Origin of the sequence: uncultured Sphingomonas sp. (genome assembly GCF_964237155.1) — a bacterium.
Lineage (GTDB): Bacteria > Pseudomonadota > Alphaproteobacteria > Sphingomonadales > Sphingomonadaceae > Sphingomonas.
This window is the reverse complement of the sequence record NZ_CAXSHH010000021.1, coordinates 1-42,514: the sequence shown is the minus strand read 5'-3', so window position 1 is coordinate 42,514 and position 42,514 is coordinate 1. Positions and strand designations below refer to the sequence as shown.

The following is a 42,514-nucleotide window of genomic DNA, read 5'->3' as shown; positions in this document are numbered from 1 at the left end:
ACAACGCGGCGGCGATGTCGGTCGGCGAGCTGGCGGGCAAGCTGAAGCGCGTGGTCGAGGGCGAGTTCGGCCATGTGCGGGTGCGCGGCGAGATCTCCGGCTATAAGCGCGTCGCGTCGGGCCATGCGTATCTGGCGCTCAAGGACGAGAGCGCGGTTATCGACGGGGTGATCTGGAAGGGGCAGGCGTCGGGCCTGGCCTTCCAGCCGCAGGACGGCGTCGAGGTGATCGCGACCGGCAAGCTCACCACCTATCCGGGGCGGTCCAAGTACCAGATCGTCATCGAGCGGATGGAACTGGCGGGGGCGGGCGCGCTGATGGCGCTGCTCGACAAGTTGCGCCTGAAGCTGGCGGGCGAGGGGTTGTTCGACCGCGCGGCGAAGAAGCCTCTACCCTATCTTCCGCGCGTGATCGGGGTGGTGACGTCGCCGACGGGGGCGGTGATCCGCGACATCCTTCATCGGCTGGAGGATCGTTGCCCGACCCACGTGGTCGTCTGGCCGGTCAAGGTGCAAGGCGAGGGCTCGGCGGCCGAGATCGCGGCGGCGGTGCGCGGGTTCGATGCGTTGCCTGGGACGTCGAACCCGCTTGGCGGGCCGGCCGGGCCGGGGCACGGAGCGGGCTCCGTGCCCCGGCCCGACCTCCTGATCGTCGCGCGCGGCGGCGGGTCGGTTGAGGACCTATGGTCGTTCAACGAGGAGGTGGTCGTGCGCGCGGTGGCGGAATGCCGCATCCCCGTCATCTCCGCGGTCGGGCACGAGACCGACACGACCTTGTGCGACCACGCCGCCGACTTGCGCGCGCCGACCCCGACCGCCGCGGCCGAGATCGCGGTTCCGGTGCTCGCCGACCTCAGGCTGACGATCGCCGCCCATGGGGGGCGGACCGAGCGGTGCGCCCGGCGATATGTCGATCGCGGTCGCGAGCGGCTGGAGGCGCTGGTGCGCGTCGTGCCCCGGCGCGACGCGCTGCTCGGGCCGCAGCGGCAGCGCGCGGACGATCTGGGTCTTCGGCTCGACCGGGGGCTGGAGCGTCGTGTGGCGTTGGCGCGCGGCGTGCTCGACAAGGCGGGTGGGGCGCTGCGGCCGGCGGCGTTGCGACGCCAGCTCGACGGGGCGCGGTCGCGGCTGGACGCGACGTGGCGGCTGGTCGGGTCGCTGAACCCGCACCGGGTGCTGGAGCGCGGCTATGCCCGCGTCACCGGGCGGGGCGGCGAGACGCTGTCGAACGTCGCCGCGGCGCGCGCGGCGGGGGCGGTGACGCTCCATTTCCAGGACGGCGACCTGGAGGCGCAGGTCGGCGGGCGGCTTGAGCGGGGAAGCGGGCGACCCTATCCTACGGTCAAGCCCGAACAGCCGACGCTGTTCTGACCCGGTGGAACGCTTCCCATGCTGATGTCCAATACCGACCGACCCGCCCGGCTCCATTACATGGCCAACGGCTTTCGCGTGCTGGCGCCCGGCGACCACGTGCTGTGCGCGGCGTCGGGCGCGCGAATCGGGTTGAACGACCTGCGGTATTGGAGCGTGGCGGGGCAGCGCGCGTTCGCCACCGCCGCGCTCGCCAGCGAGGCGCTCCGTCCACGATGAGGATGGCGCTGGCGGTAGTGCTTGCCGCGTCCACCCCGCCGGTGGTCGCGCAAGCGCCGGGCGAAGGGTTTCGGTTCACGGGCGTGCCGACGCAGGGCGGGCTGTTGGCGGCCGAAGCGCCACCGGGATCGGTGTCCGTCGAACTGCGCGTGCCCGGTGCGGCAGCCGCGCCGGTGATGCTCGCCAACGGGCGGTTCGTGGTCGGGTTCGACCGCGACGCGGGTCCCGTCGCCGAGCTGGTCGCGACCATGTCCGACGGCCGGGAGGTTCGCCGGGTCCTGAGCGTCGCGCCGCGCGCCTGGCCGACCCAGCGGGTCGACGCGCCGCTCCGCGCGGGCCGCACCACCGCCGAGTTCGACGCGCTGCGTCCGGGCGAACTCGCGCGCATCGCCGCTGCCCGCGCCGTCGAGACGGGCGCGTCCGGCTGGCGCGAGCGGATGCGCTGGCCCGCGACCGGACGGCTGTCGGGCGCGTTCGGGGCGCAGCGCATCTATCGGGGCGTCCCCGGATCGTTCCATTCGGGCGCCGACGTGGCGTTGCCGACCGGAGCGCCCGTGGTCGCGCCCGCAGGCGGCGTGGTGGTGCTCGCCGCCGATCCGGCGCGGCCGTTCACCCTGGAGGGCGTCCTCCTGATCGTCGATCACGGCGGCGGCCTGTCGAGCGCGTTCCTGCACCTGTCGCGGATCGACGTGGCGCTCGGCGAGCGGGTGACGGCGGGCCAGCGCATCGGCGCGGTCGGCGCGACGGGGCGGGCGACCGGACCGCACCTCCATTGGGGCCTGCGCTGGCGTAACGCGCGGCTCGACCCGCTGCTGGTCGCGGGGGCGATGGTGCCGCAGAACTAAGGCCGGGCGTTTAGCGCAACCCGAACTTAACCGATGCGGCGGCCCTTCACGCCTCGCCGTCCGTTGACGTTAATGAAATAAGAACCGAGCGTAGCCTTGCGGATGCGAACTGCCGATCCCGATCGGGGAGGCGAGGCGAGCGCGTCCGTAGTCTGCCAACGGGCGCCATCCTTCAGCATCAACTCGTACTTGCCGAAGCCGAGCGGGAGAACGCGGGCAATCGTAGTGTCGATTTCTGTAAATTCCGGCTCACCATCACTACGGCCGAATAAGCCGACGCGGGGCAGGGTGAACCCGAACAGCGAGCGTTTGGTCTGCCGCACCCCCTCGCGGTCGAGCATGGTCACCTGCCCGGTCGAGACCGCATCCTGCAGCTGTGCGGCCGCTGCGTCGAAGCAGGCCAGGCGGGCGGTCGGTTCGGTGATCAACCGGCACCGGGCGAGTGTGCGCATGGGGCCGGTCGCGGCGTCCTGCGCCGAAAGCGGAGCGGTGGGAACGAGTAATGCCGCGAGAAGGAGCGGACGGATAATGAGCGACAAGCTGGGTCTCCGATTGACCGTCGTCGAGCTTAGTCTCTCCAGCCAACACCGCAAACCCTGCGGGTGTGACCCAAAGACTACAGTTCCATGAAATCGCGCTTGTTTTGCCTCGTTGTGATTGTGCCGCGGCCGATCGGCTGCTTAATCCTCAATCCAAGCGCGGTAAATTTGCCACGTATTTGACGAGTAGGCCGGGTCCCTGAACCAGGGACGGTCGCGAAAAGGGATGTTAACATGAACCAGGTGCTTCGTGGGCGCAGGCTTGCCTCCGGTCTCCTTGCCGGGATTTCGATTTTCGCGGCGGTGCCCGCGATTGCGCAGGTCAGCGCTTCCTCCGGCGGCGAGGCCCAAGCGGGTCAGCAACCGGGCGAGACCGGCGCGACGGAGACGCAGGCTCCCGGCGCCGAGCAGGCACCGGGTGAGGAAATCGTCGTCACTGGGTCTTTGATCACCAACCCAAACCTTCGCACCTCCAGCCCGGTCAACGTCACCACCGCCGACGAGATCGCGCTACGTCAAACGAATCGAGCCGACGAGATCTTGCGTCAGTTGCCGGGTGTCGCTGCCAGCATCGGCGCGTCGACCAATAACGGCAACGAAGGCGCATCGTTCGTCGACCTTCGCGGCCTTGGTCAGAACCGTAACATAGTGCTGATTGACGGGGCGCGGATTGCGCCCGCTAATTTAGATGGCAGTGTCGATCTGAACAACATCCCGCTCGCCGTGCTCGATCGTATCGACGTACTGACCGGCGGTGCCAGCACTACCTACGGCGCGGATGCGGTATCGGGCGTGGTGAATTTCATCACCAAGCGCGATTTCGCCGGCGTGGACCTGTCGGTGAGCGAGCAGATCACCGAGCGCGGCGACGGCAACATCTTCCGCACGGACCTCACGATCGGCGCGAACTTCGACGATGGTCGCGGCAACGCGGTGCTCAGTCTCGGTTACCAGGAGGCCGATCCGGTCTTCTTCGCGGGTGAGCGTCCGGGCTCCGCCCTGACGATCGACTCGTTCGACGGCAGCGGCAGCGGCGCGTCGGGCACCGCCGTTCCGTCGCGCTTCTCGGTCGCCGGTGTCGGCAATCGCAACATCAATCCGGCGACTGGTCAGCTCGTGCCCGTATTCGCAAGCTTCAACTTCAATCCGTTCAACATCTTTCAGACGCCGTTCGAGCGGTTCAACATGTTCAGCTCGGCGCATTACGAAGTGTCGGACAGCGTCGAGGTCTACAGCCGCGGGCTGTTCTCTCAGAACACGGTTCAGACTATCATCGCGCCGTCGGGCGCATTCGCCAGCCCGCTGTTCATTCCGGTCAGCAATCCCTTCCTGCCGGCCGGCGCGCGCGCGACCTTCTGCACCAACAACGACTCCAACCCTAATGTCGCCGGTATCCAGACGTTGACCGGGGCGCAGTGCGACGCGGCCGCCGCCACGACGAACCCGAACGACCCGAACTATCGAGAGTTCTCGACGAACGTCGCGCGTCGGCTGGTTGAAGCCGGTGGCCGGGTCAGCAACTACGAAACGCAGGTGTTCGACTTCCGGGTAGGCGCGCGCGGCGCCCTGACCGAGAGTCTCCGCTACGATGTTTATGGCGCATATGGCCGCAGCACCAACACGCAGACGATCCTGAACTATGCTTCGATCCCCAAGCTGCAGCAGGCGCTCCGCGCGACCAACGCGACCACCTGTCAGGATCCGTCGGGTTCCTGCGTTCCCGTGAACCTGTTCGGCGAAGCGGGATCGATCACGTCGGACGCCGTCAACTTCCTTCTCACGCCGGCAACGTCTGGTAATCGTACGACGCTGGCGCAGGTCCGCGGCGTGCTGAACGCCGATCTCATGACCATCGGCTCGGCCAACGCTCCGGTAGCCATCGCGGCCGGCTCCGAGTATCGGAAATACACCGCCGAGGTCTTCGCCGACCAGCTTGCGCAGGATCCCGGCGCGCTCGGCGGCGCGGGCGGCGCGACCGTTCCCGTCCGGGGTGGCTATGACGTGTACGAGGGTTTCGCCGAGGTTATCGCGCCATTGGTGGCCGACCTTCCGTTCCTGCAGAGCCTGACGCTGGAAGCGGGTGTGCGCTACTCCAGCTACAGCGTCGATGCGCCGGGCAACCCGACATTCGACGCCTGGACGTACAAGGGCGGGGCCACCTGGGAGGTGACCAACGGCCTGCGTTTCCGCGGTAACTATCAGCGCGCGGTCCGTGCGCCGAATGTCGGCGAGCTGTTCACGCCTGATGCGGTCGGCTTGACCAATCTGCGCAACGACCCTTGCCAGGGTCAAGCGCCGGTCAACAACGCCAACCTGCGCGCCGTCTGCATCGCGCAGGGCGCGCCCGCTACCCAGATCGGCGCAATCGATCCGCCATCGGCCGGCCAGATCAACGGCACATTCACCTACGACTCCAACAATCGGCCCGAGAAGGCGGATACCTACACGCTGGGTGTGGTATTCCAGCCCGACTTCATCCGGAACTTCTCGGTGTCGTTGGACTATTACAACATCAAAATCCGTGACGCTTTGTCGACCCCGGCGCCCGGCGATATCCTCGGTGCGTGCTTCAACAATCTGACTGCGGCCAGCGCGGCGAGCGTAGCGTGCACGCAGATTCGTCGGGACCCCGCGACCGGCGGTCTCGATGGCGACGCGAGCACGACCCCGGGCATTCCGCAGCCGCTGACCAACAGCGGACGTATCGCGACGGACGGTTTCGACCTGATCGCAAACTTCAGCACGGACGTGACCGAGAATGTGCGATTGGCGCTCGCCTTCAACGGCAATTACACGCTCAACAACAAGTTCCGGGCGACACCGGGCGGGTTGAACCGCGAGTGCGTGGGCTTCTACAGCGTCAATTGCTCGTTGACGGGTTCGATCCTGCCGGAATTCACATTTAACCAGCGCACGACGGTATCGTTCGACGATGTCGACGTGTCGCTTCTCTGGCGCCATCTCTCCAGCGTCGAGCAGGAGCCTGCCGACGTCAATTCCAGCTTCGGTGGCCCTGCCTTCGCCGACTTCCGCAAGATCGACGCGTTTAACTATTTCGACCTGACGGTTCGATACGGCGTGAACGACAATTTCGACCTGACTCTGAGCGCGATCAACTTGACCGACAAGGACCCGCCGACCGTTGGCAGCAACATCGGCGTAACCTCGTTCAATAGCGGCAATACCTTCCCGTCAACCTACGACGCGATCGGTCGTCGTTTCGCGGTGGGAGCCCGCGTCCGGTTCTGACCGGATTACCGCCTTAATGGAGAAAGGGGCGGTGGCTTTGGCCAACGCCCCTTTTCTTTTGCGCATAGTGCTGCAGCTCCGGTACGCGATCAAGAATATGGATAAGCAGGAAATCGCAGCGCTGCTCGGGCAAGCCGAGCAAGAGCGGGCGCAAGGCCGGCCTGACGCGGCAGCGCGTTTGTGGAAGGAGCTGCTGGCGATCGATCCGACCAGCGCGCCTGCGCTGAACGGGCTGGGGATGCAGGCGCTTTCCAGGACCGCGCCCGAGGCGGAGCAGCTGTTCGCGCGCGCGGTGGCCGCCGATCCGCAAGCTACGCCGCTGTGGATGAACCTCGCCACGGTGCGACGCCAGCGCGGCGATGCCGAAGGGGAACGGGCTGCGTTGGAGGGCGTCCTCGCGCTTGATCAACGGCACTTGATGGCCAACGTCCGGATGGCGGAGCTGCACGAGCGGACAGGCGAGCTCAACCAGGCCGCGTTCCGCTGGGGCGGGGTGGTGAGCGTCGTCGAGGCGACGACGCCGCATCCCGCAGCCCTCGACAACCTGCTCGCCCATGCCAAGGCGCGGGTCGCCGACCGGGGCATGCGGTTCGGTGGCGAGGTCGATGCTCTGCTCGAGATAGCGCGGGACGGGGTCGACCCGGTCACGCGGCGGCGGTTCGACGCTTGCGTCGATGCGATGCTCGGGCGGCGGCGAGTGTTCCATAATGAGCCTCACGGGCTGCATTTCCCGTTCCTGCCCGCTGACGAGTTCTTCGACCGAGCGCTATTCCCTTGGATGGCCAGGCTGGAGGCGGCGGTCCCGGCGATCCGGCGCGAGCTCGAGACGCTACTCGCCGCGCCCGACAGCGGTTTCGCGCCGTATGTCGAGATGACGCCTGGCGCGCCGATCAACAAATGGACACCGCTCGACCGGTCGGATGCGTGGGGTGCGCGGTATCTTTGGAAGTACGGCGAACGACAGGCAGAGGTGTGCGGGCGGTGTCCGGCGACGGCGGCTGCGCTGACTCAAGTCCCGCTCGCCGACATGCCGGGCAAGGGGCCGACCGCGTTCTTCTCCGTGCTGAAACCCGGCGCGCGGTTGCCTGCGCATACGGGCGTGAGCAACGTCCGCGCAATCGTCCACCTGCCGCTGATCGTGCCGCCAGGGTGCGGCTTTCGGGTCGGGGGCGAAACGCGGGCGTGGGTCGAGGGCCAGGCGTTCGCGTTCGACGACACGATTGAGCATGAAGCATGGAACGGCTCGGACACGGTCCGCGCCGTATTGATCCTCGATGTGTGGAACCCGCACCTTTCCGCTGCCGAGCGCGACATGCTGCGCGAGCTGTTCCGTATGCTCGGCGAGCTGGAGGATGCGCCTGCGGGGATGGGCGCGGTTGCCAACTAGCTCACCTCACCACCAGTGCTAGCTTCCCCTCGCCCTCGTCGACGCGGATCGTCTGGCCGTCTTTCACGCCGCCCCGCAGGATCAGGTCGGCGAGGGGGTCCTGGAGGTGGCGCTGGACGGCGCGCTTGAGGGGCCTCGCGCCGTACACGGGGTCGTAGCCGACGCGGCCTAGCCACGCCCGCGCGGCGTCGGTGAGGTCCAGCGTCACCTTGCGGTCGGCGAGGAGCTTGCCGACGCGCGCGACCTGGATGTCGACGATCGGAGCCATGTGCGCTTGGCCGAGCCGGTGGAACAGGATCACCTCGTCGAGGCGGTTGAGGAACTCCGGGCGGAAATGCGCGCGGACGATTTCCATCACCTGCGGCTCGACGGTGTCGACGTCCTGGTCGTCGGTGAGCGTCGTCAGATATTGCGAGCCGAGATTGCTCGTCAGGATGATGAGCGTGTTGGTGAAGTCGACCGTGCGGCCCTGGCCGTCAGTGAGGCGGCCGTCATCGAGCACCTGAAGGAGGATGTTGAACACGTCGCCGTGCGCTTTCTCCACCTCGTCGAACAGGATCACCTGATACGGGCGGCGGCGGACGGCCTCGGTCAGAACGCCGCCCTCCTCGTAGCCGACATAGCCCGGGGGCGCGCCGATCAGGCGGGAGACGGCGTGCTTCTCCATGAATTCGGACATGTCGATGCGGACCATCGCGGCGGGGTCGTCGAACAGGAATTCGGCCAGCGCCTTGGTCAGCTCGGTCTTGCCGACGCCCGTGGGGCCCAAGAACAGGAACGAGCCGAGCGGGCGGTTGGGGTCCTGCAATCCCGCGCGCGCCCTGCGGACGGCGGTGGAGACGGCGTGGACGGCGTGCGCCTGGCCGATGACGCGACGACCGATCGCCTCCTCCATCGCCAGCAGCTTGTCGCGCTCGCCCGCCAGCATCCGTTCGACGGGGACGCCCGTCCAGCGGCTGACGACGCCCGCTATGTCGTCGGCGGTCACCTCCTCGCGCAGCATCGCGCCCTCGGTCGCGACGCTCGCCTCGGCGAGCTGGCGTTCGAGCCCGGGGATGGTGCCATAGGAGAGCTCCCCGGCCCGCGCGAGGTCGCCGGTGCGCTGCGCCTGGTCGAGCGCGATGCGCGCGGCGTCGAGCTGTTCCTTCAACTTGGCCTCCGCGCCGATCTTGTCCTTTTCGCCCTGCCAGCGGGTGGTGAGCGCGGCCGACTGCTCCTCCAGGCCGCCCAAATCGCGCTCCAGCGCGCCGAGCCGGTCGCGCGAGGCGTCGTCCTGCTCGCGGCGGAGCGCCTCGCGTTCGATCTTGAGGCGCAGGATGCGGCGGTCGAGCGTCTCGATCTCCTCGGGCTTGCTCTCCACCTCCATGCGGATGCGGCTCGCGGCCTCGTCCATCAGGTCAATCGCCTTGTCGGGGAGGAAGCGGTCGGTGATGTAGCGGTTCGACAGCGTCGAGGCGGCGACGATCGCGGCGTCGGTGATGCGGACGCCGTGATGGAGCTCGTATTTCTCCTTCAGCCCGCGCAGGATCGACACGGTGTCCTCGACGGTCGGCTCGCCGACGAAGACGGGCTGGAAGCGCCGCTGGAGCGCGGGGTCCTTCTCGACATGCTTGCGATACTCGTCGAGCGTGGTCGCGCCGACGCAGTGGAGCTCGCCCCGGGCAAGCGCGGGTTTCAGCAGGTTGCCCGCATCCATCGCGCCCTCTGATTTCCCCGCGCCGATCAGCTGGTGCATCTCGTCGATGAACAGGACGACGTCGCCCTCGGCCGCCTTGACCTCGTCGAGCACGCCTTTCAGCCGTTCCTCGAACTCGCCGCGGTACTTGGCCCCGGCGATCAGCGCGCCCAGGTCGAGCGACATCAGCCGGCGGCCCTTGAGCGTGTCGGGCACGTCGCCGTTGGCGATGCGGAGCGCGAGGCCCTCGGCGATCGCGGTCTTGCCGACGCCGGGCTCGCCGATCAGCGCGGGATTGTTCTTGGTCCGGCGCGCCAGGATCTGGATCGTCCGCCTGATCTCCTCGTCGCGGCCGATGACGGGGTCGAGCTTGCCGTCGCGCGCCGCCTGAGTGAGGTCGCGCGCGAACTTCTTGAGCGCGTCGTAACGGTCCTCGGCACCCGCCGTGTCGGCGGTGCGGCCCTGGCGAAGCTGGTTGATCGCGGCGTTCAGCGCGTCGGGCTTGACTCCCGCCGCAGCGAGCGCGCGGCCCGCCGGGTTCGACGACATCGACGCGGACAGCAGCATGCGCTCGACCGTCACGAAGCCGTCGCCCGCCTTGGCCGCTACCTGCTCGGCCTGGTCGAGGAGGCGTACCGCGTCGTTGTCGAGGCCGGGCGTCTGCTGCGCGCCGCCGCCGCTGACCGCGGGCACCTTGGCCAAGAGCGCGTCGGTTTCGGCGACCGCGCGCTTGGCGTCGCCGCCCGCCGCGCCGATCAGCCCGGCGGCCATGCCCTGCTCGTCCTCCAACAGCGCTTTCAGGATGTGCTCCGGCGAGATCCGTTGATGGTTCATGCGGATCGCGACGGTCTGCGCCGACTGGAGGAAACCCTTGGCGCGGTCGGTGAATTTTTCAAGGTTCATGGATGGTCCTGGCATCGAAGCGGCATCGGATGAGTGTTGTATTAGGGCAACATAGGAGCCTTGCGAACCTGAACAAGTTTAGGGAAGTATAGGCGTGGACGCGTACTCGACTTAGCCGTGAGAAGCTCCAATCCGGCGTCGACCCTGCCACGGCGGTGAGCGCGCAGGTGAGTAAGGTGCCTGCTCACGACGGTTATCGCATCCAGGCACCGGCCTACGTTGGGGAGGCGCGTTAGGATTGACCTGCTCCCCGTTTTCAGGCCGCTGATAACTTAGCTTCGGTGTCCATATGCCCCTGGCGGGGGCGGTTCGTAAACTCGGCGGGTGCCATCCCGCCAAGACTGCTGTGCGGACGCACGGTGTTGTAGTCCGTCCGCCATGCCTCGATGATCCGTCTCGCCGCAGCCAGCGATGGGAACAGGTGCTCGTTCAGGCACTCGTCGCGCAAGCGACCATTAAAGCTCTCGACGAAGCCGTTCTGCTGCGGCTTGCCCGGCGCGATGTAATGCCACTCGACCCCGGTGTCCTGGCACCACGCGAGCACGGCGTGACTGGTCAGCTCGGTGCCATTGTCGCTGACCACCATGCACGGGAGCCCGCGACGGTCGGCGATGGCGCTCAGCTCACGAACGACCCGCCGACCGGACAGCGAGGTATCGACGATGCAGGCCAGGCATTCCCGGCTGTAATCGTCGATGACGTTGAGCAAGCGGAACCGCCGGCCGCAGGCCAATGCATCCGATACGAAGTCGAGCGACCAGCGCTGGTTGGGTTCCTGCGGGATCGCCATCGGCGCTCTCGTGCCCAGCGCGCGCTTGCGCCCGCCACGCTTGCGCACCGTCAGCCGCTCCTCGCGGTACAGCCGGTACACCTTCTTCAGGTTCATGCCCTTGCCCTCACGCTTGAGCAGGATCGCCAGCCGTCGGTAGCCGAACCGGCGACGCTCGTTGGCGATCTCACGCATCCACATGCGGACAACATCGTCCTGCCCGCGAAGCGGCTCATATTGCCATGCCGACCGGTTGACCCCGATCAGCCTGCAGGCGCGACGCTCGGAGAAGCCGTGATCGGCCATCAGCTTCTCCACCGCAGCGTAGCGCTCCACAGACCGGGTCAGTTTTTTTCCAGCAGATCCTTCAACGCCGACACGTCGAGCATCGACTCCGCCAGCAGCTTCTTCAGCCGTCGGTTCTCGTCCTCCAGCGTCCGCAACCGCGCCGCCTCCGACACGGTCATGCCGCCATACTTCGCCTTCCAGTTGTAGAACGTCGCGTCGCTGATCCCGTGCTTTCGGCACAGCTCGGCGGTCTTCACGCCAGCCTCATGCTCGCGCAGCACGCCAATGATCTGATCCTCGGTAAATCGGCCTCGCCGCATCACTCGTCTCCATCTGACGAGCTAACTTACCAATGGCATGAATTCTGGGGAGCAGGTCAGGATGAGCAAAGCGAGCCATCCGTTCGCGGTACGCCGATCCCGAGCTTGTAGGACAGCATGAAACCGCGGCGGTCGTTTCACCCGCCGCGTTACGCTGCTAAGGACTGCCAATGGCGAGCATCTCTTCCGTCAGACCGCACAGGCCCATGCTGGAGCGTGTGCGTGGCCATGCCCCCGCGATACGCGAGATCGTGGCACGCCATGGCGCGAGCGATCCCCGCTTGTTCGGCTCCGTAGCGCGCGGCGAGGAGCATGGGGCCAGCGACGTGGACTTCCTGGTCGACCACCGACCCACGCTGTCGCTGTTGGGCCTGGTCCGCATGGAACGCGAGCTCGCCGCGTTGCTGGATAGGGATGTCGATGTGGTCGTCGATGACGAGGTGCCGGAGAAGAGCATGGCCCGCATCCTTCATGACGCGATTCCCCTGTGAAGGCATCGCATCGTTCGCTGGGCGACTGGTTGTCCGACATCGAGGAGATGGCATCCAAGGTGGTCGCCTACACCGCCGAGACCGACTTCGAGCAATTCATGGCGAACGAGCCCGTCCGCGATCTCGTCATCAAGAAGCTCGAGAATATGGGGGAGGCGAGTCGTTATATTCGTAAGTTACACCCCGGCTTTCAGGAGTCGGTTCCCGAGATGCCATGGCGCGACCTGACGGAGATGCGGAACCGGCTCACGCATGGCTATTTCGATTATTCGCCGGCGGTGGTGTGGCGCATCGCGTTGGACGAAGCGCCAGCGATCCTCGCCCAAATTCGACGCGTCATCGCGGAACACGCCGGGCCAATAAGCGGGTAAAGGTCGGCCTGCACGGGAACCTGCGCCGCGGCGACCTCAGGCTCTTGGTCCCTTCCGGCCTGATCGCCGTTGGCCCCGCCGTAAGGGAGCCGCTCCTCGCCGAACGCGCCGCTCCGCCGCCCGCCCGCGCAGCTATAATACCGTGATCGCGCGCGATCGGTTCGGGGTGCCGCGTGTGTTCGGGCGGGCGGACGCCGATGTCGCGCACGGGATCGGCTATGCTTATGCCGAGGACGATTTATCATGCTCCGGGAGGTGCTCGCGATGACGCGCGGGCGGTCGGGGCGATTACCGGCCCCGAGGGCGCGAAGACAAATTACGTCATCCATCCGCTCGGCGCGCGCGAGAAGGTGGGGCGCAATTACGGCCGGCGACCCGCCGACGCGCGCATGCTGCTCGATGGCTATGCGGCGGGGCTGAACCAGCACACCGCGCGGCATCCGGGGGAGGTGCGGCTAGCGGGGCTATTCCCGCTTCCCCGGCGCGCCGTACATGCCGCTGGGGCATAACGAGTCGCTTCGCCCTATCTGGCGGCGACCACGCGGCCGGGATCTCCGCATCATGCCGACCAGGCGGCGCGGTTCGAGGCGCACCGGACCAAGCCGGTGTTGTTCGACGCGCGCCTGCTCCGGGGCAACGTCGAGCGGATGTACCGGCCTCAGCCCCTTTCCTGGAAAGGAAGGGGAGTTGCGTCGGATCGAACGGCGTGCGTACATTTATGACGAATTGAAACAAGGCCGCATCCCTATGAACACCAAGATCCTGGCGTCGACCGGCGTCGCGCTCGTCCTGCTCGCCGCGCCGACGGCCGCGCGGACGGCGCCCGCCGCCGCCGCTGCCGCGCCGGTGTCGCGGCTCGTGCGTTCGGTCGATATTCCTTATCAGCAGTTCACGCTCGCCAACGGGTTGAGGGTGGTCGTGCATACCGACCGCAAGGCCCCGGTCGTCGCCGTGTCGGTGTGGTACGATGTCGGCTCCAAGCACGAGCCGCAGGGCAAGACGGGGTTCGCGCACCTGTTCGAGCATCTGATGTTCAACGGGTCGGAGAACGCGCCGGGCGAGTTCTTCGAGCCGCTGAAAACCGTCGGCGCGACCGATTACAACGGCACCACCAGTTACGACCGGACCAATTACTTCGAGACGGTGCCGACCGCGGCGCTCGATCGGGCGCTGTTCCTCGAATCCGATCGGATGGGGTACCTGCTCGGCGCGATCACGCAGGCGAAACTCGACGAGCAGCGCGGGGTCGTCCAGAACGAGAAGCGGCAGGGGGACAACCAGCCCTACGGCCTGCTGCGATACAAGCTGCCGGGCGGGCTGTTCCCGGTCGGGCATCCGTACAACCACACCACGATCGGCTCGATGGCCGATCTCGACGCGGCGTCGCTCGACGACGTGAAGAACTGGTTCCGCGACAATTACGCGCCCAACAATGCGGTGCTGGTGCTGGCGGGCGATGTCGATGTCGCGACCGCGCGGGCCAAGGTGGAGAAGTATTTCGGCGCGATCCCGCGCGGGCGCGCCAGCGTCCGGCGACCCGCGCCGCTCGCCGCGCTGCCGGCGGCGGTCAGCGAGACGCAGCGCGACCGGGTGGCCGCGCCACTCGTCACGCGAAGCTGGTCGGTGCCCGGGCTGAACGAGGCGGACGCCGCCGCGCTGGAGGTCGCGGGCGGGGTGCTGGGCGGGCTGAGCTCGTCCCGGCTCGAGAACGCGCTCGTCCGGCAGGAGAAGCTGGCGGTGCAGGTGGGCGCGTCCAACCGCGCCTTCGCCGAGGTGGGGTCGTTCTCGGTCAACGCGGTCGCGCGGCCGGGGGTGGACCAGGCGCTGCTGGAGCGGCGGCTGGACGCGGTGGTCGCCGATTTCATCCGGACGGGGCCGACCGCCGACGAGGTGAACCGATACGTGACGGGCGTGGTCGCGAACCGCGTCGCGGGGCTGGAGTCGGTCGGCGGGTTCGGCGGCAAGGCGGTGGCGCTGGCCGAGGGCGCGCTTTATTCCAACGATCCGGGCTTCTACAAGAAGCGGCTCCAGGCGCTCGCCGCGCAGACGCCGGCGACGGTCCGGGCGGCGATGAACCGCTGGCTGACGCGGCCCGTCTATGCGTTCGCGATCGTGCCGGGCGCGCGCGACGCGTACCGGAACGCCGCCGCGCCCGCCGCCGCCGTGGTGAAGGCGCCCGATACGCCGTTCAAGGGCACGCGCGGCGCGTTGCCGGCGGTAGGCGACGTCGCCTCGCTGAGTTTCCCGGCCGTGCGGCGCGCGAAGCTGCGGAACGGGATCGAGGTCGTGTACGCGCAGCGGACCGCCGTGCCGATCACGCAGGCCGTGCTGAGCTTCGATGCGGGGGTGGCGGCGGACGTGCCGGGGAAGCTGGGCACGCAAGGGCTGACGCTGGCGGTGATGGACGAGGGGACGACGACGCTCGACTCGATCCGCCTTGCCGAGGCGAAGGAGCGGCTGGGGGCGGATATAGGGACGGGTGCGTCCAATGATCGCACCACGCTTTCGCTCGAGGTGCCGAGCGCGAACCTGCAACCCGCGCTCGACCTGTTCGCCGATGTGGCGCGCAACCCGGCCTTCGCGGAGGCGGAGGTGCAACGGGTGAAGCAGCAGCAACTGGCGGGGATCGCGCAGGAGCTGACGAGTCCGCAAGGATTGGCCGGGCGCGTGATGCCGCCGCTGATCGCCGGACCGGACAGCCCCTACGCCAAGGCGCAAGGGGCGGGCGATCCGCGCGCGGTGGCGGCGCTGACGCGCGCGGACCTGGTCGCGTTCCGCGATGCGTGGCTCCGGCCCGACAAGGCCAAGCTGTTCGTCACCAGCGACCGGCCGCTGGACGAGGTGCTCCCCGCGCTCGACCAGCGCTTCGGCGACTGGCGCGCGACCGGTGCGGCGGGCGTGAAGAACTTCGGCGCGGGACGGCCCGCCGGCCCCCGGATCGTGCTGGTCGATCGGCCCGACAGCCCGCAATCGCTGATCCTGGCGGCGCTGCCGACGCCGCTGAAGGGCACGGACGACCTGCTGGCGGTGCAGACCGCGAACGACGCGCTGGGCGGGAGCTTCCTGGGGCGCATCAACACGGACCTGCGCGAGACGCGGGGCTGGTCCTACGGCGCGCGGGGGTCGTTCGCGCAGGCGGAGTACGCCGCGCCCTACATCGTCTCGGCGCCCGTCCAGGCGGATAAGACGGGGCCGTCGATCGCGTCGCTGAAGGTCGACCTCGCCGAGTTCGTGACCACCAAACCGTTGACGCAAGTGGAGTTCGACCGGGCGATCACCGGCGCGGTGCGCGCGCTGTCGGGCAATTTCGAGACGTCGGGCGCGGTGTTGGGCGCGATGCAGAGCAACGACCTGTACCGGCGGCCGGATGATTACTATGCGCGGATCACGCAAACTTACCGGGCGATGACGCGGGCCGAGCTGGACCAGGCGATCCGGCGAGTGATCGACCCGAACAAGCTGATCTGGGTCGTTGTCGGCGACGCCGCCCTCGTCCGGCCGCAGCTTGACAGCCTGGGGCTGCCGGTCGAGGTGATCCCGGCCGCGGCGGTCGCCGGGGTCGCGGCCGCGCCTCCCCGCACCGCCGCCAACTGACGGAGAGAGTTCATGGCTGGAGTTGACGGCACCTACGACTGCACGGTGAAATCGCCGCTGGGCGACCAGAAGATGACGCTGACGGTCAAGAGCGACGGCGACTCGTTCACGGGCACGGTTTCGGGCGCGATGGGCGGGAGCGACGTCACGGGCGAGGTGCGGGGCGACCAGATCAGCTGGAAGCAGCAGATGACGGTGCCGATGCCCATGTCGCTCGACTGCCAGGGGACGGTGTCGGACGGCGGCATCACCGGCACGGTCGGCGCGGGCGCGTTCGGCAGCTTTCCGCTGACGGGCACGCGCACCGCCTAGTCGCATCGCGACCCAAGGCTTTCACGGCCCGCTTTCCTTGCGGAGAGCGGGCCGTTTCGTTTACGAAACGGCCCGGGCGGGGGACGATGAGATGCCGACGACGACCGAGCTGTTCCTGCTCGCGATGATCCTGATCTTCTCCGTGCCGTACCTGGTGTGGCGGCTGGGGCGGACGGATTACTGGGCCCCGCTGGTCGTCGTGCAGATCGTCGGGGGAATCCTGCTCGGGCCCGGCGTTCTGGGGCGCGTCTTCCCCGATTATTACGCGTTCATCTTCCGGCCGGAGGTGGTCGCGCCGTTGAACGGCATCGCCTGGTGGGCGGTGATGATCTTCGTGTGGCTCGCGGGCATCGAGCTCGACCTGAAGCAGGCGTGGGCCAAGCGCGGCGAGACGGGAGTGACGGCGGGGCTGGCGCTGGGCGTGCCGCTCCTGTTCGGCAGCGCGGCCGCCTGGGTGCTGCTGCGATCGCCCGGCTGGGCGGGGCCGGCCGCGCGGGAATGGCAGGCGGTGCTGGGCATCGGCATGGCCTGCGCCGTCACGGCGTTGCCGATCCTTGTGCTGCTGATGGAGAAGCTGGCCATCCTGCGCGAGCCGCTGGGTCAGCGCACGCTGCGCTACGCCAGCATGGACGACGTCGCGATCTGGGGCGTGCTGGCCTTGATCCTGCTCGATTGGGAGCGGGTCGGGCGACAGGTCGCGTTCCTCGTCGCGTTCGCGGTCGCCGCGTGGGCGGTGCGGCGGCTGATGACGCGCATCGCGGAGGACGATCGCTGGTATGTGGGGCTGATCTGGCTCGCGGCGGCGGGCTTCGCGTCCGACTGGGCGGGACTGCATTACATGGTGGGCGCGTTCCTGGCGGGCGCGGTGCTCGATGCGGGTTGGTTCGCGCGCGAGCGGCTCGACCTGTTCCGGAACGCGATCCTGCTTTCGGTCATGCCGGTGTTCTTCCTCAGCACGGGCCTGCGGACCCGTTGGGACCTGGGCGGCTTCGCCGTGTTCGGGGCGGCGGCCCTGCTGCTCGCGGCGTCGGTCGGGGGCAAGCTCGCGGGTGTCCACCTGGCGGGACGCGTCCTGAAATGGCGACCGGGCGAAGCGTCGCTGATCGGGTGGCTGCTTCAGACCAAGGCGCTGATCATGATCATCTTCGCCAACATCCTGCTCGACCGGCAGGTGATCACGGGTGTGACCTTCACCGCGCTGTTGCTGATGGCGGTGGCGAGCACCATGCTGACGACGCCGGTGGTCAGCCCCAAGCTCCGCCGCGCGGGCGAACTGGCCGGGAAGGCCTAGCTCAGCACGACCGCGTTCGCGCCCGCGGCCTTGGCGAGCATGCTGCTCATCGCCTTCAGCAGCTTGCCCATCGCCACGGGCTTCAGGATCACGTCGTCGGCCCCTTGCGCGATGCAGCGTTTGCGCAGGTCGACCGCGGTGTCGGCGGTGACCACGATCACCGGCAGCCGAGCCTTGGCGTCGGTGCGCGCGCGCAAGTGGCGGATGGCGGTCAGGCCGTCCATCCCGGGCATCCGCAGGTCCATGAGGATGATGGAATATTGCCCATCGTCGATCATCTTCAGCCCGGTCTCGGCGTCGGCGGCCTCGGACATCTGCGCGCCCACGACGCTCAGCATATCCTTGACCACCCGTCGGTTCATCGCGTCGTCTTCAACGAACAGGACCTGCATGCGACTACGCCTTTCGTACCTTGGGACCAAAAGCTAGCGCCCGAACGGTTAACAACACGTTACCGATTTGTGCCTTGCGCCTCAAGCCGCGCGCGTGCCGAGCAGGTCGGGGGCGACCAGGCTGTCGGGATCATCGCCGTAAAGCGATTTCAGCGCCGCCATCAGGTCGCCCGCGCCGATCGGCTTCACGATCAGCTGCTCGGCCCCCACCGCCATCGCCTCGGCAATGGCGAGGCCGGCGGCCGGCGCGAGCAGCAGGCTGCAATGCGCGCCCGCCGTGCGCGCCGCGTTTGTCAGGTCGCGCAAGACGGAAACGAGGTCGACGCCCTCCGCCGCGATCGAACCCGCGTCGATCACGATGTGGGTCGGCGCGCCCGGCCTCGCCAGCGCGGCGAGCACGTCGGCGGCGGTGTCGGCGACGACCACCCCTTCCGCCTCCGCGCCGAGCAGCACGCGCATGACGCCCTGGTTCAGCGGATTGCGGTCGAGGATCAGCATGCGCGCGTCGGCCAGCGTCCGGTCGTGCTCGAGCTCGACGGTCGATGCGGGCTCGACCTCGGCGCGGACGAGCGGCAACAGCGCCTCGAATGTCGTGCCCTGACCCATGACGCTCGACACGGCGATGTCGCCGCCCAGCGCGATCGCCAGCTTCTTGCAGATGGCCAGGCCCAGGCCCGTGCCGCCGAACTGGCGCGTGGTGCCGCCGTCGACCTGCTTGAACGCCTCGAAGATCACCGCCTGCTGGTCGAGCGGGATGCCGATGCCGGTGTCGACCACGCGGATCACCAGGCCTTCCACGCCGTCGGCGGCCGTCCCGACGCCCGCGAAGAGGGTCACGCGCCCGATGCTGGTGAATTTCAATGCGTTGGACATGAGGTTGAAGACGATCTGGCGCAGCCGCCCGCCATCCGTCACGATCCGCCTGGGCGCGCCGTCCATGTCGAGCACGAGCTCCAGCCCTTTCGCCTGCGCCTGCCCGCTCCACAGCCGCGCGGCGTCGTCCAGGATCGCGAGCAGGTCGGTCGGCTCGGATGCGACGGTTAGTTCGCCCGATTCCATCTTGGCGACGTCGAGGATGTCGTCGACCAGCGCCTTCATCGTCTCGCCCGCGCCGTGGACCACCTCGATCCGCTCGCGCACGCCCGCGTCGATGCCGCGGTCGGCGAGCAGCACCTGCGTCATTCCCAGGATGCCGTTCAGCGGCGTGCGGATCTCGTGGCTGGTGGTGGCCAGGAACTCGGTCTTGGCGGTCAACGCCTTTTCGAGCGCGCCGTTGACGTCGATGAGCGACGTGTTGGCCGCCGCCACCGCGTCGCGGCTCCGACGGATGGCGAAGATGCCGAACAGGAGAAGGCCGAGCACGATGGCGGCGACCGCGAGCAGCCCGCCGAACAGGATGGTGCGCAACCGGGTCCGTTCGCGTTCCGCTTCCACCGCGCGGACGAGCTGGTCCTGCTTCAACTTGGCGATCTGGAGGTCCTGGTTGGCGAAGTCGAACCGCGCGGCCATGAGCTGCGACGCCATCGACGCGGTCAGCTTCCGCGCTTCCGCCTCCAGCCGCTGGAACGCCTTCAGGTGCCGAAGCGCGAGCACGCTGTCGCCGAGCTTCTCGTAGACGAGCGCCGCGATATGATGATGCTCGCGGAATTCCATACCCGACCGCTCTAGCTCGACGCCCTCGAAGGTGCGGCCCAGCCACCGCTCGGCCAGTTTGAAGTCCCCGTATCCGACGGCCACCTCCGCCGCCGCCCCGAACACGGTCGATCGCCCGGAAGCGGCGTCGTCGAGCGTGACGAACCTCATCGCTTGATCGATCGCGGCCTTCGCGGCGGCCAGACGGCCCGCCTGCGTCTCCGAGCTGGCGAGGTTCGCGTAGAGCCGCGCCAGAAGCAGCGAGTTGTTGAGCTTGTGCGCCTGGGTCAGCGCGGACCGGAGTTCGACGGATGCGAGATCGTACCGCCTCAGCTGCCGATACGCCTCGCCCCGGTTGTTCCGCAGCGTCAGCGTCAGCATCGGGTCGCCCGGGTACGCGGCCTCCGCCTGGCGCGAATATTCGAGCACGCGGGCATAGTCGCCCGCCTCGTAATAGATGAGGGCGATGTCCTGGAGCGTCAGCGCGCGGCTACGCGGTTCGCCCGCGCGCTGGAAGACGTTGTAGGCGCGCTGATAATCGTGAAGCGCCTCCAGCGGACGGCCCGACAGGGCGGCGACGCTGCCGTGCGACCGGATCGTGTCGCCGTGCAGTTTCGTATTGGGGGCGATCCGCTCCGCCGCGGCGAGCGCGGCCCGGACGACCGGAGCGGCGGCGTCGGCGTCGTCCAGGAAGATGAACGCCTCGCCCTTCAACCATCCCGCGGTGGTCAACGCCAGTTCCCGGCGCGGTCCGGCGGGCAACCCGTCGGCGAGCGTCATCGCCCGCTCGGCCGACGCCAGCGCCTTGGCCGGATCGCCCATCATCGCGTTCTTCGTGGCGGCGACGCTTTTGTCGAAGGCGGCGTAGCCGGCCGGTTCGGCCGGGGCCGCCGCCACGGAGGCGGGCGCGGCCGCGAGCAGTAGTGCGAACGCCAGGTGCGTGGAGCTGGGGCGTGTACGCATGGGCCGGATGATAGCGCCCGATGCTTAAGACGATATTAAAAAAAGGCCGCCGTCCGTCGACGGCGGCCCTTCCGGTCGGCGACCCGGGATCAGAGGCCCAGGCGAAAGCTCCCGCCGAGCGTCACCGCCGACCGGGCGACCGCGTCACCCTTCAGGTCGGCGCGGCCGAACAGGCCCAGCTCGGCCCGCCCGTCCAGCACCGATCGGCCGTACACGGCCTCGGCGACGAAGCGACGGCCGCCGCTTTGCAGCGCGAAGGTCTCGACCTCCGTACCCAGCGCGCCGGTCGTGCGGTCGATCACCTTGAACTGGTTGACCGCGATCGATCCGCTTTCGACATGCAGCGGCTGGGCGAAGGTGACCCGCGCCCGGTCCCGACCGTCGAACAGGCCGTTCTTCGCCACGGCGACCTGGAACGCGCTGCTGACGAGACCGCCCGCCGCGACGCCCATGTTCTGGCGACCCAGATCGGTCGCCCGCGTCCGGCCGACCGTGCCCGACATCGACACCGCCAGCCCGTGGCCGGGCGTCACGTCCGCGCCGAAGGTGGCGGCGTCCGTGGTCGTCCCGTGCTGAAGGTCGGACTGGTCGAGCGACTGCACGCCGAGCAGGCCCGTGCCCTCGTCGAGCATCGTGTAGCTCGCCGTCGCGCTCAGCCAGCCGTTGGCGCGGTAGCGCGCCGAGAGCAGGTTGGCGGTCGCCCGGTAGGGCTCGAGCCGGCCCAACGCCATGCGGTCCTGGTTCGACAGCTGATCCAGATCGCGCCTGGCGGTCTGCGTCGACGCGCCCGCCGACACGGTCAGCCGATCGGTCAACGCCACGTCGGTCGCGACGTAGCCCGATCCCGAGGCGAGCCCCAGGAACGGGTTCGCGCCGCCGGTCTCGACATCGTAGTCGGACCGGAAGCCGAAGCCCGCCCGGCCGTCGACGTCCGCGCCGCCCGAACCGTTTCCGAACCGCATCGCGATCCGCCCGTCGGGGGTGCTGAAGGCCATGCCCGTGTCGAACGGCGCCGTCCCCTGCCGCAGCCCCGGCCGCCACGTCCGGGGCGTCATGGTCACGGAGGCGTTGAGCTCCCCGAAGCCCGCCGTCGGCGCGCTGAACCGGGCCGGGCCGAAGGCGTACGCGCCCGCGTCGCCGCTCGCGAAACGCGTGGGCGCGCCCAACGTCGTCCGGAAGCGGTTTTGGAGATAGGCGTTCATCTGGTCCCTGTTCGACCCCACCGTCTGCCCGACCAGCTTGGACGACATCGGGATGTAGAAGTCGCGGTGCGAGTTGGTGGTGTTCTCGAACACGTAGAAGTACGCCTTGTTCGCTTCCCAGCTCGAGCGCGTGGCGGCGCTGGTCGCTCTCAGTGTCGCCAGCGACGTGGTGACGAGGCCGCCGCCGTTGGTGCTCTGCTTGAAAGTGACCTTGGACCAGTCCACCGGGGCCATCGCGGCCTCGACGTCGAGCATGCCGCGACCATAGACGCCGTCGGTACCCACGGCGCCCAGGTCCCTGGCGGTCGACAAGATGATGTGCGCGACGTCGATAGGCTTGTCGGTCAACCACGGCCACCGCTCGGCGATCAGGGCGACGGTGCCCGACACCAGCGGCGCGGCGAACGAAGTGCCCGACATGCGCGTCACGCCGCCCTCGCCGTCGTCGACCAGCATGAACTCGCCGGGCGCGACGATGAAGCGGTTCATCAACAGGCCGCTCTCCTTCAGATAGTCGGACTTCAGGAACGCGCCGTTCGACTTGGTCCAGGCGGCGGTGTTCTTGCACTCGCCGCCGTCGGTCAGGCAGGTGTTGCCCGGCCGGTTCGAGAAACCCGAGATGACGCTGTTCGGATCGACCGAACCGACGACCAGGAAAGTGCTGTCGAGCGCGCCGTTCATCTCGACCTTGCCGGTCTGGGTGACGCCGCTGTTGCCGGCGGCGATCACGAATACCGCGTCCTGGATCTTGGACTTGACGTCCGAGTCGCCGAGCACGTTTCGCCAATCCTGGTGGAAGGTGAAGCCGGGTACGCCAAGCGACAGGTTGATGACGTGAGCATCGGCCTTGGTGTCGTCACCCAGCCACTTGAGCCCGTTCTTGACGTCGGCCCAGGACGCCGTCTCGGTCTGGTCGAACGGATTATAGGCGATCACCTCGGCCTTGGGCGCGAATCCCATCACGCCGCGGCCGTCATGCGCGCCGACGATCAGGCTCGCCACCGCCGATCCGTGGATGCCCGCAACGGTCGACACGCCGCCCGAGCGGACGATGTTGGCCCGGGCGTCGCCCGTGACGGTGAAGTCGAGCAGGCCGACCCTGACCTTGGGACCCGACAAGCCGGATTGCAGCTGGTGCGTCATCGCGGGTGACCAGTTGACCGGCTTCATCCAGTGATCGGCCATGTCGATGCCGGAATGGAGCAACAGGTTATCGCGCCAATCGAGCAGAAACAACTCCATGTCGACCTCGTTCACCTCGGCGAGCGAGGCGGCGCTGTTTAGGTCGATTCCCCATTTGGCGAGCATGGGGTCCGCGAAGCCCGCCTCGAACGTCTTGCCGGTCTTGGTCTGGACGGCCGAGCCGTAGGTGTCCTTGCCCCGGGCGACGAGTGCCGCGATCTGATCGCGCATGCCGAGATAATCGCCGGGAGCCGCCTCGAACGAGGAAACGGAGCCGTCGGCCGGACGCACGCGGTTCATGATGTCGCGAACCCGGTCCGCATAGCCCTGAACGCCGTCCTCGAACGCGCGCATACGGTAGCGATTGGCCTCTAGCGTGCCCGCCGGAGCGTATGACGCGCCCCAGAAGCTGTTACCGTACGACTCGGAGATGCCCGCGTCCGCCGCGCCGAGCACGTCAGACGAGAAGGCGCGCATGCGGTACCGGAGACCCGCGATGTCGCCTGCGAAGGCGCGCATGCGGTACCGGGACTCCGTGAGGTCGCCCGCGAACGCGCGCATGCGGTAACGGGTGCCGGTGACCTCGCCCGCGAAGGTCGCGTACTTGCCGTCCTGCAGCGCGAACGGCCCGGAGAAGGCGCGCATCGTCCTCAGCTTCATCGCTTCGAAGCGCACGGGCGCGTCGGCCTCGACGGCCGGCACCGACGCGGCGGCCGGGGCCGTGGCGGTCTGCGCCCCGGCGGGGGCCGCGAGCGCACAGGTCAGCGCGAGCGCGCTGACGCCTAATAGTGTCCGGTCGTCGAAAGGCATCGGAACCCCCTGATTCGCCCGCCGAACGCGACGGGACGATGTCGGATAGGGTATGAGTGCTGACCCGGAGGCGAAGGGATAGGGTTACCGATGCGTAAACCCGCCGCGACAGGCGGCTCAGGCGGCGCGCGTCTCGCCCGCCTCCGCGCGCCGGGCCATGTTCTGGGTCCAACCCCGGGCGAAATGCCCGAGCGCCTCGTCGAGGTCGCCAAGCGCCGCTTCCCCGACGCAAGGAAGCGGGGCGGGGGGCGCGGGCGAGGGGGCGCCGTCCACGAGCGACGGGTCGAGCCCGCAGGCGCGCGCGACGCGGCGCGCGAACGCCGCCGGGGTCATCGGCGGCCCGTGCGCCAGTCGCCAGTCGCCACTCGCCCCGTCGATCAGCAGGTCGAGCGCGGCGTCGGCGAGCCGGGGCCGGAAGGCCGGCGAGAACGGGCGATCGTCCGCCGCGGCGAACCGCCGTCCCTCGCCCAGCGCACGCGCCGCATCGACCGCCGGGCCGTCCTCGTCCTCCGGGCCGAAGACCGCGCCCGTGCGGATCAGGAGCCGCCCGTCGGCCGCGGCGTCCGCGCCCGCATCGAGGTCCTCCATGAAGCCGAGCAGCCGGATCCCGCGTTCCCCGGCGGCGCGGGCGAGCGCGAGGCGGGCGCGAGGAATGACGCCCGCCCGGCCGTCCGCTTCGATGACCGCCCAGGGCCGGTGCCGGTCGAGCATGGCCGCGATCGCCGTCTCCCGTCCGGGTCGCGGATGTTCGGCGAGCAGGTAGCGGATGCCGCGTCCGTCGCACTGGCGCGCGATGGCGCGGCCGAGCGCGCCCGCCGCGCCATAGATCAGGAGCGGCGGCGCGGGTGCCGGCGCGGTTGCCGGCAGGGCGGACGCGGCGCATTCGAACCGCGCCGGACGGCGGACGGGCGGGTGGATCAACCGCGACGGCCGCCGCCACCAGCCCGGCGTCCGCGCGACCGGATGGCGCTCGGCGTTCCCGGGCAACCCGCGCCAGGCATGCGCGAGCGCGGTCGGGCGCGGTTCGGAACCGCCCCCGACCCCGCTCCCGACCCCGCCCCCGACTCCGCCGACGTCGAACAGGCCCGGCTCGTACACGCCGTCGGCCGTCAGGAGCGTGTTCCAACCGTGGCTGCCGAGCATCGCCCACGCGGTGACCGCCCGCAGGTCGACGCCGGCGGCGCGAAGCGCGCGCGCGGTGTCCCAGGCCTCTCCCACCCAGCGCAGTTGCTCTTCGCGCGTGCAGCCGAGATGGACTTCGGTGATCGCGAGCGGGACACGGTACCGTTCCCATGCCTCGCGCAGCGCGCCGGCCAGACCGCCCGGCGCGGGTTCCAGGACGCGGACCGCCTCCACGTCGGCGTAGCGGCCGTCGTAATTCGCGCCGTGGGTGCGCGCGGGGTAACGCTGGATCCGGTGGTCGAGGAAGCGGTCGCTGGTCAGGTAATGATTCACGCCCACGATGTCGGGCGGGCAAGGCGCGGCCGCGAGCGCCTCCAGCCGCCGACCCAGGCCGAAATAGGCAAGGCGATCCCACAGCGGATGGCCGGGCGTGACGCGACCGAACAGCAGGTCCCATCCCGCCCAGCGCCGCAAATTGTCGAACGCCGCCTGGCCGAACATCGGCGCGGTCGCGTAGGTGCGGCCGAGATCGTCCGTCTGGATCAGCCGGGCATCCGGCGCGACTTCGCGGATCGCGCGCATCGCGTGTCCGACGCCGTCGACCTGGTTGACGAGCGCGGTCCAGAACGACCCTTCATCGCGGTGGTGGGGATGCCAGTAGCCATAAAGCGCCGAGAAGCGCGCGGTCGTCAGCGGCTCGTTGACGGGGGTGTAGTCGGTCACCCACGGATAGCGCCGGGCGACGCGGCCCGCATATTCGCCGAGCTTGGCGGGGAATTCGGGATCGAGCAGGTTCGTGTGGTGCGGCCCGCTGCCGTGATGGACGAGCCCGGCGATCGGCCGGACGCCTAGATCGCGCAAGCGACCGAGCCGGCGGTCGGTCCAGCTCCAGTCGCAATCCTCGGGCCGGTCGGGCGCGACCCGCTCCCACAGCACCGGATAACGTAGCGCCCGGAAGCCGAGATCCGCGAACGCCGCCAGGTCACCGTCGCGCTCGTGATGGCCCGACAGGCGCGTCTGATCGCCCCACCGGTCGCCGACGCGCGCGACGGTGCACTCGGCCCCGCCCCACATCTCCAACTCAGGCAGGCCGTCCGCTTCGATCGTCCGTTTCATGCCGTACCTCGTCGTGCGCTCGGTGGCCTGGATGGAGGCCATACCGACATTTCCGTTCCATACCCTGATCCACGTTGCGTTTCAGGGACTTGGCCCGGCCTACAGGGAACAGGAGCCGCTCCCGGCGGTTAAAGTCGTTCATCCACCAGCAAGGTTCCATGCTCAGTGAAGAATCCGGGTCAGTCGTCCTCCAAGCCCCACCTCGTCGATGCGCGGGTGCCGAGCGGAAGCCCGACCCTGCTCTGCCTGTCGCACCTGCGCTGGAATTTCGTGTTCCAGCGTCCACAGCATCTAATGAGCCGTTTCGCCCAGACGCACCGCGTGCTGTTCTGGGAGGAGCCGATCTATGTGGCGGGCCTGCTGGAACCGCGCGTGAGCGAGACGACGGACGCCGCGACGGGGGTGACGGTACTTACGCCGGAACTGGCCGCGCCGGGTCGATGGGAGCGCGAGCAGCTGCGCGCCCTGCTCGACGGCTGGTTCGCCGCCAACCCCGCGGAGGGCGCTCTGGTGCGCTGGTATTATACCCCCATGATGCTGCCGATCTCGGACCATCTGGACGCCGACTGCACCGTTTATGACTGCATGGACGAGCTCGCCAATTTCAAGGGCGCGTCGGCCGAGACGCTGGAGCTGGAGCAGCGGTTGATCGGGATCGCCGATCTGGTCTTCACCGGCGGCACCAGCCTGTACGAGGCCAAGCGCGACCGGCATTCGAGCGTCCACGCCTTTCCGTCGAGCGTCGATGTCGCCCATTTCGCACGCGCTCGGTCCACGGTGGCGGAGCCCGCCGATCAGGCGGGGATCTCGGGCCCAAAGTTCGGCTGGGCGGGCGTGGTCGACGAGCGGTTCGACCTCGACCTGCTCGCCGCCATCGCAGACGCGCATCCCGAATGGTCGCTGGTGGTGATCGGTCCGGTGGTGAAGATCGCCGAGTCCGACCTGCCGCGCCGGGCAAACATCCATTATCTGGGCGGGCGCGATTACGCCGACCTGCCCGCCTACATGCGCGGATGGGACGTCGCGCTAATGCCGTTCGCCATCAACGACGCGACCCGCTTCATCAGCCCCACCAAGACGCCCGAATATCTGGCGGCGGGCTGCCCGGTCGTGTCGACGCCGGTGACGGACGTGGTGCGCCATTATGGTGGGTTGGACGCGGTCCGGATCGCGGACACGGCGCAAGCTTTCATCCAGGCCTGCGAGACCGCGTTGGCGATGGCGCATGGCGAGGACGCGTCGTGGCTGGCGCGCGCCGACGCGCAGCTCGCGACCGGATCGTGGGACCGTACCTTCGCCGATATGTCCGCCCTGATCGGTCGGGCCGTCGCCGAGCACGGCAAGCTGGAGACGGTGGTGAGCCCGACCGGCTGGCCCGATCGCGGCGAGCGGTACGACGTGCTGATCGTCGGCGCGGGCTTCGCGGGATCCGTCATGGCCGAGCGGCTGGCCTCGCAATCGAACCTGCGGGTGCTGGTGGTCGACCGGCGGCCGCATATCGCGGGCAACGCCTTCGATCACCTGGACGAAGCGGGGGTGCTGATCCACCAATACGGGCCGCACATCTTCCACACCAATTCGGCCGAGGTCGTCGATCACTTGTCGAAGTTCACCGAGTGGCGGCCGTACGAGCACCGCGTGCTGGCGGACGTCGACGGCAAGCTGGTGCCGATGCCGATCAACCGCACGACGCTGAACGTGCTCTACGACTTGGACCTCCAGACCGACGCGGAGGCCACGGCGTATCTGGAAAGCCGCGCCGAGCCGGTGGCGGTGGTCAAGACCAGCGCCGACGTCGTCATCTCCAAGGTCGGGCGCGAGCTCTATGAGACCTTCTTCCAGGGCTATACCAGGAAGCAATGGGGCATGGACCCGTCCGAACTCGACAAGTCGGTGACCAGCCGCGTCCCGACGCGCACGAACACGGACGACCGGTACTTCACCGACAGCTTCCAGGCGATGCCGCTGGAGGGGTACACCCGGATGTTCGAGCGGATGCTCGACCACCCGAACATCGACGTGCTGCTGGGCGTCGATTACGAGAAGGTGCGCGAGGCCTACGCGCACGATCACCTCGTCTTCACCGGGCCGATCGACGAGTATTTCGGGCATCGCTACGGCAAGCTGCCCTACCGCTCGCTCCAGTTCCGCCACGAGACGCACGACCGGGAGGTGTTCCAGCCGGTCGCGGTGGTGAACTACCCCAACGAGTCGACGCCCCACACCCGCATCACCGAATACAAGTACCTGACCGGCCAGGTGCATCCCAAGACGAGCATCACCTACGAGATCCCGTCGGCGGAGGGCGACCCCTACTACCCCATCCCTCGGGACGAGAACCAAGCGCTGTTCAAGCGGTACGAGGCGCTGGCGGTCGCGCAGGGCGACGTGACCTTCGTGGGGCGGCTCGCGACCTATCGGTATTACAACATGGACCAGGTGGTCGGGCAGGCGCTGGCGACGCACCGCAAGCTGGAGGTCAAGCTGCTGAACAAGAGTGCCGGGCGGCTTGCGCTACAAGTAGCTTAGGGGCTCGCTCAAGCTCGATCGGCGAGCGAGCAGGTTCAGACGCGCTCGACTTGTCCGAGGACGCGGCTTTGCCGGGGTTCGTCTCGTAGTAAGCCTAGCAAAGCTGTGGTTCATGCCTTTATAATGAGCTCAGCGAAGTACAGCATCGGCGTCCACAAGCTGGACGTCATGCATCTGATTTAGATATGCTTCATAATAACCTTTATGGGACGCTCCGACAATCGCCAGCAGCCGCATGCCGGGATAGCGGCCGAGCACATCGCGAATGTTCGCCGCCATGCGTAAGTTACGCGTCTCCCAGTATCCGACATATTGTCGTCCGAACCGCTGCGAGGAAGGCTCGACGAGCGCCGCACCAAAATCTGATTGGTAAGCCAGAGCGGGGGCACTTGGAGCATTATACGCACGGTACATCTTCAGGATGCCGTCGGGCTGCATCAGGTCTTTTTCCAACATCGCGCTTTCGGCCTGTCGGGCGTGGGTCGCCGGATTATCCCATGCGCGTGCGATCGCGTCGGCAGCGGCCTTCCGCTCCGCTGGATCGACGCCATCGGCGGTATCGGCCGAATGGTCGTCCACGCTCCACAAACGCTCCAATCCCAGCCGCGCCGCGAGCACGGCGGACACAAGGTTCGTCTCGTTGCGTCGGTCCTTGGCCTGGGCGAGCGCGACGACCAGCTCGTCGTTCAGTCCGTCGCCTGCGCGTCGTTCAGCCGGAGACAGCCTGAGCCATTGCACCAGCGCCGAACCGGGCTCTCCCGCGGCCAGGAAGATCGCCGCCAGGTGACGCCGTTGCGCCGGGGATGGCGCAGCCGGCCAAGCCGCGAGGAGCCGTTCGGCTTCGGCATTGGCGGCGGGCACATCCAGGCCGGTCGCATGACCAGCCGGCGCGGGGTCGGGACAATAGGCTTGAACTGTCCCGGCGTAGCGCGCTGGATAGCGACGCAGGCCGTCGCATTGGAGGCCTGAAAGGTTTTCCGTCGCGATGGCCGTTGGACGCCATGACGCGAGCCGATCCAGGAGCGGCGACAGCATTATAGGCGTAAAGGTTTCGGGAAGGCCCGAGAGGTGACTCGTGCCAAGCACAAGTACCTGGTTCGGTAAACCGACCGGCGGACCTTTCAGCGTCTCGGGACGGAAGGATGGCCGATATTCCTGCGCCAAGGCGACACCTGATGATAGGAGTAGGAAGCCGATCAATCCGGCATGCAAGCGGCGTACCGAGCGGCCGGAGATGGAACGTCTAAGAAGCAACATGGACGCTCACTACAACAGGTGATCTAGTCAGGCAACACACTAGGACGCTAAAATTCCGCGCGAGTGTTAAAATCAAGGAGCTTTCAAAGCTTCGCTACCACGCCCCAACCGCATCAGCGCCTCGTCGAGCGCCTGCAGGAACCGTGACCGGTCCGCCTTGCCGAACGGGATAGGACCGCGGATCGCGTCGCCACCCGCGCGCAGGTCGGCCATGATCGCGCGGGTGGCGATCGCGCCGCCGATCGAGGCGGCGGTGAAGGGCTTGCCCGTCGGCGACAGCGCGGCCGCGCCCGCCTTCAGCGCGCGGTCCGCCAGGAGGATGTCGCCGGTGATCACCACCGCGCCGGGGCCGGCGCGCTCGGCGATCCAGTCGTCGGCGGCGTCGAACGCGTCGCCCACGACCATCCGCCCGATCAGCGGGTGGTCGGGGACGCGAATGGGGGAGTTGCTGACGATCGTGACGGGCACCCCGTGGCGGAGCGCGACGCGGTAGACCTCGTCCTTGACGGGGCAGGCGTCGGCGTCGACCAGGATGCGCCGACCCGTCACCGCGCCGCTCAGCGGGGCCCGCGTCCCGGCACGCTGCGCGGCTGACCGCGATGCGGCTGGCCGGTACGCGGTCCAGTTGGGCGCTGGCCCGTCGAGCGCGCGTGATGGCGCGGGCCGTCGTTCGAGCGTGGGGGCGGGCCGGAGGGCGCGCCGTCCATTGGCTCGATCGCGATGCCGCTATCGTCCGTTCCCGCCGTGCGGCCGAGCGCCTGCGCGAATCGCCCGGCGACGTCGCCGCGCACCTCGAACTGTGTCTCGTTCGGACCAATGCGGATCGCGCCGATCTCGTCCTTGGACACGTGCCCGCGTCGACAGAGCAGCGGCAGCAGCCAACGCGGATCGGCGTTCTGACGGCGGCCCGCATCCAGCCGGAACCAGGCGGAGGGGCCGAAGTCCCCTCTTTCGATATCTGGGCGCGGCGGACGGCGCTCGGCGCGCTGCTCCGCCGCGATCAGTTCCTCGGGCGGGGGGAGGGCGGAGCGGTGCGCGTGGACGAGCGCGGCGGCGATCTCGGCGGGCGTCTTCTCGCTCAGCAGACGCTCGGCGAGCGCCCGGTCCTCCTCGTCGACCTCGACCGGGGCGAGGAGCTTGACGAGCAGGCGGTCGCGGTCGGCGGCGCGGATCGCCTCGGGAGTCGGCGGCTGGATCCAGCTCGCCTCGATCCGCGCGCCGCGCAACATGCCCTCGACCCGGCGGCGGCGCGGGTAGGGGACGATGATGACGGCGGTGCCCTTCGCGCCCGCGCGGCCGGTGCGGCCCGATCGGTGCTGGAGGACCTCGGCGTCGCGCGGCACCTCGACATGGACGACGAGCGACAGGCCGGGCAGGTCGATGCCGCGCGCCGCCACGTCGGTCGCGACGCAGACGCGCGCGCGGCCGTCGCGCAGCGCCTGGAGCGCGTGGTTGCGCTCAGACTGGCTATGCTCGCCCGACAGCGCCACCGCGCCGAAGCCGCGCTCGTTCAACGACGCATGCAGGTGGCGGACATTGTCGCGCGTCGCGCAGAACAGGATCGCGGTCTCCGCCTCATGCAGGCGAAGCAGGTTGACGACGACGTTCTCGATGTCGGCGGGCGCGCAGGTCACCGCCTGGTAGGCGATGTCGCCATGCCCGCGCTCGCCCGCCGTGGTCTCGATCCGGTGCGCGTCGCGCTGGTAGGTGCGCGCGAGCGCGACGATCGGGCGAGGGATGGTCGCGGAGAACAGGAGCGTGCGCCGTTCGGCCGGGGTCGCGTCGAGGATCTGCTCCAGGTCCTCGCGAAAGCCCATGTCGAGCATCTCGTCCGCCTCGTCGAGCACCGCCGCGCGCAGGGCGGACAGGTCGAGGCTGCCGCGCTCCAGATGGTCGCGCAACCGGCCGGGCGTGCCGACGACGATATGCGCGCCATGGTTCAGCGAGCGCCGCTCCTTGGACGCGTCCATCCCGCCGACGCAGGTGACGACCCGCCCGCGCGCGCCCTCGTAAAGCCAGTTCAGCTCGGTCGCGACCTGCAGCGCCAGCTCGCGCGTCGGCGCGATGGCGAGCGCCAGCGGCTTGGCGGCGACCGGCAGCTTGCCGTCCTCGTCGAGCAGTTCGTTCGCGAAGGCGAGCCCGAAGGCCACGGTCTTGCCCGACCCGGTCTGGGCGGAGACGAGCAGGTCGCGCCCACGCGCGGCCTCGTCGAGCACCGCCGCCTGGACGGGAGTGGGGTCGGCATAGCCGCGCGCGGACAATGCCGCGGCAAGCGCGGCGGGTAGTGTGGGGAATGTCATGAACGTGACCAAATGGCCCTTATCGACCGCCGGGGCAAGTGGCGCGCCCGCCCCGCTCCCTTGACGGGGGGCGTTCGCGCACGTCATGGGCGCGCATGAACCCCTTCCTCTCCGACCCGCACGGCATGCAGCGCCGGGGCGTCCTGTTCGTGCTGTCCTCGCCGTCGGGAGCGGGCAAGTCGACGATCGCCAGGAAGCTCCTCGCCGCCGAGCCCGAGCTGGAGATGTCGGTTTCCGCCACCACCCGCGCGATGCGGCCGGGCGAGGAGGACGGGCGCGACTACCATTTCGTTGACCTCGACCGCTTCCGTAGGATGGTCGCGGACCACGAGTTCCTGGAATGGGCGCACGTGTTCGGCCAGCGTTACGGCACCCCGCGCGCGGCGGTCGACGCGATGCTGGCGTCGGGGCGCGACGTGCTGTTCGACATCGACTGGCAGGGCGCGCAGCAGCTCCACCAGATCGCGGGCGGCGACGTGGTGCGCGTGTTCATCCTGCCCCCCTCGATGGAGGAGCTCCACGAGCGCCTGCTCCGCCGTGCGACCGACGCGGTCGAAGTGATCGACGCCCGCATGGCGCGCGCCGCGAACGAGGTCAGCCATTGGGACGGATATGACTACGTCCTGGTCAATGAGGATGTGGAGGGGTGTTTCGAGCGCGTCCGCACGATCCTGGCGGCCGAACGGCTGAAGCGCTCGCGTCAGACGGGGCTGATCGGCTTCATCCGCAAGCTCACGACGGTGTCCTGACCGCCTCCAGGAAGCGGACCCCCGCGTCGAACTCCGCCCGCCGCGCCGCGCGCGCCTGGGTCGCGAGCGCGTCCTCGCCCCACAGCTCCGCCTGCCAATCCTCATCGACGGTCGATGCCGCCCACACCGCGTCCGCCGTCATCGCGCGCTCCGCCAGCGCCAGCGCGAGCACGAGCGAGCCGGTGATCGTCACCACCGGCGACAACGCCGCGAGCGTCCAGGCGTCCCGCGCCGCGATCGCGTCGCTCAGCCGCTGGATCGTGAGCGCTGGCTGGGCGACGTGCATCACTCCGGTCGCGACGGCGAAGTGAGCGTCGTACCGCCCGCTTGCCCAGGTCAGCGGCGCATCCCACGCCGCCGCCTGGCGCTCCACGAGCGGCTCGGGGCCTGCCGCGCGGTAGCACAGCAGATCGCTCTCGCCATAGCGCGCCAGCCCGGCGGCGAAGGTCGCGGGATCGGGCGCGATCCGGTCGATCGCGGCGTTGGCGAGCCCGGTGAGCGGCATCGCGCGCGGGTCCACCACCTCGCCCACCGCGCGCCACTCATCCGCGACCGCCGTCGCGAGCGCATCGGTCGGAAGCGCGAGCGGCGCGCGGCCGGGGGTACGCACCGGCCGCCCGTCGAGCGCGACCACCCGGTCGGGGCCGACGCTCACCGCGTTCCAGAACCGCTTCATCCGCCGGGCGGAGTCCGCCACCGCCGGGCCATCGCGCGCGGCACCGACGCGATCATCAGCAGCGCGGAGATGACGATCGCCGCGCCGATCACGCGCGGGATCGTGCCCACGCTACGCCCGATCAGCACTAGCCCGAACACCGCCCCCGCGACGCCCGCGAGCTCGACCGCTGCCATGGTATAGTAACGGCGGCGCGCCAGCAGCTCGTCGGGATCGTTCACGACGCCCCCAGCAGGCGCGGCAGATCACGCGGAACGGTCGCGACGACATCGGCCCCGGCGGCGATCAACTCATCGACCGCGTGATAGCCCCAGGCGACCCCGACCGCCCGCGTCCCCGCCGCGCGGCCCATGGCCATGTCGAAGCTGGTGTCGCCGATCATCACGCAGTCGGCGGGCGCGGCCCCGACCTCGGCCATCGCGGCGAGCGCCATCGCCGGGTCGGGCTTGGACGGATGCCGGTCGGCGGTCTGGAGCGTCGCGAACCGGTCTGCGATCCCGTGCGCGTCCAGAACGTGCACGAGCCCGCGATCGGATTTTCCCGTCGCGACGCCCAACGTCCAGCCCCGCCCGCGCAAGCCGTCCAGCACCTCCGCCACCCCGTCGAACAGCGGTTCGTCGTCGAGCCGGGAGTCCGCCCGCATCGCGCGGAACACCTGTTTATACTCCTCCGCCAGCCGCCTGTGGAACGCGTCGTCCCGGTCCGGGCTCAGCACCCGCACCGCCTCCACCAGGCTCAGCCCCACGATGCGCCGAACGGCCGCGCGCGGCGGCGGCGCGGCGTCGTGCAGCGCGAACGCCCGCTCCATCGCCCGGCAGATGTTCGCCTGGCTGTCGACGAGCGTCCCATCGCAGTCGAAGATGGCGAGGCGGACGGGGCTTGGCACGGGAAGGTCCATAGGCGCGCGACGCGCCGGCGCAAGCGGAGTAAAGGGCCGCGGCCGTTCGGAACGGGCATTCCGCAGATGTAGGAATGGTAAGAAAGTTTTTTCGGAGACTAACGTGCGTGATGGAATGCAGATCGAATCTATAATATGAGTTTGACATAGTAAAAAAAGGAAGTGGGGTCATGGCGCGCTTCTATTTCCAATTTCCCGAGCGCGGACCGACATTCGAGGATCACGACGGTATCGAGTTGATCGACTTGGATGCGGCCAGGCAGCAAGCCATTTGTTCGGCGGACGCCGTTATTGGCGCCGAAGTGAAAACAGGTGAACTTTGCGTGGGTTGCCGCGTCGACATCATCAAAGTCGCCGGCAAGACTTTCGCGACTGTCCCGATAAAGGACACCGTCAAGATCGACGCCCGCTGACGCTTCTTCGATCGTCAGTTCACCGCTCGCCCCGCCCGCGGCGCTCCCCGCGCCGCGCTTTCCGCACCGATTTGGCGTGCGCCTTGGACCGCGTCTTGATCAGCTCCTTGGACGGCGGCACCTTTTCATTATCGTCGGGAAGGAAGTTGCCCGTCATCTCCTCGAAGCCGAGCGCTGCGAGGCTCTCGGCGAAGTGCGTCGGTAGTTCGGCCGTCACGTCGATCGACCCGCCGTCGGGATGGTCCACGCGGATGCGCCTGGCGTGGAGGTGCATCTTGCGGCTGATCCCGCCCGTCAGGAACGCGGCGGGGCCGCCGTATTTGCCGTCGCCGACGATCGGGTGGCCGATCGCGGCCATATGGACGCGCAGCTGGTGGGTGCGCCCGGTGAAGGGCTGGAGCTCGACCCAGGCGGTGCGGTTGCCCGCGCGCTCGATCACGCGGTAGCGGGTGCGCGCGGCTAGCCCCTCCGCCTCGTCGACATGCATCTTCTCGCCGCCGGTGCCGGGCTGCTTGGCGATGGGCAACTCGACCAGCCCGTCATCGATCGAGGGGACGTCGACGACCAGCGCCCAATAGGTCTTGCGCGCGGTGCGGCTCGAGAAAGCCTTGGCGAAGAACCCCGCGGCGCGGGCGGAGCGCGCCACGAGCAGCGCGCCCGACGTGTCCTTGTCGAGCCGGTGGACGAGCTTGGGCCGCGCGTCCCCTTCGGCGAACGCGTCGAGCAGGCCGTCGACATGCTCGGTCGTCTTGGTTCCGCCCTGCGTCGCCAAGCCCGGCGGCTTGTTGAGCACCAGCGCGGCGGCGTCGCGGTGGATGACCATCTCGCTGACATAGGCGACCTGGTCGTCGGTCAGCGGCACCCGCTCGCGGACGGGCTTCTCGTCGATGCGCACCGGCTCGGGCGGCGGGACGCGGAGCACCTGGCCCGCGGCGATGCGGTCGCCCGGGCCGACGCGCGCGCCATCCAAGCGGATCTGGCCCGTACGCGCCCATTTGGCGACGGCGGTGAAGCTGGTGTCGGGCAGGTGCCGCTTGAACCAGCGGTCGACGCGGATGCCGTCATCGTCATAGCCGATGGGGAACTGGCGCACGGTGTCCGTCATGCGATCGTCCTTGCGAGCTGGAGGCCCAGCACCAGCGCAACGATCGAACCCAGTACCGACAGGAGCACATAGGCGGCCGCCATGCCCATCGCGCCCCGTTCGGCCATCTGGACGGCGTCGAGCGAGAACGCGGAAAAGGTCGTGAAACCGCCCAGCAATCCGACCCCCGCAAAGGCTCGCCAGCCCTCGACGATCGCACCGCGAGCAAGCAGCCCCGCGAGCACGCCCATCAGCAAGCCGCCGAGCAGATTCACGAACAGGGTAGCGTAGGGATAGCCGGGCCCGGCGATCGCGACGGCCGCGCGCCCGCACAAATGGCGCGCTCCCGACCCGATCGCCCCGCCGGCCATGACGAGAAGCAAGGACATGAGCGCCCGTTACCCTGTTTCGGGCGTGGGGGCGAGGTGCGGTGTTCCGGCGTCTTCGGGACCACGATCAGCCCGCGTCGGCGATCGCGTCCATACCGGCGCGGAGCTGCGGAAGGCGACGACGCGCATGGAGCGGCCGGGCTCGTCCACGCCCGCCGCCTCGATTACGCGCATCCGGGTGGAGGGCGGCGGTTAAATCATCCAGCACGAAAAAGGGCACCGCGATCCGGTCGCGATGCCCTCTTTGGTTCATCGCCTTGGTTCAGCGGCAGCGGCGGCTGCTCGAACCCCGATCGATCGCGCGGCCGGCGAGCGCACCCGCGGCGGCGCCGCCCAGCGTGCCGATCGTCCGGTCGCCGCCGGTGTCGATCGTGCGGCCTAGCAACGCGCCCGCCACGCCGCCGACGACCAGGCCGGTGGTGCCGTCGGGCTTGCGGCAACGCAGGCGACCACGGTCGTCGCGATACTCGCGGTACTTGTAGCGGCGCTGGGCGTCGGCGACGTCGGGCACCGTCAGGGCGGGGACCACCATCGCGGTGCAGCCCAGGGCGAGCAGGATCTTACGCATGGAACACTCCTTGTTTGAACATTACGAGGAAATAACGAGGCGGGTGTAGCGGCGGTTGCATGAACCCAAAACAACGTCTCCGTAGGCTGTGCGTAATGCTAAGGCATCACGCTGGTCGCTTGACGCATTTGGCTTGAGATTCCCTTAGCATTCAGGCCGGGAATGGGCGGGGCTCTTCCAGCACCGCCAAGGCGCGCTGCCATATGCCGACATCGATCCAGCGGTCGTGCTTCCACCCGATCGCCGGATTGACGCCGACGAGCGCGAAGCCGAGCCGCTCGTGCAGCCGAACCGAGGGATCGTTCGGCAGCGCGATGATCGCCACCGCTTGGGTGAAACCCGCTTTCGTCAGCCGCGCGAGCAGTTCCTCGTACAAGGCGCGCCCGACCCCGCGTCCTTGCGCATCGTCCGCCAGGTACACCGTCGTCTCGACCGCCCAATCATAAGCCGCGCGAGTCCGGAAAGCGGAGGCATAGGCGTAGCCGAGCACGTGCCCGTCCTCCTCCGCCACCAGCCATGGGTGGCGCGCTCCGCCCGCCGCCATGCGCCGCGCCATCTCGGCGGCGTCGGGCGGGTCGAGCTCGAACGAGATCACCCCGTCGGTCACGTAGGGCGCGTACACCGCCGCGATCGCGACGGCATCGTCCGTTCGCGCGGGCCGGACCCGAATCACGCGTCCGGTCGGATCACCAGCCCAGCCGCGAAAGGATCAGGTCGAGCAGCTTCACGTCCATCGCCTCCGCCGTCACCGGCCCCAGCCCGGCGCATTCAATGCAGCGCGCCTGCACCGATCCGCCGGTCGCGAGCATCCGGGCGTCCGCCACCGCCCGCGCCAGCAGCAGCCGCCGCTCCGCCGCGATCCGCCCGAACGCGTCGCCCGTCGGCGCGCCGGCCCCCGACTGCCCACTTTGCGCCTCCTCGGGGTCGGAGCGGAACGATGAGGCGAGCTGCGCGGCCCAGCCGGGCTCCTTTTCCAGATAGACGGTGCGCACCGCCTTGGGATCGAGCCGGGCGCGGCGCGCGGCCTCGGCCACCGCGTCGGACAGCCCGCCGAAGCGGTCGACCAGGCCGATCTGCCGCGCGGTGCCGCCGTCCCAGACGCGGCCCTGGCCGATCTCGTCGACCCGCTGCGGCATCAGCTTGCGTGCCGCGGCGACCCGGCCGATGAACTGGCGGTACCCGTTCTCGATCGCCGATTGCAGCACGGTGTCGACCGCGGCGTTCGTCCCCGCCAGCACGTCCGGCTGCCCCGACAACGGCGTGGTCCTGACCCCGTCCGACGTCACCCCGATCTTGGCGAGCGACCGTTCGAAAGTGGGAACGACGCCGAAGATGCCGATCGACCCGGTGATCGTGTTGGGTTCGGCGAAGATCGTGTCGCCCGCCGTCGCGACCCAATAGCCGCCCGACGCCGCCAGCCCGCCCATCGAGATGACCACGGGCAGGCCGCGCCGCTTCGCCTCGACCAGCGCCAGCCGGATCCGCTCGCTGGCCAGGGCGGAGCCGCCGGGCGAGTCCACGCGCACCACCAACGCCTTCAGGTTCCCGGTCGCGAGGCCGTCGAGCACCGCCTTGGCGATGGTGTCGCCCGCCGCCGTGCCGGGACCCGCCCGGCCGTCGATGATGTTGCCCGCGACGGTGACGATCCCGATCGCGTCGCCGCTCGTCCGCATGCGGTTGGCGGACAGCCACTGGTCGTAGCCGATCCGCCTGAACCAGCCCGCGCCCTTGCTCGCGTCGGTCCCCGCCAGCTGCGCCACGCGCTTGCCGAACGCGATCCGGTCGCCGAGCTTGTCGACGATCCCCGCCTGGAGGTTCGCGCGCGCGATGTCGCCGCCCGCCGCGACGATCACCCGGTCGGGCTGGGTCAGGAACGCGTCGATCGCCGCGCGCGGCCGCGCCCGGCGGATCGCGTCGCGCCATTGCCCGAACAGCGACCCGTATAGCGCCTCGCTCGCCTGGCGCGATTCGGGCGACTGGCCGGTCAACAGCAGCGGCTCGACCGCCGCCTTGTAGCGCCCCACGCGGTAGATGTGCGCGTTGACGCCCAGCCGGTCGAGCAGGCCCTTCAGGTACGGCTGCGAACCGCCCGGCCCGGTGAAGATCGTGCCGCCCATCGGGTCGATCCACACCTCGCTCGCCGCGGCGGCGAGGCGGTATCCCGCGTCCGTATAACCGGTGGCGTAGGCGAGCACGGGCTTGCCGGAGTTCCGCACGCGGACCAGCGCGTCGGCGACCTCGGACAAGGCCGCGGGATACCCGCCGCCGAACCCGTCCAGGTCGAGCACCACCGCCTTGACGCGCGCGTCCGTGCGCGCCGCGTCGATCGCGCGGACCACGTCGCGGAGGCGATATTGGACGGGCACGACCTGCCCCGACAGGGCGGCGAAGGGGGCGGGCTCCGACGGCTGCTCGACGATCGGCCCGTTCAGGTCGAGCAGCAGCGCGCCCTCGCCGACGGCCTTGCCGCCCGGCCTGGCGGCGAGCGCGGCGAAGAGGAGGCCGAAGAACAGCAGCATGGCGATCAGGACGAGCGCGTCCTTGATCCCCACCAACAACCGCCAGGCGCCGCGTACCAGCTTCACGTTTCAGTCTCCGCACGGCGGCGAGGGCAGGCCGTATTCCGCTTGGTCTTGGCGTAAGTGTCGTACGGGGGCAATACGCATTTGCGCCGGGCGGCGACCGGCCTTGCCCGGTCGACTCGCCCAAGCACGGCCGGCGTGGCCGCGAGGCTACGTCCGACGACGCGGCTTTGCCGCGGCGCGCCCCTGAAGTCGATCACCGCCTGTCCAACCCGTTTCCCCTCCGCTAGGCCGCGCCCGCCATGTCCGCGCCCGCCATCCTCCCCACCGGCGACATCGCCGCGCCCGCGACATGGCGCGGGGAGCTCCGCGCGCTGGCCCTGCTCGCCGCGCCCTTGGTCGGCGCGAACCTGCTCCAGATGGCGGTGTACGCGGTCGACGTCGTGTTCGTCGCGCGGCTGGGCGAGGTCGAGTTCGCCGCCGCGACGCTCGGCGTGTACCTGTACGGCCTGGTCCTGTGGGCGCTGACCGGCCTGACCGGGGCGGTCGCGCCGATCGTCGCCGCCGAGCTCGGCCAGCGTCGCCATGCGGTGCGCGAGGTCCGGCGGTCGTTCCGGATGGCGATGTGGCTGTCCGCGCTCGCGGGCGCGCCGTTCCTGCTGCTGCTGGCGCATGGGGAATGGCTGCTCGGCGCGGCGGGGCAGGACCCGCGCGTCGCGGCGCGCGCCGACGCGTTCCTCGACATCCTGCTATGGGCATTGATCCCCGCCGTCCTGACCGGCGTGATGCGCACCGTCGCCGCCGCGCTCGGCCGCCCGGCCTACGCGCTCGTCATCGCCGGGGTCGCGGTGGGCGTGGCGGTGCTCGCCAATTGGCTGCTCGTGTTCGGCGCGGGGCCGGTCCCGGCGCTTGGGCTGGAGGGCGCGGCGCTCGCCAGCCTCGTGACCAGCGTCGCGATGATGCTCGCCTATGTCGCGGTCCTGCTCCGGGACGCGAAGCTCCGTCGCTGGCACTTGTTCGGCCGCTGGTGGGTCCCGGAGCGCGCGCGCATCGGGCAGATTGTCCGGCTGGGCGCGCCCATCGCGGTCACCGTCACCCTCGAGGGCGCCCTGTTCGGCGGGGCGGGGCTGCTGATGGGGTTGATCGGCGTCACGGAGGTGGCGGCGCACGCGGTCGCGCTCAACATCGCCTCCCTCGCCTTCATGATCCCGCTCGGCATCGGGCAGGCGGCGACGATCCGCGTGGGGTTGGCCTACGGCGCGGCCGACCGCGCCTGGATCGGGCGCGCCGGGTGGACCGCGCTGGCGGTGGGGATCGGCTTCATGGCCGTCACCTCGTCGCTGATCCTGCTCGCGCCGCGCCCGTTCGTGTCGATCTATCTCGACATGGACGATCCCGCCAACGCCGAAGTTATCGAACTCGCGCTTCAATTTCTGGTGCTCGCCGCAATGTTCCAACTCTTCGACGGCGCGCAGGCGGTCGCGGCCGGGGTGCTGCGCGGGGTGCAGGACACGCGCGTCCCCATGCTGATCGCGCTGTTCGGTTATTGGGCGGCCGGGTTCGGCGTCGCGCTGCTGCTCGGCTTCGCGGCGGGATGGGACGGGATTGGCATCTGGACGGGCCTCGCGGTCGGGCTCGCGGTCGTGTCGCTGCTGCTCGGCTGGCGATGGACCATGCGCGAGCGGCTCGGGCTTCTACCTGCCTGACGATCCGTTCATAAAATACGTCCGGCACCGTTGACGCGCTGGAGATCGGGGCACATATGCGCGGTGTTGGCACTCCTGATCGGGGAGTGCCAAGAAACCTTCACAATTCATCAGGAAAGGGCAGCGCCATGAACTTTCGTCCGTTGCACGACCGCGTCCTCGTTCGCCGCGTCGAAGCCGAAGAGAAGACCGCGGGCGGGATCATCATCCCCGACAACGCCAAGGAAAAGCCCCAGGAGGGCGAAGTCGTCGCCGCCGGCACCGGCGCGCGCTCCGACACCGGCGAGATCCACCCGCTGGAGGTCAAGGCCGGCGACAAGATCCTGTTCGGCAAATGGTCGGGCACCGAGGTCAAGGTCGACGGCGAGGAACTGCTGATCATGAAGGAATCGGATATCCTCGGTATCGTCCAGGCCTGACTTCCTCGACCTCTTCCGCCTTCGTTGGCGTGAACTTTAGTGAACTTCCACTCTTACTGAAAGGGTAGCCATCATGGCAGCCAAGGACGTTAAATTCAGCCGCGACGCGCGCGAGCGCATCCTGCGCGGCGTCGACATCCTCGCCGACGCGGTCAAGGTGACGCTCGGCCCCAAGGGCCGCAACGTCGTCATCGACAAGAGCTTCGGCGCGCCGCGCATCACCAAGGACGGCGTCACCGTCGCCAAGGAGATCGAGCTCAAGGACAAGTTCGAGAACATGGGCGCGCAGATGCTGCGCGAGGTGGCGTCGAAGACCAACGACGTCGCGGGTGACGGTACCACCACCGCCACCGTCCTCGCCCAGGCGATCGTCCGCGAGGGCATGAAGTCGGTCGCGGCCGGCATGAACCCGATGGACCTGAAGCGCGGCATCGACATGGCCGTCATCAAGGTCGTCGAGGACCTGAAGAACCGCTCCAAGCCCGTCGCGGGCACGCAGGAGATCGCCCAGGTCGGCATCATCTCCGCGAACGGCGACACCGTCGTCGGCGAGAAGATCGCCGAGGCGATGGAGAAGGTCGGCAAGGAAGGCGTGATCACCGTCGAGGAAGCGAAGGGCCTCGATTTCGAGCTCGACGTCGTCGAGGGCATGCAGTTCGACCGCGGCTACCTCAGCCCGTACTTCATTACCAACCCGGAGAAGATGTCGGTCGAGCTGAGCGATCCATACATCCTGATCCACGAGAAGAAGCTGTCGAACCTGCAGGCGATGCTCCCGATCCTGGAAGCCGTCGTCCAGTCGGGGCGGCCCCTCCTGATCATCGCCGAGGACATCGAGGGCGAGGCGCTCGCCACGCTCGTGGTCAACAAGCTGCGCGGCGGTCTGAAGGTCGCGGCCGTCAAGGCGCCGGGCTTCGGCGATCGCCGCAAGGCGATGCTCGAGGACATCGCCGTCCTGACCA

Annotated in this window: 36 protein-coding genes; 17 read left to right on the top strand and 19 right to left on the bottom strand. The window is 69.0% G+C overall.

Going from position 1 to position 42,514, the window contains the following annotated elements; all coding sequences use genetic code 11:
- From xseA to ACFE71_RS07010, 3 genes are all read left to right on the top strand, one after another.
- A partial coding sequence (xseA, locus tag ACFE71_RS07020; protein WP_375428094.1) for an exodeoxyribonuclease VII large subunit occupies positions 1 to 1,370 on the top strand: 1,370 nt, incomplete at its 5' end.
- 18 nt (positions 1,371 to 1,388) lie between these two features.
- Positions 1,389 to 1,589: a DUF2093 domain-containing protein gene (locus ACFE71_RS07015; protein WP_375428093.1), complete on the top strand. Its 201-nt coding sequence runs from the start codon at positions 1,389 to 1,391 to the stop codon at positions 1,587 to 1,589.
- Complete coding sequence (locus ACFE71_RS07010) at positions 1,586 to 2,434, top strand: M23 family metallopeptidase (RefSeq protein WP_375428092.1); 849 nt, start codon at positions 1,586 to 1,588, stop codon at positions 2,432 to 2,434. The genes ACFE71_RS07015 and ACFE71_RS07010 overlap by 4 nt, the downstream gene beginning before the upstream one ends.
- Positions 2,435 to 2,460: 26 nt before the next feature.
- Here ACFE71_RS07010 and ACFE71_RS07005 read toward each other — a convergent pair whose 3' ends face one another.
- Entirely contained in the window at positions 2,461 to 2,886 is a 426-nt protein-coding gene (locus tag ACFE71_RS07005; RefSeq protein WP_375428091.1) for a hypothetical protein, read from the bottom strand.
- Positions 2,887 to 3,207: 321 nt separating this feature from the next.
- Here ACFE71_RS07005 and ACFE71_RS07000 point away from each other — a divergent pair, with 321 nt between their 5' ends.
- Together ACFE71_RS07000 and ACFE71_RS06995 are read left to right on the top strand one after the other, a co-directional pair.
- A complete protein-coding gene (locus tag ACFE71_RS07000) occupies positions 3,208 to 6,222 on the top strand; it encodes a TonB-dependent receptor domain-containing protein (protein ID WP_375428090.1) in 3,015 nt (1,004 codons plus the stop codon).
- Positions 6,223 to 6,319: 97 nt separating this feature from the next.
- On the top strand, positions 6,320 to 7,609 hold the full coding sequence (locus tag ACFE71_RS06995) for an aspartyl/asparaginyl beta-hydroxylase domain-containing protein (RefSeq protein ID WP_375428089.1): 1,290 nt from the start codon (positions 6,320 to 6,322) through the stop codon (positions 7,607 to 7,609).
- 1 nt (position 7,610) lies between these two features.
- Here the strand turns inward: ACFE71_RS06995 and clpB are convergent, their stop codons facing one another.
- Both clpB and ACFE71_RS06985 read right to left on the bottom strand, forming a co-directional pair.
- A complete protein-coding gene (clpB, locus tag ACFE71_RS06990; protein ID WP_375428088.1) occupies positions 7,611 to 10,187 on the bottom strand; it encodes an ATP-dependent chaperone ClpB in 2,577 nt (858 codons plus the stop codon).
- A gap of 256 nt (positions 10,188 to 10,443) precedes the next feature.
- Positions 10,444 to 11,564, bottom strand: a protein-coding gene (locus ACFE71_RS06985; RefSeq protein WP_375428087.1) for an IS3 family transposase whose coding sequence is annotated in 2 segments (ribosomal slippage) — positions 10,444 to 11,315 and positions 11,315 to 11,564 — 1,122 coding nt in all. Because the reading frame shifts where the segments join, the coding sequence is not laid out codon by codon here.
- A 206-nt stretch (positions 11,565 to 11,770) separates the two neighbouring features.
- Between ACFE71_RS06985 and ACFE71_RS06980 the strand changes: the two genes are divergently transcribed.
- The 6 genes from ACFE71_RS06980 (at position 11,771) to ACFE71_RS06955 (ending at position 17,623) form a co-directional block, all read left to right on the top strand.
- Positions 11,771 to 12,055: a nucleotidyltransferase family protein gene (locus ACFE71_RS06980; RefSeq protein ID WP_375428086.1), complete on the top strand. Its 285-nt coding sequence runs from the start codon at positions 11,771 to 11,773 to the stop codon at positions 12,053 to 12,055.
- On the top strand, positions 12,052 to 12,426 hold the full coding sequence (locus tag ACFE71_RS06975) for a DUF86 domain-containing protein (protein WP_375428085.1): 375 nt from the start codon (positions 12,052 to 12,054) through the stop codon (positions 12,424 to 12,426). Before ACFE71_RS06980 ends, ACFE71_RS06975 begins: the two co-directional genes overlap by 4 nt.
- A 224-nt stretch (positions 12,427 to 12,650) precedes the next feature.
- Positions 12,651 to 12,935, top strand: a complete 285-nt coding sequence (locus tag ACFE71_RS06970; protein ID WP_375428084.1) for a hypothetical protein — start codon at positions 12,651 to 12,653, stop codon at positions 12,933 to 12,935.
- Positions 12,936 to 13,173: 238 nt separating this feature from the next.
- The gene (locus ACFE71_RS06965; protein ID WP_375428083.1) at positions 13,174 to 16,020 is read left to right on the top strand and encodes a M16 family metallopeptidase; all 2,847 of its coding nucleotides are present in this window, start codon (positions 13,174 to 13,176) and stop codon (positions 16,018 to 16,020) included.
- Between the two features lie 12 nt (positions 16,021 to 16,032).
- Positions 16,033 to 16,332 carry a hypothetical protein gene (locus tag ACFE71_RS06960; RefSeq protein WP_375428082.1) on the top strand — a complete coding sequence of 100 codons (300 nt, stop codon included), beginning with the start codon at positions 16,033 to 16,035 and terminating at the stop codon, positions 16,330 to 16,332.
- A 91-nt stretch (positions 16,333 to 16,423) separates the two neighbouring features.
- A complete protein-coding gene (locus ACFE71_RS06955) occupies positions 16,424 to 17,623 on the top strand; it encodes a cation:proton antiporter (RefSeq protein ID WP_375428081.1) in 1,200 nt (399 codons plus the stop codon).
- Here ACFE71_RS06955 and ACFE71_RS06950 read toward each other — a convergent pair.
- From ACFE71_RS06950 to ACFE71_RS06935, 4 genes are all read right to left on the bottom strand, one after another.
- Entirely contained in the window at positions 17,620 to 18,015 is a 396-nt protein-coding gene (locus ACFE71_RS06950; RefSeq protein WP_375428080.1) for a response regulator, read from the bottom strand. The two genes, ACFE71_RS06955 and ACFE71_RS06950, sit on opposite strands and share 4 nt — an antisense overlap.
- 81 nt (positions 18,016 to 18,096) lie before the next feature.
- Positions 18,097 to 20,610: an ATP-binding protein gene (locus ACFE71_RS06945; RefSeq protein ID WP_375428079.1), complete on the bottom strand. Its 2,514-nt coding sequence runs from the start codon at positions 20,608 to 20,610 to the stop codon at positions 18,097 to 18,099.
- Positions 20,611 to 20,699: 89 nt separating this feature from the next.
- Entirely contained in the window at positions 20,700 to 23,804 is a 3,105-nt protein-coding gene (locus ACFE71_RS06940; protein ID WP_375428078.1) for a S8 family peptidase, read from the bottom strand.
- A 117-nt stretch (positions 23,805 to 23,921) separates the two neighbouring features.
- Positions 23,922 to 26,042: a family 1 glycosylhydrolase gene (locus tag ACFE71_RS06935; protein WP_375428077.1), complete on the bottom strand. Its 2,121-nt coding sequence runs from the start codon at positions 26,040 to 26,042 to the stop codon at positions 23,922 to 23,924.
- 165 nt (positions 26,043 to 26,207) lie between these two features.
- Here ACFE71_RS06935 and glf point away from each other — a divergent pair, with 165 nt between their 5' ends.
- Positions 26,208 to 28,571, top strand: coding sequence for a UDP-galactopyranose mutase (gene glf / locus ACFE71_RS06930; RefSeq protein WP_375428076.1), 2,364 nt, complete (start codon positions 26,208 to 26,210; stop codon positions 28,569 to 28,571).
- A 129-nt stretch (positions 28,572 to 28,700) separates the two neighbouring features.
- On the opposite strand, the gene ACFE71_RS06925 is transcribed toward glf, so the two are convergent.
- The 3 genes from ACFE71_RS06925 to ACFE71_RS06915 form a co-directional block, all read right to left on the bottom strand.
- Positions 28,701 to 29,828, bottom strand: coding sequence for a DUF5694 domain-containing protein (locus ACFE71_RS06925; RefSeq protein ID WP_375428075.1), 1,128 nt, complete (start codon positions 29,826 to 29,828; stop codon positions 28,701 to 28,703).
- A gap of 72 nt (positions 29,829 to 29,900) precedes the next feature.
- A complete protein-coding gene (locus ACFE71_RS06920) occupies positions 29,901 to 30,377 on the bottom strand; it encodes a YaiI/YqxD family protein (RefSeq protein WP_375428074.1) in 477 nt (158 codons plus the stop codon).
- Between the two features lie 8 nt (positions 30,378 to 30,385).
- Positions 30,386 to 32,128 carry a DEAD/DEAH box helicase gene (locus ACFE71_RS06915; protein WP_375428073.1) on the bottom strand — a complete coding sequence of 581 codons (1,743 nt, stop codon included), beginning with the start codon at positions 32,126 to 32,128 and terminating at the stop codon, positions 30,386 to 30,388.
- Positions 32,129 to 32,223: 95 nt separating this feature from the next.
- Between ACFE71_RS06915 and gmk the strand changes: the two genes are divergently transcribed.
- Positions 32,224 to 32,877, top strand: a complete 654-nt coding sequence (gene gmk, locus ACFE71_RS06910) for a guanylate kinase (protein WP_375428072.1) — start codon at positions 32,224 to 32,226, stop codon at positions 32,875 to 32,877.
- On the opposite strand, the gene ACFE71_RS06905 is transcribed toward gmk, so the two are convergent.
- Genes ACFE71_RS06905 through ACFE71_RS06895 form a run of 3 tightly spaced genes read right to left on the bottom strand, consistent with a single transcriptional unit; the run spans position 32,861 to position 34,451 of the window.
- A complete protein-coding gene (locus tag ACFE71_RS06905; protein ID WP_375428095.1) occupies positions 32,861 to 33,553 on the bottom strand; it encodes an ATP12 family chaperone protein in 693 nt (230 codons plus the stop codon). The genes gmk and ACFE71_RS06905 overlap by 17 nt on opposite strands.
- Positions 33,550 to 33,774 carry a hypothetical protein gene (locus ACFE71_RS06900; RefSeq protein ID WP_375428071.1) on the bottom strand — a complete coding sequence of 75 codons (225 nt, stop codon included), beginning with the start codon at positions 33,772 to 33,774 and terminating at the stop codon, positions 33,550 to 33,552. The genes ACFE71_RS06905 and ACFE71_RS06900 overlap by 4 nt, the downstream gene beginning before the upstream one ends.
- Positions 33,771 to 34,451, bottom strand: coding sequence for an HAD-IA family hydrolase (locus tag ACFE71_RS06895; RefSeq protein ID WP_375428070.1), 681 nt, complete (start codon positions 34,449 to 34,451; stop codon positions 33,771 to 33,773). The genes ACFE71_RS06900 and ACFE71_RS06895 overlap by 4 nt, the downstream gene beginning before the upstream one ends.
- 170 nt (positions 34,452 to 34,621) lie before the next feature.
- Between ACFE71_RS06895 and ACFE71_RS06890 the strand changes: the two genes are divergently transcribed.
- Complete coding sequence (locus tag ACFE71_RS06890) at positions 34,622 to 34,864, top strand: DUF6894 family protein (protein ID WP_375428069.1); 243 nt, start codon at positions 34,622 to 34,624, stop codon at positions 34,862 to 34,864.
- Between the two features lie 19 nt (positions 34,865 to 34,883).
- Here the strand turns inward: ACFE71_RS06890 and ACFE71_RS06885 are convergent, their stop codons facing one another.
- From ACFE71_RS06885 to sppA, 6 genes are all read right to left on the bottom strand, one after another.
- Positions 34,884 to 35,969, bottom strand: coding sequence for an RluA family pseudouridine synthase (locus tag ACFE71_RS06885; protein ID WP_375428068.1), 1,086 nt, complete (start codon positions 35,967 to 35,969; stop codon positions 34,884 to 34,886).
- Positions 35,966 to 36,337: a fluoride efflux transporter FluC gene (locus tag ACFE71_RS06880; protein WP_375428067.1), complete on the bottom strand. Its 372-nt coding sequence runs from the start codon at positions 36,335 to 36,337 to the stop codon at positions 35,966 to 35,968. Before ACFE71_RS06880 ends, ACFE71_RS06885 begins: the two co-directional genes overlap by 4 nt.
- Positions 36,338 to 36,404: 67 nt before the next feature.
- Positions 36,405 to 36,590 (bottom strand): hypothetical protein, encoded by a 186-nt coding sequence (locus tag ACFE71_RS06875; protein ID WP_375428066.1) that lies wholly within the window; start codon positions 36,588 to 36,590, stop codon positions 36,405 to 36,407.
- A 9-nt stretch (positions 36,591 to 36,599) separates the two neighbouring features.
- A complete protein-coding gene (locus ACFE71_RS06870) occupies positions 36,600 to 36,905 on the bottom strand; it encodes a glycine zipper 2TM domain-containing protein (RefSeq protein ID WP_375428065.1) in 306 nt (101 codons plus the stop codon).
- A 151-nt stretch (positions 36,906 to 37,056) separates the two neighbouring features.
- Positions 37,057 to 37,578 carry an arsinothricin resistance N-acetyltransferase ArsN1 family B gene (locus ACFE71_RS06865; protein WP_375428064.1) on the bottom strand — a complete coding sequence of 174 codons (522 nt, stop codon included), beginning with the start codon at positions 37,576 to 37,578 and terminating at the stop codon, positions 37,057 to 37,059.
- 13 nt (positions 37,579 to 37,591) lie between these two features.
- Positions 37,592 to 39,490, bottom strand: coding sequence for a signal peptide peptidase SppA (sppA, locus tag ACFE71_RS06860; RefSeq protein WP_375428063.1), 1,899 nt, complete (start codon positions 39,488 to 39,490; stop codon positions 37,592 to 37,594).
- A gap of 239 nt (positions 39,491 to 39,729) precedes the next feature.
- Between sppA and ACFE71_RS06855 the strand changes: the two genes are divergently transcribed.
- The 3 genes from ACFE71_RS06855 to groEL form a co-directional block, all read left to right on the top strand.
- Positions 39,730 to 41,133 carry an MATE family efflux transporter gene (locus ACFE71_RS06855; RefSeq protein ID WP_375428062.1) on the top strand — a complete coding sequence of 468 codons (1,404 nt, stop codon included), beginning with the start codon at positions 39,730 to 39,732 and terminating at the stop codon, positions 41,131 to 41,133.
- Positions 41,134 to 41,261: 128 nt separating this feature from the next.
- Positions 41,262 to 41,552, top strand: a complete 291-nt coding sequence (gene groES / locus ACFE71_RS06850; RefSeq protein ID WP_375428061.1) for a co-chaperone GroES — start codon at positions 41,262 to 41,264, stop codon at positions 41,550 to 41,552.
- Between the two features lie 73 nt (positions 41,553 to 41,625).
- Positions 41,626 to 42,514 (top strand): chaperonin GroEL (groEL, locus tag ACFE71_RS06845; RefSeq protein ID WP_375428060.1); only part of this gene is annotated, 889 nt, incomplete at its 3' end.

What these genes read in the sequence shown, in the direction of transcription:
- ACFE71_RS07015 (WP_375428093.1), top strand. Translation starts at nt 1,389, where the DNA reads ATGCTGATGTCCAATACCGACCGACCCGCCCGGCTCCATTACATGGCC.
- ACFE71_RS07010 (WP_375428092.1), top strand. Translation starts at nt 1,586, where the DNA reads ATGAGGATGGCGCTGGCGGTAGTGCTTGCCGCGTCCACCCCGCCGGTG.
- ACFE71_RS07005 (WP_375428091.1), bottom strand. Translation starts at nt 2,886, where the DNA reads ATGCGCACACTCGCCCGGTGCCGGTTGATCACCGAACCGACCGCCCGC.
- ACFE71_RS07000 (WP_375428090.1), top strand. Translation starts at nt 3,208, where the DNA reads ATGAACCAGGTGCTTCGTGGGCGCAGGCTTGCCTCCGGTCTCCTTGCC.
- ACFE71_RS06995 (WP_375428089.1), top strand. Translation starts at nt 6,320, where the DNA reads ATGGATAAGCAGGAAATCGCAGCGCTGCTCGGGCAAGCCGAGCAAGAG.
- clpB (WP_375428088.1), bottom strand. Translation starts at nt 10,187, where the DNA reads ATGAACCTTGAAAAATTCACCGACCGCGCCAAGGGTTTCCTCCAGTCG.
- ACFE71_RS06980 (WP_375428086.1), top strand. Translation starts at nt 11,771, where the DNA reads ATGCTGGAGCGTGTGCGTGGCCATGCCCCCGCGATACGCGAGATCGTG.
- ACFE71_RS06970 (WP_375428084.1), top strand. Translation starts at nt 12,651, where the DNA reads ATGCCGAGGACGATTTATCATGCTCCGGGAGGTGCTCGCGATGACGCG.
- ACFE71_RS06965 (WP_375428083.1), top strand. Translation starts at nt 13,174, where the DNA reads ATGAACACCAAGATCCTGGCGTCGACCGGCGTCGCGCTCGTCCTGCTC.
- ACFE71_RS06960 (WP_375428082.1), top strand. Translation starts at nt 16,033, where the DNA reads ATGGCTGGAGTTGACGGCACCTACGACTGCACGGTGAAATCGCCGCTG.
- ACFE71_RS06955 (WP_375428081.1), top strand. Translation starts at nt 16,424, where the DNA reads ATGCCGACGACGACCGAGCTGTTCCTGCTCGCGATGATCCTGATCTTC.
- ACFE71_RS06950 (WP_375428080.1), bottom strand. Translation starts at nt 18,015, where the DNA reads ATGCAGGTCCTGTTCGTTGAAGACGACGCGATGAACCGACGGGTGGTC.
- ACFE71_RS06945 (WP_375428079.1), bottom strand. Translation starts at nt 20,610, where the DNA reads ATGCGTACACGCCCCAGCTCCACGCACCTGGCGTTCGCACTACTGCTC.
- ACFE71_RS06940 (WP_375428078.1), bottom strand. Translation starts at nt 23,804, where the DNA reads ATGCCTTTCGACGACCGGACACTATTAGGCGTCAGCGCGCTCGCGCTG.
- ACFE71_RS06935 (WP_375428077.1), bottom strand. Translation starts at nt 26,042, where the DNA reads ATGAAACGGACGATCGAAGCGGACGGCCTGCCTGAGTTGGAGATGTGG.
- ACFE71_RS06925 (WP_375428075.1), bottom strand. Translation starts at nt 29,828, where the DNA reads ATGTTGCTTCTTAGACGTTCCATCTCCGGCCGCTCGGTACGCCGCTTG.
- ACFE71_RS06915 (WP_375428073.1), bottom strand. Translation starts at nt 32,128, where the DNA reads ATGACATTCCCCACACTACCCGCCGCGCTTGCCGCGGCATTGTCCGCG.
- gmk (WP_375428072.1), top strand. Translation starts at nt 32,224, where the DNA reads ATGAACCCCTTCCTCTCCGACCCGCACGGCATGCAGCGCCGGGGCGTC.
- ACFE71_RS06905 (WP_375428095.1), bottom strand. Translation starts at nt 33,553, where the DNA reads ATGAAGCGGTTCTGGAACGCGGTGAGCGTCGGCCCCGACCGGGTGGTC.
- ACFE71_RS06895 (WP_375428070.1), bottom strand. Translation starts at nt 34,451, where the DNA reads ATGGACCTTCCCGTGCCAAGCCCCGTCCGCCTCGCCATCTTCGACTGC.
- ACFE71_RS06890 (WP_375428069.1), top strand. Translation starts at nt 34,622, where the DNA reads ATGGCGCGCTTCTATTTCCAATTTCCCGAGCGCGGACCGACATTCGAG.
- ACFE71_RS06885 (WP_375428068.1), bottom strand. Translation starts at nt 35,969, where the DNA reads ATGACGGACACCGTGCGCCAGTTCCCCATCGGCTATGACGATGACGGC.
- ACFE71_RS06880 (WP_375428067.1), bottom strand. Translation starts at nt 36,337, where the DNA reads ATGTCCTTGCTTCTCGTCATGGCCGGCGGGGCGATCGGGTCGGGAGCG.
- ACFE71_RS06875 (WP_375428066.1), bottom strand. Translation starts at nt 36,590, where the DNA reads ATGAACCAAAGAGGGCATCGCGACCGGATCGCGGTGCCCTTTTTCGTG.
- ACFE71_RS06870 (WP_375428065.1), bottom strand. Translation starts at nt 36,905, where the DNA reads ATGCGTAAGATCCTGCTCGCCCTGGGCTGCACCGCGATGGTGGTCCCC.
- ACFE71_RS06855 (WP_375428062.1), top strand. Translation starts at nt 39,730, where the DNA reads ATGTCCGCGCCCGCCATCCTCCCCACCGGCGACATCGCCGCGCCCGCG.
- groES (WP_375428061.1), top strand. Translation starts at nt 41,262, where the DNA reads ATGAACTTTCGTCCGTTGCACGACCGCGTCCTCGTTCGCCGCGTCGAA.